The sequence below is a fragment of the Corynebacterium sp. genome (genome assembly GCF_022712195.1).
Taxonomy (GTDB): Bacteria; Actinomycetota; Actinomycetes; order Mycobacteriales; family Mycobacteriaceae; genus Corynebacterium.
This window is the reverse complement of record NZ_JALAGY010000064.1, coordinates 1-54,919: the sequence shown is the minus strand read 5'-3', so window position 1 is coordinate 54,919 and position 54,919 is coordinate 1. Positions and strand designations below refer to the sequence as shown.

Sequence of the window (54,919 nt, the reverse complement as noted above, 5' to 3'; positions counted from 1 at the left end):
CCGGGTTTCGTAGAGACTCCCGTACCTGCCTTCAGGCCGGACGACCGGTTTTCACACCTGGCCGCCTCCACCGCAGACGTGTACCCCTACAAGAAAATCCGCCCCAGGGGTTGGTGACCAGGATGCCACACACCCCGCCGACTGAATCACAATGAGATCAGAGCGACAATCACCACGTTTCATAGACGTCTTCTGACACCCGGAACCCATGCCCGTCCTCGCTGGCGCAGATCATCAGTCTGTTCACGTCGACGCCACAAGTGACTTTCGGCTGTTCCTCCGTGCCATACGTCGTTATCTTCGAGCCGCTGGGCAGCGTTGCGCTTGCCGAAGTATTCGGCCAAGTCCCTTGCTGAACCCACGTTTTTGGAGCCGCACCGTAACCAGCCTCCACACCGTCAGACCACCCAATGACTGTCGGAGTCCCCTGCCCGTTCAATCCGTCATTTGCCCGGTCTTCGGCAGGCCATTCTTCATGCTGGTTCACCTTGCAACCGGCCCCAAGGCCGTTGATATGGCAGTTCACAGATCCGGACTGTGTCTTGAATCTTGCCCCGGCCAGTGACGAGTTCCCGTTGCCGGTGTACATCAACGCGTCAACCTCGTCGAAATCATCGAGCACATGTGCAGCCTCTCCCGGTGTCACCGTTCCCTGCTGCGGTTCGTTCGTCTCTGTCGACTCAGCTGCCTCTGTCGCCTCGTCCTCCCCAGTGGTCGGGGCCGGGGCATCCTCGCTGTTCGTCGTGGAGTCCTCGGTCGCAGACACTGTCGACGTTGCCGTCATTGTGGATTCAGCGGTGTCCTCGTCGTTCGATCCGCACCCGGCAAGCAGACTGCCGAGCAGGGTCACCGCCCCCACAACAGAAAATGTTCGCTTATGAATATTCATGTGCCACACGGTAGATGGCGTCAGCCTTCATTTCCGCTTAACACCACCTAGCCCCCTGTCCAGGGGCACCGACTGTACCCTGACCGTGGAACTTCCCCCTGGCACGGTGCGGGAACATAACACCACACACCAGCCCCGCCCACTGTTGTCCTGGCGTGGGTCGGGGTCACCGTACTCCGCGCTCATGGTGAGCGAAGCATGAGCACCGATACTCTCGACCAGTCCGTATCCGCTGTGCACACACGCGATCGTGCAGACAGGTACCGCACCCGTCGTGTGCAACCCCTGCATGCGCAAGGCCCGGTCGTCTCACGGAGGTCTGGCCGGGGAGGAAACCGGCTGTTCTTCAGGAAGAGGGCCGTCAACGCCGGCACACCGACAATCGCTCCGGCATGAATATCCTCCGCCACAGCAGAACCCCCGGTCCTCGGACCGGGGGTTCTGTCGTTTCCAGTTTCCCCTGCCACGCCCCTCTAGACTGGGACGCCATGCAGACTCTCCGGGACTCCCTGTCCTCAGACCGCGACCGGGCGGTCTTCGACGACCTGGCCGCCGCCCGTCCCACGGTGTGGGTCCCCGACCACTCCACCCACGCCGGCCCACCCGGCACCGGCTCCCCGGACACAGCCACCCTCGACGCCCTCGTCGACGCCGCGGAGGAACGCTTCCGGTGGTTCGCGCCGTTGATCGAGGACATCTTCCCTGAGACGCGTGGTCTCGGTGGCGTCATCGAGTCGCCGTTGACGAAGGTCGGCGCCCTCAGCGAGGCGCTCTCCCGGGAGTTCGGCACCCCTGTCCCCCGGAACCTGTGGGTGAAACGGGACGACGCCCTGGCGGTGAGCGGCTCGGTGAAGTCCCGCGGAGGTATCCACGAGGTCCTCGAGACGGCACTCACCGTCGCCGCCGAACTCGGCGTCGACCTGTCCGCCGGTCCCACGGTGTTCCTCGACCGTTCCGTGCGGGAGCGGATGGCGACGCGACGCATCGTCGTCGGGTCGACCGGCAACCTGGGCATGTCCATCGGTCTGATGGGCGCGGTCCTCGGGTTCTCCGTGACGGTACACATGTCCCACGACGCCAAGCAGTGGAAGAAGGACCGCCTCCGGGACTCCGGGGTGCAGGTCGTCGAGCACGACACGGACTTCACCGCGGCGGTCCACGCCGGACGCCGCGCCGCCGACGCGGACCCGCACGCCCACTTCATCGACGACGAGAACTCCCTGAGCCTCTTCGCCGGCTACGCCGTCGCCGGGCGCAGGCTCGCCGGGCAGCTCGCCGCGGCGTCGGTCCGGGTGGACGCGGACTACCCGCTGACCGTGTACCTGCCCTGCGGGATCGGCGGGGCGCCCGGCGGCGTCACCTACGGGCTGTCCAGGATCTTCGGCGACGACGTCCGGTGCGTCTTCGTTGAACCGGTGGCGATGCCGGCGTTCCTTCTCGGACGGCTCACCGGGCTGGACGACGCGGTCGGGGTGACGGACATCGGCCGTGGGGAGTCCACCGTCGCCGACGGTCTGGCGGTGGGCCGTCCGTCCGGTTTCGTGGGGAAGACGGTCGGCGGCCTCGTCGCCGGCTACGCGACCGTCACCGACGACGACCTCCTGCGGGTCCTCTCCGTGGTGCACGGTGTCTGCGGCATCGCGCTCGAACCGTCCGCCTGCGCGGGACTGCGCGCGGCGGGGTGTCTCGGGGACGCCGACGCCCCGGGGACCCACGTCGCGTGGCTCACCGGGGGCTCGCTCATGCCGGACGAGGAGTTCGCCGCCCTGCTCGGCGGGTGACTCGGCGGGTGACTACGCCAGCTCACCGGCCTTCCAGTCGTCGACGAAGTCCGGGTTGTCGTCGATCCACTCGGCCACGGCCTCGTCCATCTTCTCGCCGCCGTAGTTCTCCTCGGAGAACATCACGTTCTCCAGGGTGAAGAGGTGCTCGTCGTCGAGCACCAGGTTCTTCAGCAGCTGGGCCACATAGGGGTTGTCGTCGGAGAAGCCGGTCCGGGAGAAGTTGAAGATGTTCTCCGTGCCGCCCATCGCACCCTTCGGGTCCTCGAGGTCACGGACGGGGAAGGAGTCGTAGGCCCAGTGCGGGCGCCACAGGCTCACCGCGATGTTGTCTCCGGCGTCGGTGGCCTTCTTCAGCTCGGCCAGCATCGCGGGGGTGGACGAGGTCTGGAAGTTCAGGTCGTTGAGACCGTACTCCGGGATGGCCCGGTCCTGGATCTGCTTGGTCAGGCCGGCGCCGTCCTCGATCCCGACGATCCGGTTGCCGTAGTCGTCGCCCATGCTCGCCAGGTCCTCGATGCTCTGTGCCGGGGAGTCCTCGTTCACGGCGATGGTCAGTTCGGCGTTGTCGTACCAGCAGCCCTGGGTCTCGAGGTCGTCGCCGTACTCCTCGATGTAGGTGTCGTGGGTGACGGGCAGCCAGCTGTCCATGACGATGTCCATGTCACCCTGCGCCACACCGGTGTACCCCGGCGCGGCGTCGTAGCCTTCCACCGTCACCGTGTAGCCGTCCTCCTCCAGGACGTGCTTGAGCAGGTGGGCGGCGGCGAAGGACTCGTCCCAGCCGTTGAAGGCGGCGATGCTGATGTCCTTGTCGTCGTCGACGTCCATGTCGGCGAGGTTCGCCGAGTCCTCCCCCGGGGTGCAGTCGGCGTATTCGGAGTCGGTACCGGATCCGGCGCCTTCACCGCCGTCACCGCCGCCCTCGTTCTCCGCCCCGCAGGCGGAGAGCGCCAGTGCCGAGGTCACCAGCAGTGCGCCGAGCGTGGCCGCCCGGCGTCCCGCTCTGGCGGTGGTCCGTGTCGTGGTGGTCCGTGCTGTGGTGGTCATGGTGTCTCCTGTCGTGAAACGGTGGTGGTGGATGTGGTGCAGGTGGTGCGCGCTGTGGCGCCGGGTGTCACCCGGCGGTTTCTGCCCTGGCCAGCGGGGTCCGGCGTCCCAGGCCGGCTGTGACGCGGTCGAGGAAGATCGCCAGGATCACCACGGCCAGGCCCGCGTTGACGCCCAGCGGGATGTTCAGGGACTGGATGGCGGTCGTCACGTCCTTGCCGAGACCCGCTGCGCCGGCCATGCCCGCCAGCACCACCATGGACAGCGCGAGCATGATGACCTGGTTGATCCCGGCCATGATGGTCGGCAGGGCCAGGGGCATCTCGATGCGGAAGAGGATGTGGCGGGGTGTCGCCCCGAAGGCGTTGCCGGCCTCCACGGTCTCCCGGTCGACCTGGAGGATGCCCAGCCGGGTGAAGCGGACACCGGGTGGCAGGCAGAAGATCAGGGTGGCGATCATGCCGGGGACCTCGCCGATACCGAAGATCACGATGATCGGCACCAGGTAGGCCAACGCCGGCATGGCCTGCATGAAGTCGAGGACGGGCTGGACGACCGCCGAGACGACGCGGGACTTCGCCGCCCAGATCCCGAGTGGCACGGAGACCGCGACGGCGATCACCACGGCGACGATGACCATCGACAGTGTCTGCATGGCCTGGTTCCACTCGTTGACGCCTCTCACCAGGTAGAAGCCCAGCACGGTGAAGACGGCGACCCGCCACCCCGCCGCGAACCAGGCGATCACCGCGAACACCACGATCATCACCAGGTACACCGGTGCGCCGAGTAGGGAGTAGACCCCGGAGTACATGCCGCCGAGGACTGCGCCGACGGCGTCGAGGAAGCCGGACGCCGCGCCGGTGAACCAGTCGATGCCGTCGGCGACCCAGCGGCCGACCGGGATGTCGGGGTTCATGAACGTCGACATGTCAGGCCTCCTTCCCCACCGTGGCGGCCTCGGCCACGGTGTCGACGAGTGTGCGTCGGTCGACGACGCCGATCACCCGGCCGCCACCGTGAGCCCCACCGTCGTCCACGACCGCCACCGCGCCGGTCTCCGAGGCCGCCGAGTGCGCGAAGACCTCCGCCAGCACGGTGTCTGCGCCGACGGTGGGCAGCGGGCCGACGTCGTCGCCGGGCGCGGTCATCACGTTGCGCGCGGTGAGGACGCGGGTCCGGTCGACGTCGGCGATGAACTCGCGGACGTAGTCGTCGGCGGGTTCGGTGAGGATCTCCACCGCGGACCCTGTCTGGGCGATGCGCCCTCCCCGCATGATCGCGATCCTGTCGCCGAGCCGCATCGCCTCGTTGAGGTCGTGGCTGATGAAGATGATGGTCTTCCTCAGGTCGCGCTGAAGGGCGATCAGCTGGTCCTGCATCTCGGTGCGGATCAGCGGGTCCAGGGCGGAGAACGCCTCGTCCATCAGCAGGATGTCGGTCTCCGCGGCGAGGGCGCGGGCGAGTCCGACGCGTTGCTGCATGCCTCCGGAGAGTTCGCCGGGCAGGTGGTCGCCCCAACCGTCGAGCCCGACCTGTCGCAGCCAGTGGTCCGCGCGTTCCCTCCGTTCCGCCTTGTCGACCCCCTGGATCTCCAGCGAGTAGGCGGCGTTGTCGCGGACGCTGCGGTGCGGGAGCAGCGCGAAGTGCTGGAAGACCATGGACACGTGGCTCTTGCGCAGGTCGCGGAGTTCCCTGGTGCCCATGGCGGAGATGTCCCTGCCCGCCACCTCCACTGTCCCGGAGGTGGGGGCCCACAGGCCGTTGAGCATCCGGATCAGCGTCGACTTCCCCGACCCCGACAGGCCCATCACCACGAAGGTCTCCCCGGCCTCCACGGAGAAGGAGGCGTCGATGACGGCGGCGGTCCCCAGGTGGGTGAGGTCGTCGCGGTCCTCCCCCTTTTCCAGACGGGAGACCAGTTCCCTGCTGTCGGCGTCCGGTCCGAAGACCTTGTAGACGTGGGACGCACTGACGACACTCATGTTTTCTTCGCCTCCGCTGTCTACTTCTTTTGTCCCTGAACAAGCTTATGGGCAGGCGGGGGAAACCGCGAGGAGGCGCAACCCACGTCCCCGCGTCACGAGCACCGGAAACGGACCGTCACCAGCGCAGAGTGTGACCGGGGACACACCCGGTGCTCATGCCCCCACATCGGGGTAGTGCCGGTCGAGCTCAGCGAGCCAGGCGCGGGCGTTCCCGTCCGACGGCGCCCGCCAGTCACCGCGCGGCGACAGGGAGCCGGCCGGGGACACCTTCGGACCGTTGGGCACGGCCGTGCGCTTGAACTGGGCGAAGCCGAAGAAGCGTCGCAGGAAGACACGTTCCCACCGCACGACGGTCGTCAGGTCGTAGGCGTAGCGGTCGTCGTCGGGGAACCCCGCCGGCCACTGCCCGGCCTCCGCGTCGTTCCAGGCGTGCCAGGCCAGGAAGGCGACGGTGGCCGGGCGGGTGCCGCGCAGCACGTGCCACAGCGTGAAGTCGTGCAGCGCGTACGGGCCGATGGTGTCCTCGGTGGACTGGACCTGTCCGTCCGCCCCGGCGGGCACCAGCTCGGGGCTGATCTCGGTGTCCAGGACGGACCGCAGCACCGCGGCGGCGTCGTCCCCGACCACGGTGCCGTCGGCGATGACCCACCGGATGAGGTGCTGGATCAGCGTCTTGGGCACCCCGGCGTTCACCGCGTAGTGGCTCATCTGGTCCCCGACCCCGTAGGTGCACCAGCCGAGGGCGAACTCGGAGAGGTCCCCGGTGCCCACCACGATGCCGCCGAGGTGGTTGGCCAGGCGGAAGAGGTAGTCGGTGCGCAGCCCGGCCTGCACGTTCTCGAAGGTCACGTCGTACACCGGCTCACCGTCGCCGGCCGGGTGCCCCACCCGGGAGAGCATCTCGGTGGCCGCGGGCCGGATGTCGAGGGTGCGGATCGTCGCGCCCAGGGCCTCGGCGAGTTTCACGGCGTTCGACTTCGTGTGGTCGGAGGTGGCGAACCCCGGCATCGTGTACGCCAGGATGTCGGAGCGGGGACGACCGGCGCGGTCCATCGCCCGCGCCACCACCAGCAGCGCGTGGGTGGAGTCCAGTCCACCGGAGACCCCGATCACCGGGCGGGGGTCGCCGATGGCCTGCAGCCGCTGGACCAGCCCGGAGACCTGGATGTTGAAGGTCTCGTAGCAGTCCTGCGCCAGGCGGGCGGGGTCGCCGGGCACGAAGGGGAACCGCGCGACCTCCCGCCGCAGGCCCACGTCGCCCTGCGGCGGGTTCAGCGTGAACCCGATGCGCCGGAACCGCACGTCCGAACGGTGCTCCACCGCCCGGCGGTTGTCGTCGAAGGTGCCCTGGCGCAGGCGTGCGGCCTGCAGTCCGCGGACGTCCACGTCTGCGACGCTGACGCGCGGGCCGTCCGGGAAACGCTCACTCTCCTGCAGCAGCTCACCGCGTTCGTACACCATGGTCTGCCCGTCCCAGGAGACGTCGTTGGTCGACTCCCCCTGGCCGGCGGCGGCGTACACGTAGGCCGCCAGGTTCCGGTGGGACGCCGACTTCGCCAGCAGGTGACGGTCGTCGGCCCGCTGCACCGTGACGGGGCTCCCCGACAGGTTCAGCAGGACGGTGGCGCCCTGCAGCGCCGCCACGGAGGACGGGGGCACCGGGACCCACATGTCCTCGCAGACCTCGGCGTGGACGGTCAGACCGTCCACGTCCTGCGCCTCGAAGAGCAGGTCGGTGCCGAAGGGGGCCTCGACCCCGTCCGCCCCGCGTCCGACGCGGATCGTCTCGCCGCGGACCCCGTCGCCCGGCGCGTACCAGCGCCGCTCGTGGAACTCGCGGTAGTTCGGCAGGTGGGCCTTCGGGATGACGCCCAGGATCCGCCCGCGGTGGATGACCACCGCACAGTTGTACAGGCGGTTGCCGTGCGCCAACGGGGCGCCGACGACGAGCACGGGGAAGAGTGTCCCCGACTCTGCGACGAGGGTGGCCAGGGCGTCGGTGACGGCGTCGAGCAGGGCGTCCTGCATCACCAGGTCGTCGATGGCGTAGCCGGTGAGGCAGAGCTCGGGGAAGACGGCGACGGCGACGTGGTCGTCGTGGAGGCCGCGGGCGGTGTCGAGGACCGTGCGGGCGTTCGTCGCCGGGTCGGCGACGGCGACCGGGACGGTGGCCGCCGCGACGCGGGCGAATCCGTGCGTGTACGCGCCGCCGGGTGGTGTGTGCAGCTGTTCTGGCATGCCCCCAGTCTGCCAGCCCCGTGTCCGTCCCTCGCGTTCACCCGCGGCCACCCCGCACCGTCCTCTAGCGTTGTCGGCATGACTGGTCTTCCCTCACTCACCGTCACCGACGGCCCCACACGGATCGCCCACGTCCGGCTCAACCGTCCGGACAAGCTGAACTCCCTCACCCTGGAGATCCTCGACGAACTGGTGTCGATCACCCGGCGCATCCGGGACGACCGGACGATCCGCGCCGTGGTCGTCTCCGGGGAGGGCCGTTCCTTCAGCGCCGGCCTGGACTTCGCCTCGGCGATGAAGCGGCCCTCGTCGATGGTGGCGTCCTTCCTCCCCCGGCCGTGGCGCGGGACGAACCAGTTCCAGGAGGCGTGCTGGGGTTTCCGGCGCCTGCCGGTGCCGGTGGTCGCGGCGGTGCACGGGCACTGTTTCGGCGGCGGTCTCCAGCTGGCCATGGCCGCGGACTGGCGGATCACCACCGCCGACGCGCAGTGGAGCATCCTCGAGTCGAAGTGGGGGCTGGTCCCCGACATGTCCGGCATGCGGACCCTGCCCCAGCAGGTGCGGGCGGACGTGCTGAAGAAGCTCACCATGACCGGCGAGGTCTTCGACGGCCGCGCCGCGGTGGGGTACGGGCTGGCCAGCGAGGTCTCCGACACGCCGGTGGAGGACGCCGAGGCGCTCGCCACGGTGATCGCCACCCGCTCCCCCGATGCGGTGGCCTACGCGAAGAAGCTGGTGGACGAGACGTGGACGACCGGCCCGTGGACCACGTTCCGCAGGGAGCGGATGCGCCAGCTGCGGCTGCTCGCCGGGAAGAACACGGCGGTGGCCCGGAAGGCCGCCGCGAAGAAGGTGGCCCCGGTGTTCGGACGTCGCTCGGTGGGCTGACCCCGCCAGCCGGGGCTCACCCCTGCCAGGTGACCGGCTCGTGGCTCAGCAGTGCCGGGTCCTCCAGCGCCGCCGGCCCGATCGAGCGGTCGATCCACTCCCGGGCGGCACGTCCCTTCTCCTCCAGGGTGTCGCCGGGCATCTCACGCAGGGTGATAGCACCGTCCCGCTTCGCCAGCCGTGCGCCGGTGGGCCCCAGCACCAGGGGGACGTGCACGTACTCCACCTCCGGCAGCTCCAGCAGGTGCGCCAGGTACGCCTGGCGTGGCGCGGAGCTGAGCAGGTCGTCGCCGCGGACGACCTGGTCGACCCCGGCGAGCGTGTCGTCGACGACGACGGCGAGGTTGTAGGCCACCCCCACGTCGGCCCCGCCCTGCCCGCCACGGCGCAGGACCATGTCGTCCACCTCCCCGGTGTGGCTGCCGCCGGGGACGGCGAAGGTCTCACGCACCGTCCACTCGCTGACCTGCGCTCGCAGCCGCAGCGAGGGGACGCGCCCCTCGGCGGCGAGGGCGTCGCGCCGCTGTGCCCGCTCGGCGTCATCCAGGTCGCGGCAGGTGCCGGGGTAGTGTCCCGGCACGGCGTGCGGGGCGCGGGCCGCCTCCCGGATGTCCCTGCGGGAGCAGTAGCACTCGTAGACCAGGCCGTCCTCCCGGAGCCGGTCGAGGGCGACCTCGTAGCGGTCGAGGGTCCCGGACTGGCGGGCGACCGCCCCGTCCCAGGTGACCCCGACGGCCTCGAGGTCCTCCAGCTGCCGGTCGGCGGAGATCTCCGAGGACCGGGCGGCGTCGATGTCGTCGACACGCAGGACGAACCCGCGTCCGGTGGTCCGCGCCCACGCCTCGGCGAGCACGGCGGTACGCAGGTTGCCCAGGTGCAGGTCACCGCTGGGGCTCGGGGCGTAGCGGCCGTTGGGGCGGGGGCCGGACGAGTCAGTCATGGCGTTCAGGATAACGGTGCCTCACGGCACCGGCGTGCCTCAGGGGCGCGACCGGGCACGATGTGCCACGATGTGGCGCCACGGGTCCCCGGGCACCGGACTCCGCCTTCCCGGCCTCTGCTCCCAGGTGCCGTCCAGGGTTCGCGGGTAGCGTTGGTGCCGTCCACCTATCCGTCACCAGGCGCATGGAGGCGCTGACATGGGATACCCTCACCAGAACCGATACGACGGCGCCCCGGATCCGGCGGCGCTGTGGAACCTGCTCGAGAACGTGCGCGACTACCTGCCCTTCCAGGTTCCCGCCCCGGACCAGGCGGGACGCATGCCCCGACCACCCCGGCCCCAGCGACCCCAGCGGCCGACGCGCAGTGTGCACGCCGCGGTCCTCGACGTCCTCTCCCACGGTCCGCGGCACGGCGGCCAGGTCGTCCGGGAGATCGCCGGGCAGGACGGTGACGACGCGCCCGGCGCCGCGGAGGTCTACCCGGAGCTTCAGCTCCTCGTCGACGAGGGGCTAGCCACCGTGGAGGAGTCCGACGGCAGGCGGACGTACACCCTGACCGCGGAGGGGCGTGCCGAAGCGTCCGACACCGCCGGTCAGGACGCCGCCCCTGCCCCGTGGGACACCGTCGCCCGGCTGTTCGACGGCCGCGGGGAGCTGCCGAAGGCCGGTGTGAAGCTGGGGCAGGCGGTGCACCAGGTCGGTGTGAGCGGCACCGAGGACCAGCGCCGACGGGCCACCGAACTGCTCGACGAGACCCGCCGGCGGATCTACGGCATCCTCGCCGAGGACAGCACGACCGACAGGGCCGACAGTGCCGACAGTGCCGACAGTGCCGACAACGGTGCCCCGGAGGTCTGACCGGACCGGTCCCCGGGCACTGCGCCGCCGTTACCGTCGCATCACCGCCTTCGGGCTGCTGCTGATGGTGCAGATGTGGTGGTTCGAGCTGGTGCTGCCGCGCCTCGGTCTGCGCAGGTTCAGCCAACGGGGCCAGGAGCGCCGGTTCGTCCGTGCCGCGGCGCGGTTCCGGGTGCTGGCGACGGATCTCGGCGGGCTGATGATCAAGGTCGGACAGTTCATGTCGACCCGCATCGACATCCTGCCGACGTCGGTCACCGGGGAACTCGCCGAGCTGCAGGACAAGGTGCCGGCCGAGGACGTCGGGGCGATGGTCGCACTCGCGGAGGCCGAGCTGGGCATGCCGTTGTCGCGGGCCTTCGACGCATTCTCCCCGGAGCCGCTGGCGGCCGCGTCCCTGGGTCAGGCGTACCAGGCTCGGCTCACGGCGCGGGACGCCGCGGACGTCGGGTTCACGGACGTGGTGGTGAAGATCCAGCGCCCCGGCATCGCCGGGATCGTGGAGGTGGACCTGGCCGCCCTGCGCCGCATCGCCGGCTGGCTGTCCCGGATCAGGTTCATCGCCGCCCGCGCGGACATGCCCGCGTTGGTCGAGGAGTTCGCCCGCACCAGCCACGAGGAGATCGACTACCTGCATGAGGCGGCGGAGGCCGACGCCTTCCTCACCGGTTTCCGTTCCGGCCCGCAGGCGGACCCGGGAGTGGACGCGCCCACGGTCGTCTGGGAGCGCAGCACACGGCGCGTCCTGACGCTGCAGGACGTCACGGCGGTCAAGATCAGTGACGTCGACGCCCTGCGTGCGGCCGGCATCGACCCGTCGCAGGTGGCCGACGCGCTCGCCGAGGCGATGTTCACGCAGCTGTTCGAGACCGGCCATTTCCACGCGGACCCGCACCCCGGGAACATCTTCGTCACCCCGGACGCCTCCCGTGGGGCAGGCGGGTTCCGCCTGACCTTCATCGACTTCGGGATGACCGGCACCGTGGACGAGGAGCTCAAGTCACGGCTGCAGGAACTGGTGGTGGCGGTGGGCATGCAGGACGGCCCGGGCATGGTCGCCGCGATGCAGCGACTGGGCGTGCTGCTGCCCACCGCGGACACCGCGGAACTGCAGGTGGCGGTCACCGAGCTCTTCGCCCGCTTCGGCGGGATGGGGGTGATGGACCTGCAGCGTGTGGACCCGCGTGAGTTCGAGGACTTCGCCCGCCGGTTCCGTGAGGTGATCCGGTCCATGCCGTTCCAGCTGCCGGAGAACTTCCTGCTGATCATGCGGGCGGTGTCGATGCTGTCGGGGCTGTGTTCCACACTGGACCCCGGGTTCAACATCTGGGACTCGGTGGAGCCGTTCGCCGCCCGCCTGATCCGGGAGCGTGCCGGGTCGTCCGCCAGGGACCTGGCGCACCGGGCGGTCGGCACCACCCTGACCACGGCCCGGGTGCTGGGCCGGCTGCCGCGCCGCCTGGACGACGCGATCACCATGGTGGAGAGCGGCGACCTGTCGGTGAACACGCCCCAGGTCGAGCGCCAGCTCAAGCGTCTGGAGCGGGCGGCGGTGCGGGTCGTCGCCGCGATAGTCTTCGTCGGGCTGGTCGTCGGCGGCGCGGTGCTGCGCGGCGGGGCCGACGGCGGGGCCGACGGCGGGGCCGCCCAGGCGGTGGGCACCACCATGATGGTGGTGTCGGCGTTGCCGTTCCTCTACGCGCTGCTCGGCGGGCGCGGAGCCGGCCGGCCCTGACGGCGCCAAGACGCCCAGGCGCCGCCCGTAGTCTCAGTCGACCTTGACCACGAGTTTCCCGAAGTTCTTCCCCTCGAGCATGCCGATGAAGGCATCGGGCGCCTTGTCGAACCCTTCGACGACGTCCTCGCGGTAGGTGACGGTGCCGTCGGCGACCTTCGGGCCGATCTCGGCGAGGAACTCCGGGTAGTACTCCTCGGCGAACTCGGTCTGGATGAACCCGCGGATCAGCAGGCTCTGGGCCAGGACGGTGCCCATGGCCGCCGGAAGCCGGTCGTGCCCGTCGGAGCCGGTGGAGTTGTACTGGGCGACGAGGCCGCACACGGGCACGCGGGCGAACTTGTTCAGCAGCGGCAGGACGGCGTCCCACACCGCACCGCCGACGTTCTCGTAGTAGACGTCCACGCCGTCGGGGCAGGCCTCGGCGAGTTTCGCGGCGAAGTCGGGGTCGCGGTGGTCCACCACCGCGTCGAACCCGAGCTCGTCGCGCACGTGGGCGCACTTCTCCGGGCCTCCGGCGACGCCGACGGCGCGTGCCCCGGCGAGCTGGGCGAGCTGTCCGACCATCGAGCCGACGGGGCCGGAGGCGGCGGCGACCGCGACGGTCTCCCCCTTCTTCGGTTGCCCGATGACCTTCATCCCGGCGTAGGCGGTGAACCCGGGCATGCCGAGCACACCGAGTGCCGTGGTCGCCGGGGCCCCGTGGGTCTGCAGGGTGCGGACGTGGTCGGCGGGGACGACGGCGTGGGTGCACCACCCGGTGTGGGCCCGGACGAGGTCGCCGACCTCGAAGTCGGGGTGGCGTGAGACGGTCACCTCGGCGACGGTCTCGCCGGTCATGACCCCGTCGACAGGCACGGGGGCGGCGTAGGACTTCGCGGCGCTCATCCGTCCGCGCATGTACGGGTCGAGGGAGAGGTACTGCACCTTCAGTTCAAGCTCTCCGTCACCGACCTGCGGCAACGTGACCTCCTCGGTGCGGAAGTTCTCCGCGGTGGGCGCGCCCTCCGGGCGGCTGGCGAGGACGATCTGGCGTGCGGTGGTCATCAGGTTTGCTCCTTGGGTGGTCTGCTTCTGTCCGCCCGCCGAGGGTAGACACCGAAGCTGTCAGCGGCACACAGGTTGCCGGGGAGGTCGGATAGAATGACCCACCATGACTGAGCCCGCCACCGCCCCGGCCCCTGCCGCACAGGACACGACCTTCGACCTGGGCACCAGGTTGGGTTCGGTGGACGGTGCCCCGGCCCACGGCCGCACGGGTGTGATCCACACCCCGCACGGCGACATCCACACGCCCGCGTTCATCCCGGTGGCGACGAAGGCGACGGTGAAGACCCTCACCCCGGAGCAGGTCCGGTCGACCGGCGCCGAGGCGGTGCTGTCCAACGCCTACCACCTGTACCTGCAGCCGGGTGAGGACATCGTGGACACCGCCGGCGGGGTCGCGGCGTTCGAGAACTGGCACGGACCGACCTACACCGACTCCGGCGGGTTCCAGGTGATGAGCCTGGGTGTGGGGTTCAAGAAGGTGCTGGCGATGGACGTCGCGAACCTCACCGAGGGGGACATCCGGGCGGCGAAGAAGGAACGCATGGCCCTGGTGGACGAGGACGGGGTGGACTTCCGCAGTGTGATCGACGGGTCGAAGCACCGGTTCACCCCGGAGAAGTCGATGCAGATCCAGCACCGGCTCGGCGCGGACATCATGTTCGCCTTCGACGAGCTGACCACGCTGGTGGACAGCCGCCGCTACCAGGAGGAGTCGGTGCAGCGAACACACCGGTGGGCACGCCGCTGCCTGGTGGAGCATGACCGGTTGACCGCCGAGCGCAGCCACCGTCCCCTGCAGTCCCTGTGGGGTGTGGTTCAGGGGGCGCAGTACGAGGACCTGCGCCGACAGGCGGCGCGGGGCCTGGTGGAGTTGTCCGCAGAGGCGGAGGCGGAGGGCCGCCGCGGGTTCGGCGGTTTCGGCATCGGCGGGGCGCTGGAGAAGGAGAACCTCGGGACGATCACCGGCTGGGTCTGCGACGAGCTGCCGGAGGACAGGCCCCGCCACATGCTCGGGATCTCTGAGCCGGACGACCTGTTCACCGCCGTCGCCGCTGGCGCGGACACCTTCGACTGCGTGGCGCCGACGCGCCTTGCCCGGCGTGGCGGGGTGTACACGCTGGACGGCCGACTGAACCTGATGGCCGGCCGTCACCGCCACGACTTCATCCCCGTGGACGCCGAGCTCGGCGGCTACGTGTGCGAGAACTACACGCGGGCCTACATCCACCATCTCCTGCGCGCCAAGGAGTTCCTGGCGGGCACCCTGTGCACGCTGCACAACATCCACTTCATGGCGACGTTGACCCGCAACATCCGCACCTCCGTCGAGGAGGGCCGGTTCGAGGAGTACCGCGACGAGTTCCTCGGCCGCTACTACGCCGACACTCCCCCGGAGCTGCGCGGCCGGTAGCCACCCTCGTGCTCGGTGACGGGCGGATCAGGGGAAGATTCACCTCTCCGGTGCGTCCTCCATGCGCTCAACCTTCCCGGAGGCGTAGGCGTCCTCCAGTTTCGCGCCCTCGACGTCCACCGAGGGCAGCACCCGGTCCAGCCAGCGCGGCATGTACCAGGTGCCGCGCCCGCACAGGAACATCAGTGCGGGGATCAGGGTCATGCGGATGAAGAAGGCGTCGAAGAGCACGCCGACGCCCAGGGCGAAGCCGAAGATCTGGATGAACGGCAGCGGCTGGGCGATGAAGGAGGCGAAGACGCAGATCATGATCAGCGCGGCTGCGGTGACCACCTTGGCCCCCAGTCCGAATCCGCCGATCACGGAGTCCTCGACGGCGTTGTACCTGCTGGTCTTCGCCGCCTCGTGACTGTGCAGCGTGAACCGTTCCCTCATCCGGGAGACGATGAACACCTGGTAGTCCATCGCCAGGCCGAAGGTCACGCCGATGAGGAAGATCGGCATGAAGCTGATCAGCGGGCCGGGCGAGTTGATCAGGCCCCACAGCCCCTCCTGCCAGAACAGGACGGTCACGCCGAAGGCCGCGCCGACGGAGAGCAGGAACCCTGCGGCGGCCATCACCGGCACCATCAGCGAACGGAAGACCATGAGCAGCAGCACCAGGGCCAGGCCGACGACCAGCGCCAGGTAGACGGGCATGGCGTCGGACAGGCGGTCGGTGACGTCCTGCTGGATCGGGACCAGCCCGGTGATGCCCATGTCCACACCGGTCTCGTTCTCGAGGACCTCCTGCTGGGAACGCAGCTGCTGGATCAGCTGGGCGGTGCGCCCGTCGGTGGGCCCCGTCTCCGGGGTGACGAGGATCTGCGCGGTCGAACCGTCCTCGGACGCGCCGATCAGCTGGGAGTGCTTCACACCGACGTTGTTTCCCAGCCTGTCCTTGACCGTGACGAAGGCGGCCTGCGCGGGCTCGACCCCCGTGGCGACGAGCGGTGCCAGGGCCGCGGAGTCCGGGTTGACTTCGTCGGTGTTGACGATGACGAGGAACGGCGAGTTCCGTCCGGGCCCGAAGCCGTCCTCCAGCATCTCCGCGGACTTGCGCTGGGTGCTGTCCACCGGGGAGGTCATGTCCGAGGGCAGGGAGAGCTGCAGGTTCATCGCCGGCAGGGTGAGCAGGACCAGCGAGGCGATGACGACGAGCAGGAATCCCCCGGGCGCGCGGTGGACCAGCTTCACCCACCGGGTGCCGAGAGACTCCTGAGACTTCCCCGCCTTCCGGGACCTCTTCTCATGCTGCCCCCGCGCCCGCCGGGACCCCCGGCTCCCGGACGCCAGGGAGGACGCCACGGCGGCGTCCGCCTCCTCGACGGTCAGCCCCTCGCGGACCTTCGCACCGGTCGCGGCGTCCCGACGGAACACCCGGTCACCGAAGGCGCCGAACAGGGCGGGCACCAGGGTGAGCGCCACGAAGACCGAGAGGAGCACGGTGGCCGCCGCGGCGTAACCCATGTAGGTGAGGAACTCGATGTCCGCCACCCGCAGGCCCACCAGGGCGATGATCACGGTCAGTCCGGCGAAGACCACCGCCGAGCCGGCGGTGCCGACCGCCAGGCCGGTGGCGTCGGGTCTGGACCGTCCGTGACGGAGTTCGTCGCGGTAGCGGCTCATGATGAACAGGGCGTAGTCGATGGCCACGGCGAGGCCCAGCATGATGCCCAGCACCGGGGTGATGTTGTTCAGCGGGACGAAGGCGGTGGCGCCGGTGATGCCCAGCGCGCCGATGCCCACACCCACCACGGCGCTGATCAGCGGCATGCCGGCGGCGATGAGGGAGCCGAAGGTGATGAACAGGATGATGAACGCGGCCAGCAGGCCGATCGCCTCACTGATCGGTTCGATGACGATGGGGTCGCCGAATCCGGCACCGCCGGCCTCCGCCTTCAGCCCGGCGTCGCGGGCGATGTCGAGGGCGTCGTCGACCGCCTCCTTGTCGGCGGTGCTGACGTCTGCGGGCAGGTCGACGTCGAAGGAGAAGGAGGTGGTGCCGGTCCGCCCGTCGGGGCTGAGGGTGGCGACGTTGGCGGCGTCGGCCTCCGCGACGGCACGTGGCAGCCCCATCTCGGTGGAGGTGTCGATGACCGTCTTCGACTGCTCGTCGTTGTAGACCACCGGGTTGCCGAAGGAGGAGTCGTCCCCGAAGTCCTCAACGTTGGTGCGCACGGCCTCGACGACCTCGTCGAGCACGCCCATGTACTTCTCGTCGCTGAGCTTCTCACCCTCCGGCGCCTGGAACACCAGGTTCACGTCGGACGCCTCGGCGGGGTTGTCGGTGCCGGGAAACTCGTCCATGAGCATCCGGGTGGCGTGCTGGGACGGCACCCCGTCGATGCTGAAGATGTCGTTGTAGCCCTTCTGGATCACCAGCGACCCACCGCCGACCGCGGCCAGCAGCACCACCCAGATCCCGATGACGAGCCACCGTCTCAGGTACGACCACCGGCCGAGTCGGAACAGGAGTAGAGCCACAGAGAGGCCAGCCTTCCACGTAGGAGCACAGTGCGAGAGACAATCCTAGTCATTCCCCGGCCCGTCCTCCCCCGGCTGCGCCCCGTTCGCAGCGGATCCACAGCTACGACAAGAAGAACCCTCCCGTTCCCGGGAGGGTTCTCGTGGCGGTGGCGGAGGGATTTGAACCCCCGGTCGCTGTTACACGACGCTCGCTTTCGAGGCGAGTACCTTCGGCCGCTCGGTCACGCCACCGCCGACAAAGGTACATCACCTGCACCCCGTCGGGCAAAACGGTCGGCTGAACGCGCCGACGCTACTTCCCGGAGAGCTTGTCCAGCCCGTCCTTCAGGGTGCTCTTCGCCTTGTCGGCCTTGTCGCCGTCGGTCACCTTGTCGATGGCCTCGCCGGCCTTCTCCTCGACCTGGTCACGGTTGTCGTTGACGGCCTTCTTGGCCTTGTCTGCCATTCCACCGAAATCCATGGTGCTCATCCTCCGTTGGGGACCTTCAGTCAGGTCGTGCGATCGGGGTCGTGCTCTGACGCGCCCCAGGATAGACGCTCAGCGCCGTTCGCGGAAGAACCCGCGGAGCAGTTCCTCGCACTCCGGGGACAGGACCCCGCCGCGCACGGCGACGGTGTGCAGCGGAGACTCCCGTGCCACGTCGACCACGGACCCGCACGCCCCGGTGCGTGGCTCGTGGGCGCCGAAGAGGATCCGGCCGACCCGTGCACCGACGGCCGCGCCGGCGCACATGGCGCAGGGTTCCAGGGTGACGACGAGGGTGCAGTCCTCCAGGCGCCACGCGTCACCGAGCGCCGCGGCCGCGGCGCGCAGGGCCAGGACCTCGGCGTGTGCGGTGGGGTCGGCGTCGGTCTCCCGACGGTTCGTGGCGGCGGCGAGTTCCCGGCCGTCGGGCCCCCGGACGACGGCACCGACGGGGACGTCGTCCCGCGGCGTGGACGCCGCGACGGCGAGCGCGCGTCGCATCAGCGCCTCGTCGCGGGCGTCACGGGCGGGGCGGGGAAGGCCGGAGCCGGTCACACCCACCCGGGGTACCCGAGACCGTCGAGGACGTCCGCCAGCTCGTCGTCGAAACCCAGTTCCCCGGCGACGCGCATCAGCTGTTCGGTGGCGAGCATGTCCCCGTCGTCGAGGATCACCGAGAGGACCTGCTCGCTGACGCCGAGGTCGGCGAGGATGTCGAAGTCGCCCTCGGGCCAGGGGGCGTCGGGGTCGTCGGCGTCGTCGATGTCCTCGTCGGTGGGGCCGTCGACGTCGAGGTCGGCGAGGATGTCGCGGGCCAGGTCGATACCGGGCTCATCGTCGTCCTCGACAACCACCGAGGCGTCGCTGAGCAGCAGCTGGGCGCCGCGCGGGCCGGGGCGCACCAGGGCGCACCAGTCATCCTCGACACAGACCAGGCCGAGCAGCACACCGGCGGCGCGGAGCCGGCCGAGCTCGGCCAGCAGGGGGTTCAGACCGGCGGGGACCTTCCTGTCCAGGACGCGCAGGCGCCACGACGCGCCGCCGGTGTCACCCTCGGCGAGATCGGCTGCGACGACGAATCCACTCATGGTCGCTAACCGTAGTCGCCCTGTGCCACACTTGAAAGGTGAACTCCACCGTCCCGTCCCCCGCCCCCCGGCCCGTCTGTGTCCTCGGCCTCGGCCTGATCGGCGGCAGCCTGGTACGGGACCTCCGCGCGGCGGGCCGCCCGGTGTTCGGGTGGAACAGGTCACCGGCCACGGTGGACGCCGCCAGAGCCGACGGGGTCGACGCCTCCACCGACCTGGTGGCGACGGTGCGCCGCGCCGCGTCGCAGGACGCCCTGATCGTCCTGGGCGTCCCGGTGCCCGCCCTGCCGTCGCTGCTCGAGGTGGTGGCCGTGCACGCACCGGACTGCGGGCTGACCGACGTGGTGAGCGTGAAGGGCGACGTGCTGGACCTGGTCACCGGCCACGGGCTGGCGGCACGCTACGTCGGCGGCCACCCGATGGCCGGTACGGCGGACTCCGGGTGGGACGCGACCACCGTGGGCCTCTTCCGCGACGCGGTGTGGGTGGTCACCCACGACAATGCGCGCGACGACCCGGAGTGGGTGGACGTCTGGCGCCGGGTGGTGGAGATGGCGGAGGCGACCGGCGCGGTCGTCGTGCCCGCCCGCACCGCCGCGCACGACAGTGCGGTGGCCCGCATCTCCCACCTGCCGCATGTCGTGGCCGAGGCGTTGTCGATCACCGCGGACCAGGGAGGGGCGCTGGCGTTGTCGCTGGCGGCGACGAGTTTCCGCGACGGCACCCGGGTGGCGGGCACCGCACCGCACCTGGTGCAGGCCATGTGCGAGAACAACCGGGACGCCCTGGTCACCGCCCTGGACGAGACCCTCGACCTGCTGGCCTCCGCACGCGACGCCCTGGCAGACCCCGACGGGGACATGGGGCAGATGACCCGCGACGGGCACGACGCCCGCCTGCGTTACGAGGCCCTCGCCGGCCGCACCCGGGAGGACCCGTCCAACCGGCCGTTCATCCGGGTGCGGCCCGGCACGCCGGGGTGGCTGGACCAGCTGCACTACGCCGAGACTCTCGGCGCCCGGATCGACGTGTTCTAGTGTTCTAGCCCGCCTGGCACTCGGCGGCGCCACCGTTGGCGGACGCCTCGTCGACCAGCGGGGCGATCCGCCGGGCCATCTCGCTGACGGCGGCACGGGCGGTCTCCTCGCTGCCGTCCTCGGGGATCACGGCGACAGCGACGGGCACCTGCGCGCCGACGGGGCCGACGAGCCCGAACTCGCGAAGGATGAAGCTGTCGTCGGCGGTGTCGCCCCAGCCGCCCTTCACCCGGGCGCCCTCGAGTTGGGCGAGGCCGGTGCTGTGCTCCTCGGTGAGGCGCCCCATCGCGTCGAGCGCCTGCTCGGAGCCGAGCACGCAGGCCATCCGGTTGGCGAAGATGGTCTGGTGGTCGAGGGTCCAGGCGATGTCCCCGAAACCCTCGTAGTCGTCTCGGCTCCAGTCCACGGTGGTGTCCGTCGGGTCGCCGCCCTGGCCCAGGACGGCGCCGAGTTCGCCGGCGGCCTCGTCGTCGTTGCCGAGGGTCTGCCAGAGCCGCAGGGCGGCGTCGTTGTCGGAGACGGTGATAGCCTGGTCGATGTCCGGGACCAGGTCCTCCACCGGCTGGCCGTCCCGCAGGCTCTTCTGCACCGCGGCGACGGACACCGGCACCTTGATCGACGACAGTGCCGGGGCGTCCTGCAGCTCACCGACGTGGACGATCCCGCCGCCGGCGCGCATCGTCGCCCCGGCGGTGACCCCGAACTCCCCGGAGACCTCCTCGACGACTCCGGCGAGCGCGACGCGGATGTTCTCCGCCTCCTCCTCGGAGGTCGGCACCGACGAGGCGGCGACGTCCTGTTCGAGGGCACGTCGGTTACGTTCCGCCTCGTCACCGTCGTCGGCGGAGAGTCCGTTGAGGAACACCGCCACGCTGAGGATGGCGAGCAGCAGTGCACCGACGACCCACAGATTGCGCTGGTTCGTCTGCACCTCCGCCGCCCGGTGATGCGTTCCCGTTGTTCTCCTGCGTACCACGACCACCGACACTAGCCCACGGCGCGGCGAAGTCAGCAGTCGCCGTCCGCCGCCCCGCCGTGAGCACCGGTGACGGTGTCGCGCACCGACGCGACGGCCTCGTCGAGCACCTGCTGCGCCGACTCGTAGGTGCCGTCGGTGGCGGTGGCGGCGACGGCGACGGGCACCGTCGTGCCGTCCTGCGCGGTGACCAGACCGAACTGACGGAGCAGGTAGGTGCCGTCCTCACCGGGACCCCACCCGCCCTTGAAGCGGGCCCCGTCGAACTGTCCGAGCCCGGACGACTGGTCGGGACTGACCTGCCCCATCGCGTCGAGCACGGGGGCCGCACCGGGGATGCAGCGCAGGCCGGCGGCGAAGGTGACCTGGTCGTCGAGGGCCCAGGTGGTCTGCCCGTAGGCGCTGAACTCCGCGCGCCTCTTCTCGGCGGGCACGGTGGTGGTCGTGTCTCCCCCGGCGCGCAGGACGTCCTGTACGGCGGCCGCGGCCTGTCCCGGGTCCCCGAGCGAGGCCCAGAGTGCGTCGGCGGCGGCGTTGTCGGACACGGTGATCGCCTGACGGACCTGCCCGGCGATCTGCTCGTCGCCGGGCGATGCCGTCAGCGCGGCGACGGACAGCGGCACCTTGCTGGTGGACCAGGCGGCGTCGGTGAGGTTCGACAGTGAGCCGCCGGTGCGCAGTTCCCCGTCGTCGAGCAGTGCGACTCCGGCGCTGCCGCCGCTCTCGGCGACGTCGATGCCGGGGCCGTGTGCGGCGTCTGTGGCCGGAGTGGCCGCGGTGGTCGGGGCCGCAGTGGTCGGGGCCGGTGCGGTGCCGTCTGCCACCGGGGTGCCGGACGGGGTGTCGGCCGCGGATTCGGCGGACCGGTCGACGTCGCCGATGACGCACCCGGTGAGCAGCATCACGGCTGCAGCCAGGGAAGTCAGGGATGTCAGGGTCGCTGCGCGCCCGGTCCGGTCAGGCAATGTAGACATTCGCGTTGTTTCCTCCTGTGCAGTGGACGTAGCTTCCCTCGTCGGTGCAGGTCATCCGGTAGCTGTCGCCGGTGACGGGGCTGCGCACGTCGAGGGTCTGGTCGGTCTCCCGGTTGTCGAGGTAGGCCTCGACGAAGGCGTCGCGGACGGCCTCAGCGAACTCGTCACTGGTGTAGTTGTCGCCGGCGGGCGGGGACTTGTAGACCGAGTTGAAGTCGCCGGTGGGTTCGTTGGCGCGGGCGGCGGCGTTCACCGGTTCGGCGCCGGCGGGCAGGTCCGGACGGTCGGGACGTGCCGCCCCCGTCTCCGGGGGCGCCTCCGTGGTGGACGGGCCGTCGCTCGGCTCCCCGGTGGGCGGCGGTGCCTGGCTGGTGATCGTCGGACCGGCGGCGCCGCTGTCACCGTCGGAGCCGAAGAGGTCGTCCCACTTCCAGATGAGCAGGGCGGCGACGAAGACGATGATCAGCACCGGGACCAGGACCAGCAGAACCGGGCCGGCACCGCGCCCACGGCGCTGGCCGGTCTGGTCAGGCTGGGCGGGTGGCGTCCCCCAGTCCGGTTGTCCGCCGGCGGCCTGGCCCCACTGCGGGTAGGGGTTCCCGGGGCCGGGGGCGGGACGGAACTCCCGGGTGGAGTCGTCGTCACCCGTGGTGCCCGGGCGTCCCCATCCGTCGTTCTCAGCCATCGTCAGCCCCTTACTGTCCGTACTGTCCGAACTTTCCGTACTTTCCGTGAACTTCTCGGTTGCCGTTCAGTGTAAGGCACTCCGCCGGCGGGAGGACGGGCCGGTAGCTGTGCCGGGTCCCCGGGGTGGAGGACGCCGAGCCCGGCAGGTCCGCCAGCACCCCGACGGCCGCCAGCGGGTCGACGGCGAGACGCGGGTGCAGTTTCGCCACCGGGTCGTCGTCGTTGACCATGTCGACGGTGCACCGGTCGGCGGCCGGGGCGTCCACCGTCCCGGGACGTCCCTGCCACAGCTGCGCGGCCACCGGCGCCCCGCCACCGGACTCCCCGACCCTGCCCACCGCGGCGACACCGGCCGCCACCCCGAGACTCTGCCCCTGCACCACCACGTCAGGGCGGCGGTCCTCCGGCAGCCCGGCGACCCGGTCGACGACCTCCTGCAGCAGCGCGGCCGCCGAGTCCTCCGCCAGTTCCGGGCGCATCAGGTACGCCACGGCCGAGGGGGTGTGCGCGTAGCGGACGGACACGGTGGCCACGTCGCCGCCGGCCCAGTCCTCCACCGCCTCGACCTGCCCGGGGTCGACCCACCCGGAGCCGGTCGGCAGGGCGACCACCACCACGTCCCGGGCCAGACCGCCCGCGGCGACGAGGTCGTCGACGGTCTCCCGCGCGGCGCGGCCGGCGTCCTGCCCGGCATGGTCGCCGTAGACGCGTACCGCGCCGACCGGCGAGGGTTCGGTGAGCACGTCGCGGGGGTGCTGCATCAGCGGCCCCTCGTCGAAGACCCACCACACCGCACCGGCCGCCGGCCCGGCCACCTGCCACAGGATGAGCGCGAGGAGGACCACCACCCACCGTCGGGACGCACGGGGCGTGGGCGGCGGCGTGCGCACCCGGTGCGGGATCTGCGGCGCGTCCTGCTGCATCACCACGGGAACCACTCCTCCACCGGGGCGCCGTCGTGCTGGCGCAGGGTGTTCACCGCGACGGCGGCGTGGGCGGCCCGGGCCATCACCCGGCAGGCGTCGTCGCTGCAGGACTCCCGCATCCGCTCCGCCATCCGCCGGTCCAGTCCACGCCGCAGCCTCGGCGGGATCGTCTCCCCGGTGCGGTCGGCGACCCGCAGCAGGTCGTAGCCCAGGTCGTGGGTCATGCACGCCGGCTCGAAGGACGCCGGCAGGGGCACCGGGGACGAGCAGTCCCCGTCCGGGTTCACGGGGTGCCCGTCCCGCGTGCCCGGCCGGTAGCCCAGCTCGGCGACGAGTTCGGCGGGGAGTTCGGCGGGGAAGGTGACCGTGCCGGACGATCCGCCGGCCGGGTCGGCCGCGAGTGCCTCCGCCGCCGCCACCGCCCCGACGGGGTGCGGGACACGGGCCGGCTCGGCCGCCGACCCGACGGGCGGGACGGTCAGCGCGGCCGCGGCGACGGACACGAGGAGGGCGGGGAGGAGGATTCGGCGTCTCATGGTCCGGAACGCTAGGAACCGGCGGCCACCGCCGGGATCCCCCTGCCGGGTGAATGCCGATCTCACTCTCCAGGGGGATCCGGGTCACCTGCGGGCCGACTAGCGTCACACCCATGAGACGCACACCACCCCTGCCCGCCCCGATCCGCGGCGCCCTGGACCGCACCGCGGCACAGGCCGGCGTGCCACCGTTCCTGCTGGCCCTGGTGCTGGTGTTCACCACGGTCCTGTTCGCCACCGCGTGGCCGACCTACTTCGTGACCCACGCACTGCACCCCGCGATCGTGCCGCTGCTGGCGGTGGTCGGCACGTGGCCGGTCCTGGCGTCGCTGTGGCGCCCCTGGCCGTCGTGGCTGATGGTGGCGCTGGCGTGCCTGGTGAGTGTGCCGCTGCGCCACGAGACACAGTTCATGCTCGGCTGGCCGGTGCCCTTCCACCTGGCCCTGGCGTTCACCCTGGCGGCGGTGGTGCTGCGCGGCTCCCGCGACGCCGTGGTCACCGCCGTCGCCGGCACCCTGCTGCTGATGCTCACCAACCCCGGCGAGGTCGTCGTCGGGTGGATCGTGGGCACCCTGGTGTGGACCCTGGTGTTCCTGCTGCTGCGCTGGCTGCTGGCGTCACAGCGGGACCTGCGCCGCGAGGAGCACCGCACCAGCGAACAGTCCGAGCTGCGGGTGATGGCGGAGGAACGCAACCGGCTGGCCCGCGACCTGCACGACGTGGTCGCCCACCAGATGTCGATGATCGTGGTGCAGGCCCAGTCCGCCCCCTACCGGCTGCAGGGGGTGACCCCGGCGATCCACGCGGAGTTCGACTCCCTGTCCGACACCGCCCGCGAGGCACTCAACCAGGTGCGCGAACTGCTCGGCGTCCTGCGCAGCGACGCCGAGTCCGGCGCCACCACCCCGGTCGGCACCGGCCAGATCGGCCCGACACTGCAGGCCGCACGACGGGCCGGGGTGGACGTGAGCTGGTCGCCGCAGACCCTCGAACTCGCACAGTCCACCCTCGACGACACCACCGGGGTGGTCCTGCACCGGGTGCTCCAGGAGTCCCTGTCCAACGCCTCACGCCACGCCCCCGGCGGCGCAGTGCTCGTCGACCTCACGGTCGAGGACGGCTGGGTCACGCTCACCGTCGACAACGGCCCGGCCGCCGACGGCGCCATCGTCCCCCCGGAACACAGCGGCGGGGCGGGCATCCAGGGCATGTCCGCCCGGGTACGCGCCGTCGGCGGCACCTTCACCGCCCTGCCCGCCGCGGACGGCGGGTTCACCGTCACCGCGGGGGTCCCGGTGCCCACCCGGTAACGTGACCGTCATGACCGACCACCCGGAAGGCCCCGACACCACGGTGTTCATCGTCGACGACCAGGCGATGGTGCGCCAGGGATTCGCCGCCCTGCTCAACGCCCGCGAGGGCATCACCGTCGTCGGTGACGCCGCCGACGGCGCCCTGGCCGTGGAACAGGTCCCCCGACTGCGCCCCGACGTGGTGTTCATGGACGTCCGCATGCCGGTGATGGACGGACTCGAGGCCGCCCGACGCATCCTGTCACTCGGGCTGGACCCCGCCCCGCGCATCATCATGCTCACCACCTTCGACCTCGACGACTACGTCTACGAGGCCCTGCGCATCGGCTGCTCCGGGTTCCTGCTCAAGGACGCCCCCGCCGACGAACTGGCCCGCGCCGTCCGGCTGTCCGTCACCGGCGAGGCCCTGCTCGCACCGACGGTGACCCGCCGGCTCATCGCCGACGCCGTCGCCCGCTCCCCACGCACCCCGCCGCGCCGGGCGTCCCCCGCACTGGCGTCACTGACACCGCGGGAACGCGAGACCGTCGAACAGATCGCCACGGGACGCTCCAACGCCGAGATCGCCGGGGCACTGTTCATCTCCGAGGAGACCGTGAAGACCCACGTGCGCAACGTCCTGCAGAAACTGCAGCTACGCGACCGTGCCCAGGTGGTGGTCTTCGCCTACGAGAACGGGGTGGTGTGATCCGAGCTCCCGCAGCCCCTCCGCCACCCGGCGGGCCCACCCGCCGACGTTCGCCACCGCCGACGGGGTGTCCGGGTAACGCACCCGCAGGTGCATCCCGTCGTCGTTGAGCACGAACCACGCCATCACACCGTCCGTCCGGATCCACGCCGACACATGCTGCGGCCGGGCCGCGGCCGGCACCCGCACCGGCAGCCGCCGGTTGTCCAGCCACGACAGGGCGAACATGCCCGGGGTGGCCGGCATCCCGCCCCACGGCCGCAGCAGCGGCTCCAGCGGGTACGCCCCCAGGGCGACGGCGTCCCGCACCGCCGCGGCACAGTCCTGTGGGTCGGTGGAGTCGCACTCCAGCACCGAGTTGGTGATGAACCACCCGACGGACCCCGCCCACCGGTCCGGGTCGTCCGCCGGGCCCCGGCGGGAGTGCACCGGGAACACCGCCCGCAGGGCACCGGCGTGCATCTGCCGGTTCACCCCGGTCAGCACGCTGACGGCCAGAGGCAGCAGCCGGACGCCCCGGCGCGCGGCGGTGTCCTCCAGGCGGGACAGGCCGTCGGCGTCGAGGACGTCGATGACCTCGACGACCTCGTCCCGCGGCTCGGAGATGTCGCCGAGGCCCAGCGGGAAGACGGGCATCCCGCCGTTGCCGCGGTCCATGATCCCCCTCCACCGGGCCCGGACCTCCGCGGGGGCCGGCGGGAGTGCCTCGAGGGCGCGGGTGTGGTCGGCGAAGGACGGCACCGGGGGCAGACCCCCGGGGTCCCCTGCCCCGTCGAGTGCGGTGAGCATGTCGCGCACCAGGACCAGCAGGGACCAGGCGTCGGTGTGGCTGTGGTCCAGGCCGATCACCGCCGTGCAGGAGCCGTCGTCGTGGACGACGGCGGCCAACCGGTGCGAGGGCGACCCGAAGGGCCCGCAGGCGGAGTCGAAGACCCGGCGCAGGACGACGCGGGGATCCTCCGCTGCCTCACCGGCACGCTCCCAGCGGCCCCCGCTGATCTCCACGGGGTGGACCCTCACCTGCGGAGCTGTGTGGGAGGCGGCGGGCGCACCGTCCCTGCGCAGAACCGTGCGCAGCGTCCCGTGGCGCCGCACCACCTCACGCCACGCCGCGGCGAGGCGTGCTCGGCCCACCGGCGGAACGACGAAGGCGACGGCCATCCAGCTGCCCGGCCGGGAACCGGCGGCGGCGTGCCTGGCCTGGTCGAAGGAGGGCGCCGTCCCCCGACCGCACGGGGCAGGCCAGGGGTCGGGGCACGCGGTGACGGTCGGTTCGTACACGTGGACCTGCCCGGCGCGGAGCTCCATACGGGCTACAGTTGTCAGTCGCATACCCACGGACGATAGGGCCGTGGGATTACGTACGGATTTCCACCATGAGTCGCACAACCGACACCACCGCCACATCCGCCGGTCTCGCCGGTCTCGCCGGTGACGTCCGGGGCCCCGTCGACGGCGCCCCTGTCGTCCAGCTCCACGGGCTGACGTCCAGCCGGGCCCGCGACGTCACCCTCGGACTGGACCTCACCGCCGGTCAGGACGGTCTGCGCGTGCTGCGCTACGACGCCCGCGGTCACGGCCGGTCGCCGGGCCCCGCCCACCCCGAGGCGTACCGGTGGCCGGCCCTGGCCAGGGACCTGGAGCAGGTCGCCGACGACTTCTCGCCCGGGGTCCCCGTCCACGCCGTGGGCCAGTCCATGGGGGCGGCGACGATCCTGACCTCGGCGGCGGGGCACGGGTGCACCTACGCCTCCATGACACTGTGCATCCCGCCGACCGCCTGGGAGCTGCGGGGCGACCGGGCGGGGGTCTACGAACGTTCGGCGCAGTTCGTCGAAGAGCACGGGCTCGCCGCCTACGCGGAGTCCACCCGGGCCGAACCCGCTCCCCCGGCGCGTGGCACGGAGGTGCCGTTCACCCTCCCGGACGTCCCGGAGTCACTGCTGCCGACGGTGTTCCGTGGTGCGGCGGGCAACGACCTGCCGTCCCGGGCGCGTGTCGCCGTCCTCGGCGAGCGGCGCATACCGACACTCATCCTGGCGTGGGCCGGTGACGCCGCTCACCCGGTGGCCGTCGCAGGGGAACTGCATGCGCTGCTGCCCGGCTCACGGCTGGTGACCGCCCGGACCCCGGAGGACGTGGCCCGGTGGCCGGAGGTCATCGGCGATTTCATCCGCGGCCGGGAACGGTGAAACCCCCAGGCCACACCGTGTGTGTCCTGGGGGTCTCACCCTGAGAAAAGCGTGCGCCCGGAGGGATTCGAACCCCCAACCTTCTGATCCGTAGTCAGATGCTCTATCCGTTGAGCTACGGGCGCGCCGTCGCATCTCTGCAACGAGACTACAGCGTACACGCCCACCCGGAAAGCGCCAAAGCAGCAGGTGGAGGGCGGTTTACCCCGGAGGTCTACACCAGCTTCGACACCACCTTCAGCGGCAGGACCTTCAGCACCGGGCCGATGAGCCGCCACGGCCAGCCGGGGACAAGCGCGCGGCGCCTGCGCGCCTCGACCGCCGCCATCATCGACCGCACCCCGGTCTCCGTGTCCACCATGAAACGGGTCTTCTGCTCGACCTTCTCGTTCATCTCCGAGCGGATGTAGCCGGGCAGCAGCACGGTCACGTCGACCGGGATCCCGGCGGCCAGCAGCTCCGACTGCAGCCCCTCCCCCATGTTCGCCACGAACGCCTTGGTGGCGCCGTAGGTGGTCATCGCCTTGCGGTTGCCGCGCAGGGCGGTCACCGACGAGACGAGGACGAGGTGCCCGGAGTTCCTCGCCCGGAAGATCTCCATCGCGGCCTCCGCCTGGGCCAGTGCTCCCAGCGCATTCGTCGTGGCGGTCTCCCGGTTCGCCTCCGGGTGCCCGGACCCGATCTTGCGCCCCTTGCCCAGGCCCGCGTTGACGACGATGCGGTCGAGCCCGCCGTCGGCGTCGTCCTCGGCCTGCCGGAAGACCCTGTGCACCGCGTCCGGGTCGGTGACGTCCAGGGCGTAGGTGCGTACCGTGACGCCGGGGCAGGACGCGGCGATCTCGGCGGACAGCTCGTCGAGCCGTCCGGTACGGCGGGCGCAGAGCGCGAGGTCGTGGCCGAGGGCGGCGGACTGGCGGGCGAGCTCGGCGCCGAGCCCGGAGCTCGCGCCGGTGATCAGGGTGGTGAATGCGGTCATGTGACGACGGTAACAGCCCAGGCGGGTGCCGGTACGCGGAAACCGCCCCCGACAGTCGTCGGGGGCGGTTCAAGAAAAGCGTGCGCCCGGAGGGATTCGAACCCCCAACCTTCTGATCCGTAGTCAGATGCTCTATCCGTTGAGCTACGGGCGCGACGCTGTTTCCAGCGACTCCAGCTTCCCCGGCACACCACCAGACGGGACGTGTCACGCGGTCCCGGGGTACACCACACACCCCATAGGGCGGGACCGCGTCCTGAATGCCCGGTAACTCACCACAAGAACCGGACGGCTGACGACACGTCCTCACGAAAAGCCTGAGGAAACTGAAGTGGCGGAGGCGAGAGGATTTGAACCTCCGGTCCGCTGTTAGGCAGACAACTCATTAGCAGTGAGTCCCATTCGGCCGCTCTGGCACGCCTCCATGCCGTCACGGGTGACGACGCAACGAACGATACATCAGCCCCCCGCATCATTTCAAAACCACCCGGGGACTAGGCTGAAACCCATGATCCGCGCCGACCTTTCCTCCCTGCCCCCGTATGTCCCCGGCAGCCTGAACGGACTTCCGCTGAAGCTGTCGAGCAACGAGTCCTCCCTCGGCCCGTTGCCGGGCGTCACCCGCGCGGCGGCCGGGGCCCTGGCGGCGGCGAACCGGTACCCGGACATGGTGGCCCTCGAACTGCGCGAGGCTATCGCGGACTGGCTGGGTGGTCCGTCCTCCCTGCTGCTCGACGCCGGGAACATCGCGGTGGGCGCCGGGTCCTCCGCGCTGATCCAGCAGGCCATCCAGGCGACCTGCCGCGGCGGCGACGCCGGCGACCAGGTGGTCTACCCGTGGCGCAGCTTCGAGGCCTACCCCATCCTGGCCCGCGTCGCCGGGGCGGAGGCCGTGGAGGTCCCGCTCACCCCGGACCACCGAAACGACCTCCCCGCCCTCGCCGCGGCGGTCACGGAGAAGACCCGCCTGGTGATCGTCTGCAACCCGAACAACCCGTCCGGCACGACGGTGACCCGCGGGGAACTCGTCAGCTTCCTCGACGCCGTACCGTCGGACGTGCAGGTGCTGCTGGACGAGGCATACGTGGAGTACGTCCGCCAGGACGGCTTCCCCGACGGCCTGGGACTGCTGGCCGACTACCCGAACCTGGCCGTGGCCCGCACCTTCTCGAAGGCCTACGGCCTGGCCGGCCTGCGCGTGGGCTACCTGGTCGGACGCGCAGACTTCATCGAGGCGGTGAACAAGGTCTGCATCCCGTTCAGCGTGAACGCCGTCGCGCAGGCCGCCGCCGTGGCGAGCATCGGCGCGAAGGACGAACTGGAGAAGCGCACGGACGAGACCGCCGCCCAGCGGACCCGGGTGCTGGAGCACCTCCCGGAGGAGTGGCGGATCGACTCCCAGGCCAACTTCGTGTGGCTCGACCTGGGCGAACGCGCCCGCGCCTTCGAGGAGGCCATCGCCGGTTACGGCATCGCCGTGCGCTGCTTCGACGGCGAGGGGGTACGCGTCACCGTCACCGACACCGCCGAGACCGACGTGGTGGTGGAGGCTCTCGACGCCCTGGCGCCGGAGTTCTTCCCACGACGGTAACCGACCGGAAATACCCGGGCGCGACGATGGCACCATGTACACGCCACCGTTCTCCCCGTTGTTCGCCACCCGCCCGGCGGCGTCGCCCGCGGTCCGCGACGTCCGGAGCTTCAACTCCGCCCCGGCGGAGCAGCTGACCACCCTGCTGTCGTTCATGACCGCCAGCCGCGAACTGGCCCGCACCATCGTCGTGGGCCGGCCCTACCTCGACGCCGCAGACGTCTACACCGCGGCGTCACGCGCACTGCTGACCCTGCCCACCCCGCTGGTGGAGGGCATCGTCGGCTCCCACCGTCCCGTCGACCGAGTCCCCCTGGTGGAGGACGCCTGGACCGCCGGGGAGATCACCGACGACCAGCTCTCCGACCTGCGGGAGGCGGCACTGGGCTACGCCGCGGCGCAGGGCCACCTCTTCATCGCCGACCCGGCTGTGTGGGGGTCGCCCGAGGCGGTGACGATGATCCCTCCCCGCACCGGCGCGGACGCCGGTTCCGTGGTGGACGCCCTCGTCGCGGACGTCGACCGACGCCTGCGACTGCCCGCCGCCGAGGCCTGGGCGCTCACCGTGGCGCACCTGGAGGAGTCCAACCGGCAGAAGCTGGTGACCCTGCTGGAGCGTTAACGCCAGCTCTGCCCGAGGGTGCCGTCGACCTGCTCCAGGTTCGGGTCGGTGACCACACAGGTCACCGTCCTGTCCTCCTGCAGCCAGCTCTCCTTGGACGGCATCATGGTGATCACGTCCAGCGACGACTGGGCGTAGGGGACACCGACGTACGTGGTGAAGGCGTCTCCGCCGCAGATCTCCCCGGCCTCCCGGCCCAGGTCCTCGTTGCCCGGGAAGAGGGTCTTGCCGGCGATGTCCGCCTGCGCGTAGACCTCACCGGCGTGGGGTTCGGCGCAGTCGACGACGTCCACCGGCCCGGTCCCCTCGAGCTGCCCCATGTCGGCCACGCAGTCGCCGATGGCCAGGCCGCGGGCACCCGGGGCGTCCGGGTCGGTCTCCACGGGCTCGGAGTCCGGCTGGTCGGGGTCCTCCGGCGCCTCAGGGGCCCCCGTGTCACCTGGGTCTTCGGTGTCCTCGGTGTCCTCCGGTACCGGCTTGTCCGGCGGCGGCTCGGTGTTCACCGCCTCATCCGTCGGCCCGTCCTGCTGAGCCGGGTCGCCGATGGTGCAGGCGCCGAGGAGCAGGGGTGTGCACAGCACCGCCGCCGCAGCGCCTCTGGTGATCGTTCTCATTCCCCCGACGTTACCGTCAGGGCCTCCACCACTGACGGACCGGCACCCCGGAACGTCCCGCCTCGTCCGGTTTCACGCCGAGGACCTGGTGGAGCTGGATCACGTTGTGCTCGAAGCCCCACTCCGAGCCCGCCATGTAGAGCCCGAAGAGACGCGCGGTCTCCTCGCCCACCAGGTGGACGGCCCGGTCCCAGTTGGAGGCCAGCAGCTCACACCAGTCGTGCAGGGTGCGCTGGTAGTGCGGCCGCAGGTTCTCCTCGTGCACCACGTCGAACCCGGTGTCCTGCATGATCGTGATGATCCGGCCGGAACCGGTGAGTTCGCCGTCGGGGAAGATGTAGCGGTCGATGAACTGGCCGGTCTTCGTCCTGCGGTTGTGCGGGCGGGTGATGCAGTGGTTGAGCATCCGGCCGCCCGGGCGCAGCTTGTCGAACAGGCGCGAGAAGTAGTCCTCGTAGTTGGGTACGCCGATGTGCTCGAGAATGCCGATGGCGCTGACCGCGTCGAACCCGGTCTCGGGCACCTCCCGGTAGTCCATGCACCGGATCTCGGCGAGGTCCTGCAGGCCTTCCTCCTCGATCCTGGCCCTGCCCCACTCGTACTGTTCCCGGGACAGGGTGACCCCGACGGCCTTCACGCCGTGGCGGGCGGCGTAGCGCACCATGCCGCCCCAGCCGCAGCCGACGTCCAGCAGCCGGTCGCCCGGGGAGAGCCGCAGCTTGTCGAAGACGAGGCGGTGCTTGTTGTCCTGCGCCTGCGTGAGCGGCCCGTTCGCCGCCGTCCCCTTCTCCCAGTGCCCGTACCCCCAGGTGCCCTCGGGGCCGGTGACCTGGGTCTCGCCGTCGATGTCGGGGTAGTAGGCGCAGGTGTAGGCCATCGAGTCGCCGAGGAAGAGCTCGTAGAAGTCGTTGCCCACGTCGTAGTGGCGGCTCACGACCTCCTTGTCCCGTTCCGGGGAGTGCCGGGAGAGACCCTCGAGCAGCGCCCGCTTCCAGCCGGGCAGCGTCTCCTGCTCGGGGGCGGGCTGCAGCCTGACCGCCCCCATGGCCTTCAGCGACCGCGCGATGTGCAGCAGGTCCTTCGCCGACGGCCGCCGGACCCGGTCGTAGAGGTGCTGGAGGTGGTCGAAGACGAGGTACGGGTGGCCGGGGTCGTCCCCGGTGATCCGCAGGCTGCCGGTGATGTAGGCGCGTGCCAGTCCGAGGTCACCGGGTGCGGTGACGATGTAGGCCAGTGCGTCCGGCGAGGTGATCTCCAGTGCCACGGCGGCGTCGGCGGGGCCCGCGGTGGAGCCGTCGAACGCGGTCACCCGGAACGGTGACGGCGGTGTGATGACCTTGTCCACGATCTGTCCCACTGTCAGCGGCGTGAATCCCCTGCTCATCTCTCTCCTCTTGGTCATCATGTGGTTGTCGTGTGCGGCGGGCCGGTGTCAGACGCCGCGCACGGTCTTCTCGTACAGTCCGGGGAACCGCCCGTCCGGGTCGAAGACCTCCTTGAGCCGGGCGGGACGGTCGCCGCCGTAGAGGGCCGCGAACTGCTCCTCGGTGTAGAAGGCCTCCGAGTACAGCGACTTGTGGCCGCCGAGGTCGGAGACGACCCGTTCGATCTCCCGGTTGAAGGCCCCGGGTGGGGCGTCCTCCCCCATGAGGTCGACGGGCACCGAACTCCAGAAGCCCACGTTCACCCAGGTGTCGCCCGGCGACAGCGGGTACAGCGGCCAGGGTGTGTCTCCGCCGGAGCCGTCGTCGGCCAGGCGGATGGGGCACAGCCACACCGGCTCGATCTCGCAGTGGGTGAAGAACCAGGTGAGGAACTCGGGCAGGTTGTCCGGCGTGACCTCGATGTCCTGGACGACGCGCTCACGGGCCGGGCGGCCGTTGTACGCCTCGATGCGGTCGGCGATGTCGAAGCGCCGGTCCCAGCCGATGATCTTCCAGTAGAAACTCGACCGCAGCAGGTCACGGGGCCACAGGGTCCGGATGGTGGGGTCCTGGGTGCCGAAGGCCCGGTTGCACCAGAACCAGTCGACGTCCCAACGCCAGAGGTAGTCGCGGACCGTCAGTTTGTCCCGCAGGACACCCGAGGGGTGCTGCAGGGACCGGTAGTAGCTGCGTTCCCGGGTGTAGTCACCGGTGGGGCCGGGTTCGTCGGTGGCGCGGCCCAGCACCAGGTAACTCTCACCGAGGCTGAACACGACCCCGTCGAGGTAGTCGACGCGTTCCCCGTCGTACTCCCGGTCGACCGCGATGCGGTCGAGCGCGTCGGTGAGCGAACCCACGTCGTCGAACCGCACGTGGCGCAGGTCCACGTAGGGTTTGACCCGCTCACATCGGATCCTCAACCGCACTGTGTAGCCCAGGGACCCGTAGGAGTTGGGGAAGCCGCGGTAGAGGTCCGTGTTCTGCGTGGGCGAGCAGGTCAGGATGTCGCCGGTGCCGGTGAGGACGTCCATCTCCAGGACCGCCTCGTGCGGAAGCCCGTTGCGGAAGGAGGTGGACTCCACCCCCATGCCGGTGACCGCCCCGCCGAGCGTGATCGTCTTCAGCTGCGGGACGACGGTGGGCGCCAGCCCGTAGGGCAGCAGGACGTCCACCAGGTCCTCGTAGGTGCACATGCCCTGGACATCCGCGGTCCCCTCGACGGGGTCGACGGCGATGACGCCGTGCAGTCCCGAGACGTCCAGCCCGACGGAGTCGCCGGAGCGACCACGGAAGAGGTTGGACGTCTTCTTCGCCAACCGGACGCGCCGCCCCGGGGGGACGGCGTGGAAGCTCTCCCGGAGACGCTGCACGGCCTGCTGGTGGGCGTACCACCCGACCGGCGCCAGATCCCGCTGGTCAAGTCCATTTCCGATTCGTACCGCGTCGGTGATCCTGCCGGCGACGGTGACCGCTTTATCCTTCAGGCTCATATGCAGCCACTGTAGACCTCTTATCAGAACCATGCCGGGGTGGTTACCCTGAACGGCATGACCGACCTCCCCTTCGCCGCCGGACGGACCGCCCTGCTGGACGCACTGCGCACCCGGGGCACCGCCGTGGTGCAGGCACCGCCCGGCACCGGGAAGACGACCCTGGCCCCGCAGTACGTCCTCGAGCACGTGGCGGCGACGTCGGGCGGCCGGGTCGTCGTCACCCAGCCGCGGCGCGTCGCCGCCCGGGGGTCCGCGGCACGTGTCGCCGCACTCCGGGGGTCCGCGCTCGGTGACGAGGTGGGCTACACCGTCCGCGGCGACCGGAAGGCGGGGCCCGGCATCCTGATCGAGATGGTGACCCCGGGTGTGCTGCTCCGGAGGCTGCTCGCAGACCCGGACCTCGACGGTGTGGCGGCGGTGGTCATCGACGAGATCCACGAGCGCCACCTGGAGTCCGACCTGGTCTTCGCGATGCTGGCGCAGGTGCGTGAGCTGCGTGAGGACCTCGTCGTGGTCGCCATGTCGGCGACGGTGGAGGCGTCGAGGTTCGCCGCGCTGCTGGGTGGTGCCGCGGGCCCCGCCCCGGTGGTGGACGTCCCCTCCCCCGTCCACCCGTTGGAGATCCGGTACGCCGACTCCGCCTCGTCCATGGCCAACCGGGACCGCCGGTCGCGCCGTGCCGTGGCTGACCTGGTGGAGGCCACGGTGGTCCGCGCGCTCGACGCGACGGCGTCGAGCGGGGGTGACGTGCTGGCGTTCGTCCCGACGATCCGGGACACGGAGACGGTGGCCGCGGCGTTGTCGGCCCGGGGGATCCTCGCTTCGGCGCTGCACGGTCGGCTGTCGACGGCGGAGCAGTCGCGGATCGTGGCGGGCCGTGATGACCGTGACGGCCGTGACGGCCGGGTGCGCCGGGTGGTCGTCGCCACCGACGTCGCGGAGTCCTCGCTGACGGTGCCTGGGGTGCGGGTGGTCGTGGACTCCTGCCTGTCCCGGGTGTCGCGCCGTGACACGACGCGGGACATGTCTGTCCTGGTCACCGAGACCGCGAGCCAGGCGTCGTGCACCCAGCGCGCGGGCCGGGCGGGCCGTGAGGGGCCCGGGACGGTCTACCGGTGTGTGACCGCCGAGCAGTTCGTCAAGGCACCGGCCCATTCGCCACCGGCGGTGGCGACCAGCGACCTGACCGCCGCCCTGCTGGACGTCGCCTGCTGGGGTTCACCTCGGGGCGCCGACCTGCCACTGCCGGACCTGTTCCCGGCTGCGGCGGCGCAGGCCGCGGAACGGACCCTGCGGGCGATCGGCGCCGTGGACGACGGTGGTCGGGCGACGGAGACCGGTCGGCGGCTCGCGGCGATCCCCACCGACCCGCGGCTGGCGCGCGGAGGGCTCGAAGCGTGCCGCCGGGTGGACGTGGCGACCGTCGCCGCCGTCCTCAGTGTGGTGGACGACGGTTCACGCGTGCCGGACCTGGCTGCGGCGGTGCGTGCCGTACGGCCTCAGGACCCGGTGGCGCGTCGGTTCCGGCGACTGCTGTCACCCGCCGCCGCAGGCTCCCCCGACCTGTCCGGTGAGGACGCGGTGGCGTACACCTTGGCCTGCGCGTTCCCCGGGATGGTCGCCCGGCGGGTGGGTGATTCGTCCCGGTACCTGACGACGTCCGGCACCGGGGTGACGTGGCGGGACGCACGGGCGGCGTCCACCGAGTGGATCGCCGTGGCCGACCTGGGCAGGTTGCCCGGGGACGCCACCGGGGCGGTGGCCCACACCGCGGTCCCGCTGACCCGTGATCTGGCGTTCGCCGCGGCGTCTCCCCTGTTCAGCGACACGGTGACGTGCACGTGGACTCCCGGGGGCACGGTGGGGAGGCTGCAGGCCCGCCGGGAACGCCGACTCGGTGCCGTCGAGGTGTCGTCCACCCCGGTGGCGTTGCACGGAGTGGACGCGGAGACCCGGGCCGCGGCGGTCAGGTCCGGCCTGGAGGCCCACGGGCTGGACTCACTGGAGTGGTCACCGAACGCCCGTGCGCTGCGACGACGCATCCAGTACCTGCACAACCACGGGGTCCCGGGGTACCCGGACGTGCGTCACGGGGGTGCCTTCGTCGATTTCGTCGTCCCGGATCTTGCCGCAGGCCGGCGGCCCGACCTGGCCGGGCTGCTCCGTGGCCTGGTTCCCTGGGACCGCCCGGTCGACGAGCTCGCCCCTGAGTCCCTGACCCTGCCGGGCGGGCGCACCGTGCGGATCACCTACCCGGAGTGCAGTGCCGCGCCCGACAGCCCCGCCGTGGTCGCGACGAAGCTCCAGGACTGCTTCGAGCTGCACCGCTCACCGGAGGTCGCCGGACGGCGGATCCAGTTCCAGCTGCTGTCACCGGCCCAGCGCCCGGTGGCGATCACCGACGACCTCGGTGGCTTCTGGGAGGGCGCCTACCAGGACGTGCGGCGTGACCTGCGGGGCCGGTACCCGAAGCACCCCTGGCCGGAGAATCCGTGAATCTCACCCCTCCCCCAGGACGCCGGCGAGCCAGTCCCGCAGCACCAGTGCGTGCGTGTGTTCGGTGTCTTTCCCCGCGAAGAGGAGCTTGACGTCACGGCGCCCGAGCTCCCCGGCGAGTGCGGTGAGCACTCCGTCCAGCTCACCGTCGGCGTGCCGCCGGTCGAGTTCCGACCGGTAGGCGTCGCCGAACTGCCGCCAGGTCAGCGAACCGCCGTGGAAGTCCTTTCTGAGCTGGTCAGACGGCGTGAGCTCTCGGGGCCACCCGGTCAGCGGGAGACTGTCCTTCGAGACCCCGCGGGGCCACAGCCTGTCGACGAGGAAGGTGGCGGCACCGCCCTCTCCCCCGCCCCTCACGTCGTACACTCGGGCGACCTCCAGCTTCCCCATGACCCTCGCCTTCCATTCGAACATACTGTTGACTGTGTCCGCTGCCCAGTATACACTTCAGACTGCAAACGAAAAGGGGGATTTCAGTGACGACGACAGCGACAGCGCCCACGTCGGCGCCGAACGTCGACGCGATCCAGCTCCACCTGAACATGGGCGAGATGGTGCTCGTGGCCCATCTGATGACCACCCCCCGGGACGCACGCCTGGCCGCGGCGACGGCCCTGCGGGGACGTTCCCGTGCCGACGCCCTCCGTTTCGCGCACTCCGGCGAACTCGCCGCCCGGAACCTCGAGCTCTTCGCCGCGGTCGTCGGCAGTGGTGTGGTCACCGCCGAGCACCTCGACCTGGTGTGGGGCCGGCTCAACCGTCAGATGGTCACCGTCCCGGCCTCCCGGCAGGACGAGATACTCGGCCACCTGGACTCCGCGGTGAACACCCACGTCACCCCGTGGTTGCGGGACGCGACGGCCCCGGTGTCGCTGACTGAGCTGCGCGACCGGGTGGACGAGGCGATCCTCGACATCGCCCCCGGTCTGGCCGCGGAGACCGCCGTCGCCGAGGAAGACTCCGCGACGCTGCGCCGCCGCGGGAACACCTTCATCCTCACCGCGGGCTGCGAGACCACCAGCGCCGCGATCGACGCGGGCCTGGAGAAGCGGATGCGTGAGATGCTCGCCGGCCTGCGCCGCCAGCAGCAACTCTCCTCCGAGGACGAGCGCACCTCCCTGCCCACCCCGTCGCAGTTGAAGGCGCAGATCCTGATGGAGCTGCTCGGCAACACCCCGGAGACCATGAGGATCCGGGTGAACCTCTACCGCGCCACGCTGGACGGTGTCCGCGGCGCCGGCGCCGGCTACGTCGCCGGGGTCGGCTGGATCGACGCCCGCACGGCGGACCGGTTCGAGGATGCGGCGGACACGGTCAAGGAGATCCCCGTCAGCCCCGCCGGTTACCCGGAGTCCGACGGATACCCGTTCCTGCTGCAGCACCGGAACTACCTGGAGGGCCGGGACGCGACCTGCCGGTTCCCGCAGTGCACGGTGCCGGCGGACCTCTGCGAGAACGACCACATCGTCAACTCCCCCTTCACCGACCCCACCAGCGACGGCGTGACCGGGGTACGCAACGGCCAGAAGCTCTGCCGTCCCCACCACCGTCTGAAGACGGCGGGCACGTGGACCTGCTCCACCCCGGACGGCGGCTTCACCGTCGACTGGGTCGGCCCCGACGGACGGAGCCACACCACCCACGCGGCCGGCCCCCTGGCCCGGGCATGGCGGGAGCGCACCGGGGACGGGGCAGCCCCCGCAGACCCGCACCCCGACTGAGTCCACCTGCTGAGCCACAGTTAGCCGAGGACCCCCGCACCACCCTCAGGTGCAGGGGTCACAGGTGCGGGCCGGGGCGATCAGTACCCGTCGTCCATGGCGACGTCGTGGAGTTGCTCCGAGACCTTCCCCGCCAGCGCCCGGTCCTCCCACAGGGTCTTCACCACCGTCTCGCTGCAGCCGTCCGGCAAGGACGGGACCGCACCGACCAGGCTTTCCCGTACATGCCGGAAGACCCTGCTCTGTGCCTGCCGTCGGGCGAACGGCACGGGCGCGATGTCGCGTCCGGTGTGGTGCGGGACATCAGGGATCAGCCCCCAGCTGCTCCGGTAGATGTCGTATCCGTGGAGTTCGTCACTGTTGTCCAGCATCAGCGTGTCGTCGACGTGTATCCGGTCGTAGTTCGGGGACTCGGTCTCGTCCACGCACTCCAGCTGTTCCCTGTCGAGGAAGCTGACCCACATCGTGGTCTGCGCCCCCGGCTGCCGGTACGGCGCGGCGGCGATGTAGCCGCGCGGGCTGACGTGGGCAGTGAAGGCCGTCGTCGTGTCCGGGACACAGGCTCGGATGAACGGGACCACCGGGGAGACCCCGTGGTTCCGCAGTTTGGTGCGCATCACCCCCGGTGACGCATTGGAACCGACGGCGACGACGGCGGTGCGGTCGAGGTCGTCGGCGATGCCCACCAGTCCGACCTCGCCGGGGAAGTACCCTTCCGCGGTCAGTGTCCCTGAGGAGGTGGGCCAGGGGCCGGGGTACAGCCAGGGTGTGGCCGTGAGATCGACGTCGAGACAGGGCGCGTGCTCCGGTACAGCATTCATGGCACTGCCCACCCTACGCGACCCTGCCCGTGAGTCACACCAGTCACAGGTTACGATCTGGTACATGCGTACAACCACCCGCCGGGACGAGATCTTCGACGCCGTGGACCGGCTCATCGGCAGAGAGGGCATCCCGGCGGTCAGCATGCGCGCCGTCGCCGCGGAAGCCGGCGTCTCCCTCCGCCTCGTCCAGTACTACGGGACGGACAAGAACACCCTGCTCGCCGCGTCCCTGCGACGGCTCTCGGACCGGAGCATCCGCCGGTGGCGCGAACGGCGTGCCCCCGGCGCCTCCCTGCGCGCCGTCATCGAGGGCTACTTCGCCGCCACCCTCCCCGTCGACGAGGAGACCTGCGCCTTCCACCGCATCAGCGTGTCCATGGAACTGATGGCGGTCACCGGCACCGAACCCGCGGCCTCCGCCTACCGCGCCCACCTCGCGGCGACGGGCGCCGAGTTCACGGCCGCCTGCCTGGAGGCCGTCCCAGAACTCGGGGAGGAGACCGCGGACAGCATCGTCAACACCGCGATGGCGCTGGGCCACGGACTGGGGTCACTTCTCATGGCCGGGCGCGTCAGTGAGGCGTCCGCCCGCGCGACCGTCGCGGCGATGGTCGGCGACCTGCCGGACTGACCCCGCCCCACGGACGCCGGTCAGAACCGTTTCAGCAGGTCGTGGGCTTCCTGAGCCATGCGCGCGATGGTCTCCCCCGCCGGTTCGCGCTGCCGCACCAGCCCGACGCCCTGTCCGGCGTGCAGTTTGAGGTCCCCGGCGTACGCCCCTCCCGGGGCCCGGGCGGCGACGAGTTCCTCGTCGGTCACCGAATCATCGTCGGCGTACCGGTCGACGAAGTCGTTGCGCACCGTCCTCGTCGGCCAGGTCCCGATGTCCCAGCCGACCTGCTCCGCCCGGTCGTAGACCCCGGTCAGCACGGTGTTGCGGGACGACGCCGTCACCGCGGCGGACTTGAGCTCCTCGCTGCCCGCCGACTCCGGCGACGCCAGCAGCGCCGTCCCGATCCAGGCCGCGTCCGCCCCCGCGGCGAGGACGGCGGCGAGGCCACGTCCGGTCCCCACCCCGCCGGCCACCGCCACCGGGACCCCGGGCGCGTGGGCCGCGGTGTAGTTGAGGACCTGCTGCATCAGCGGCATCGTCCCGATCCGTCCGGTGTGGCCGCCGGCGTCGGTGCCCTGGACGCACAGCACGTCCACCTCCGCCTCGAGCGCCTGCCGGACCTGGAGCATGTCGTTGACCGGGGCCACCACGCTGATCCCTGCGGCGTGCGCCCGCGCCACCCACGGCGCCGGGTCGCCGAAGGCCAGCGACAGCACCGTGGGGTTGGCCTCCACCGCCGCGGTGAACACCTCCTCGGTGAGCGCCCAGACCATCAGCCCGATGCCGAAGTTCCCACCCTCACCGGCGATCTCCGCCTGTTCGCGGATCCATTCCGGGGACGTCGACGCCCCCACCCCGATCATCCCGAGCCCCCCGGCGCGGCTCACCGCGGCAGCGAGCTCACCACCCGCGCGTCCGGCCATCGGGGCCCCGATGATCGGCAGGTCGACGCCCCACAGTCTCGTCAGCAACGTGTCCGGCAGCTGTGTCACGGTCATCCTCCTCGCTCCTTCGTGTTCGTGTCCCCGTCCGGCTTCGCGGCGTACCCCTCAAGGGTAGCCTGGCGGGCATGGACATGACACTGAAGAAAGCCACGGACGTCAACACCGCAGCAGTCACCACCCTCGGCCTCATCGGCGGCTGGGTCAGCGCCCGGGAGACCGGCGTCCGCCCCCTCGGCGGTGTCCTGCTCGCCGCCGCCGGCGTGTACGCGGGACGCACCTGGCTCGCCAAGGGAGGCCCCGCCCTCACCGCCGGCCTGACCACCGCCTACGTCGCCGGCTTCGGTCTCTCCCACCCGTTGGCGAAGAAGATGGGGTCCTGGCCCGCGGTGCTCACCGTCACCGCCGGCGTCGCCGGGGCGTCCTACGCGCTGGCCGACAGGAAGTAGGCGCCCACGGTGTTCTCCGCCAGGGCACGCAGCTCGTCCAGGTGGGGTTCCACGTCGCCGGTGAAGGCCACCGGTTCGGCGGCCGTGGTCCAGCCGAAGCCGGTGGCGATCTTCTCCAGGGCGTTCTCGGCACCGGTGGTGTCGTAGCCGCCGCGGATCCAGTAGGAGTAGAGCTTCTCCCGGTCCTGGTTCTGCAGGTACGTCGAGTCCAGGTAGTGCTTCAGGGCCCCGGAGATGTACCCGAAGTTCGCGGTGGTGCCCAGGATCACCGCCACGGCGTCGTGGAGTTCGTCGCCGTCGGGGTCCAGGGCGTCGCGTTCGACGACCTCGAGCGGTTCGTCGAGCTGTCCGCTGACCTCCGCCGCGGCCCCGCGGGCGGCGTCGATGACGGTCGTGGCGATCCTGCGCAGCTTCTCGGTCGGACTGTGGTGGACGATCAGCACGTGAGCCATGCCGTCCATGATGCACGTATCCTGGACGGTATGTCAGACAACGACCTCAGCACCACCGTCCTGCGGCACGTCTCCTTCGAGGACGCCGGCTCGTGGGACGAACTCCTGCGGCCGAGCTACGTCGACGCCGGTGTCGACTTCCCGCCCGGTCCCCTGGACGCCGACCTGCTGGTCGTGATGGGTGGGCCGGTGAGTGCCGAGGACGGCGACTACCCGTACCTCGCCGACGAGATCGAGCTCATCCGGTCCCGCCACGCCGCAGGACGGCCCGTGCTGGGCGTGTGCCTCGGCGCGCAGCTCCTGGCCCTCGCGCTGGGCGGCCGGGTCGTCCCGTCCGCGGGTCCGATGCAGATCGGCTGGTCGCCGGTGACGCTCACCGACGCCGGGGCGTCCGGCCCCCTGCGCGCCCTGGAGGGCCACCCGGTACTGCACTGGCACGGTGACCGTATCGAACTGCCCGACGGGACGGCGGCCGCCGCGGCCGGCGTGCAGCGCCTCGCCTACGACGACGACACTCCGGTCCAGGCGTTCCGGACGAACCACGCCCTGGGCCTGCAGTTCCACCCGGAGATCGTCCCGGAGTCCTTCGAGCGGTGGCTGCTGGGGCACCACACCGACCTGGAGCACCACGAGGTCGACGTCGACGGACTGCGCACCCAGACCGCGGAACTGGCCCCGCGGCTCATCGAGCCGTCACGGCGGATGCTGGTGGAGTGGATCCGCAGCGTGGGCCTCATCGACTGACAGGTCGTTAGAGTGGGGAACATGGACAACTACCAGAACCCCCGCACCAGCGGCCCCCTGATCCTCCCCTACGACGGGCGGGTGCCGCGGATCCACTCGTCCGCCTATGTCGCGCCGACGGCCGTGATCATCGGTGACGTCGAGATCGGCCCGGACTCCTCGGTGTTCTACGGTGTCGTGATCCGTGCCGACGTCGGGGCGATCCGGATCGGTGCCCGCACCAACATCCAGGACAACAGTGTGCTCCACGTCGACTCCGGGGTCGCCAACGTCCTCGGCGACGACGTCACCGTGGGGCACCAGGCGCTCGTCCACGGCAGCAGCGTCGGCGACGGCACCCTCATCGGCATGTCGTCCTCCCTGCTCAGCGGTTCGACGGTGGGCTGCGGGACGCTCGTCGGCGCAGGCGCCACCGTCCTGGAGGGGCAGGACGTCCCCGACGGCGTACTCGCCGCGGGTCTTCCGGCGAAGGTGCGCCGCGAGCTGACACAGGAGGAACGCGCCGGACTGGTCACCCACGCCGGGCACTACGTGGACATCGCGAAGGGGCAGATGCCCCCGGGCGACGCCCTGAGCATCGACGAGGTGCGCTTCAGCTGAGCAGCTGCGGCAGCCCCACCGCCGCGGTGGTGCGCAGCGACCAGGTCGCCAGGGGTGTCAGGTCGGTGTCGTCGGGGCTGACCTCCACCACGGGAACACCCCGGGAGGCGGCGATCCGCGGCAACCCGGCCGCCGGGTACACCACACCGCTCGTCCCGACGACCACCACCAGGTCGCAGGACCCCATGGACTCCTCCGCCGCGGCGAACTCCGCCTGCGGCAGCATCTCACCGAACCAGACCACCCCCGGCCGCACCGGACCGCCGCACGTGCGGCACCCCGGGGGTGTGAGCCGGTCGACGGGAGCGTCGTCGAGGGAGGGCAGCTCCGGTTCGGCGGCGGGGGCGTCGCAGACCGAGCACCGGAAGTCGAAGAGGCTGCCGTGGAGGTGCGAGACGTCCCGGCTCCCGGCCCGCTCATGCAGGTCGTCGATGTTCTGGGTGGTCACGTGCACGCTCGTGCCCGGTTCCTCCTGCCAGGCGGCCACCGCGCGGTGGCCGTCGTGGGGGACGGCGGCGCGTGCCTTCGCGGCGCGCCACAGGTACCAGGCCCACATCGGCGCGGGGTCCCGGGACCAGGCGTCGACGCTCGCCATCGCCTGCGGGTCCACTCTGCTCCACAGGCCGGTGGTGGCGTCGCGGAAGGTGTCCAGGCCGGAGTCCGCGCTCATCCCCGCCCCGGTGAAGACCTCGACGCGTCGGGCGTCGCGGACGGCGGCCTGCAGGTCAGCGGGGAGTGTCATGCTCCAAGGGTAGGACGTGCTCACCCGTGGCGTCCAGGGTCAGCGCCAGTGACGAGATGTACACGGTCTTGCCGTCCGGCCCCGGGACCGCGGAGGCGAGCATGTCGGGACGCTCGCAGGACTCGCCGGTGACCGCGCAGGTCAGGCGCACGTCCGAGGGGTTGCCGTCGGCGTCGTCCATGGGCAGGTCGATGCCGTCGGACGTCCGGCGCAGGTACCAGCGCCCCTTCGTCAGCACCGCGGCCAGCGGGGTGACGGCCACCGCGATCCCGGCGGCGAACAGCGGGGAGAACGGGGCCACGGCGTCGCCGAACGCGCCGAAGAACATGGCCACGGACACCCCGCCGGACAACAGGACCGACACGATCCCGACCGGGTTGTAGTCGAAGAGCATGCCCCGGCGGAACTCCGGACGCTTCGGCGAGATCCCCAGGAGGTACTTGTTCACCACGATGTCCGCGGCGACGGTGAAGATCCAGGCGATCGCCAGGTTCGAGTAGAAGCTCAGCACGAAACTGAGCACGCTGAACATGTCGAACTCCATCAGCGCCAGGGAGATCGACACGTTGAGCACCACGAACCACACGCGTCCCGGGTAGCGGTTGGTGGTGCGCGAGTAGATGTTCGTCCAGGCCAGGGAACCGCAGTAGGCGTTGGTGGTGTTGATCTTGATCTGGGAGACCACCACAAGCACCACAGCCAGGGTCACCGCCAGCCAGCCCGGCATCATCTGCCGGTACTCGGTCATGAACTGGTTCACCGGCTCCACGGCGATGTCCGCGCTCTGCCCCACCACCGAGATCATGTACACCGCGAGGAACACACCGAGGATCTGCTTGACCGCCCCGAGCACCACCCAGCCCGGCCCGCCGCAGACCACCGCGGCCCACCACGACCGACGGTTCGCGTCCGTCTTCGGCGGCATGAACCGCAGGTAGTCGATGTTCTCGGCGATCTGGGCGGTCAGCGACAGGCAGACTGCCGCGGCGAGCATCATCGCGGCGAAGGACACGGGGGCGTCGTTCTCACCGGTGTACTCCAGGAACGTGCCCACCGACGACGGCTCCTGCACCACCAGCACGGCCAACGGCACGAACATCAGCACCAGCCACAGCGGGTTGGTCCAGGAGTGCAGCCGGGACAGCAGCTTCATCCCGAAGATGACCAGCGGGATGATCGTCAACGAACTGACCGCGTACCCGGCCCACAGCGGGATCCCGAGCCCGACCTTGAGCCCCTGCGCCATGATCGCGCCCTCCGTGGCGAAGAGGATGAAGGTGAAGGAGACGAAGATCAGGTTGGTGATCACCGACCCCTTGTACCCGAACCCGGATCCCCGGGTGATCAGGTCCAGGTCCACGTTGTACCGCGCGGCGTAGTAGGCCAGGGGGAAGCTCGAGACGAAGATGAGCACCGCGGCGATGAGGATACCGCCGACGGCGTTGGCGGTGCCGTGCTCCACGCCGATCGCCGCGCCGATGGAGAAGTCCGCCAGGTAGGCGATGCCGCCCAGGGCGCTGGCGGCGACCGCGGCGGGCGTCCACCTCCGGTAGTGGCGCGGGGCGAAACGCAGCGAGAAGTCCTCGGTCCCCACCGGGCTCGACGGCGGTGCCGGACGGGGAGCTGACTGGGATGCTGACTGAAGTTCTGTCTGGGTGGCTGTCTGGGTCATGCCACAGGACGCTACGGCCGCCGTTTTTCCGGGAGACTCCCGTAGGCGTTTCCCGGAGGTTACGGTTCCGGCAGATCCAGCCACCGGACGGCACCCGCGCGGAAGGTCTCCGTGTCGAGCTGCCCCGCACCTGCCGGGATGCCGCCGAGCCACGGACCGGCCCGCAGCTCCTCCAGTGTGGTGGCGGTCGGGACGTCCGGCTCGTCCGGGACGGAGCCGCCGATGACCCCGAGGCAGCGGATCCCCCGGTTCTCCAGTGCCTCGAGGGTGAGCGCGCAGTGGTTGAGGCTGCCCAGGACGGTGGTGGTCACCACGACAACCGGCGCGCCGAGCCGGACGGCGAGGTCGGCGAGGGTGTAGCCGCCGAGACTGACCAGCAGTCCCCCGGCACCTTCGACGAGGACGACCCGCCCCGGCCCGTCGAGGGCCCGGAGGGTGCGGGCGGTCCCGTCCAGACCTGGCAGGACCACGCCGGCCCGTCGCGCGGCGGCGACCGGTGCCAGCGGCTCCGGGCAGGTGGCGAGGCAGTGTGTGTCGGTGACCCCGGTCAGGCCGGTGACGGTGCGCAGGTCCCCGTGTCCGGGAGGCTCGCCGGTCTGCACGGGTTTGACCACGGTGACGTGGTGCCCCGCCTCCTCCGCGCAGACCGCCAGGGCCGCGGTGGCGACCGTCTTCCCCACGTCGGTGCCGGTTCCGGTGACCAGGAGGATCACTGTGCCGTCACCGCCTCGCACATGGCGGAGGTGATGCGCCGGATCTCGTCGTCGGTGCAGGTGAACGGGGGCATGGTGTAGAGCAGCCGTCCGAAGGGCCGCAGCCACACGCCACGCGCCACCAGGTCGGCGGTGACCCGGGTGGTGTCCACCGGGTCGGCGGTCTCCACCACGCCGATCGCCCCCAGCACCCGGACGTCCACGACCCCCGGGGCGTCCTGCAGCGGCGCCAGCCCCGCACGCAGCAGTGCGGCGATGCGCGGCACCGACTCGCGCCAGTAGCCGGACTCCACCAGGTCCAGCGCCGCGAGTGAGACAGCGCACGCCAGGGGGTTGCCCATGAACGTCGGACCGTGCATCAGCGCCCCGCCGGGCCCGGAGTCCACGGCGGCGGCCACCCGGTCGGTGGACAGCGTGGCGGCGAAGCTCATGAAACCGCCGGTCAATGCCTTTCCCAGGCACAGTATGTCGGGGACCACGCCGGCGGCGGTGCCGACGAACGTGTCGCCGGTGCGTCCGAACCCGGTGGCGATCTCGTCGAGGACGAGCAGTGCACCGGTGTCGTCACAGACCCGGCGCAGGCCCGCCACCAGCGCGTGGTCGTGGAAGCGCATGCCGCCGGCCCCCTGCACCACCGGTTCGACGATGACGGCGGCGACGTGGTTCTCCTCGACAGCGGTGCGTAACCGGCACAGATAGGCGTCGATCACCTCCGGGGTGCTGCCGCGGGGTGGCGGCGCCGGCACGAAGACCTGTGGAGTGAGCACACCGGCCCACAGGGCGTGCATGCCGCCGTCGGGGTCGCATACGCCCATCGGCCCCTGGGTGTCCCCGTGGTACCCGCCGCGCCAGGTCAGGAAGCGGTTCCGCTCGGGCCGTCCGACGCCCCGCTGGTACTGCAACGCCGTCTTCAATGCGACCTCGACGGCCACCGACCCGGAGTCGGAGTAGAACACCGACGTCAACGGGTCACCGGCACGGCCCGGTCCGCCGGCGACGCTGACGACGCCGGCGAGGTCGATGAGTCGTTCGGCAAGTTCCGCGGCGGGACGGTGGGTGAGCCCACCGAACATCACGTGGCTCATCCGGTCGACCTGGCGGTGTGCGGCCTCCCGGAGCGCCGGGTGCCCGTGGCCGTGGCACGCCGCCCACCAGGAGCTCATGCCGTCGATGACCTCGCGTCCGTCCGCCAGGTGCAGGCGGGTGCCGGACGTGGCGGCGACGGGCAGGTTCTCCGTCGCCGCGTGCCGCGGGGCGTAGGGGTGCCAGACGTGGCGCCGGTCGGCGTCGATGACGCGTGCTGCGTCCCAGTGGTCGGTGCTGTGGTCTACACTGTTCACACGACCAGGCTATACACTGTTCAATAAAGGAGCCACCGTGACCTCCCCCACCGGCCTGCGGCCCCACCTCACCGAACGCCTGCGCACCTGGCGCGCCGCCGGGCTCGGGCGCTCCACCGTCGACCTCGACAGCGGCCAACACCCCGTCGTCGACGTCGACGGCGACCGCCGGCTGCTGTTCTCCTCCAGCAACTACCTGGGGCTCTCCCACCACCCCGACGTCGTCGACGCCGCCGTGGCCGCCACCCGCACCTTCGGCACCGGCGCCGGCGGCTCACGGCTCACCACCGGCTCCACCACCCTGCACCGGCGGCTCGAGGAGGAGCTCGCCGACTGGCTCGGCTACCCGGACTGCGTCCTGTTCCCCACCGGCTACGCCGCGAACCTCTCGGCCCTGACCGTCCTGGCGGACGACACGGTCACCGTCTACTCCGACGAACGCAACCACGCCAGCATCATCGACGGATGCCGGACGGCGAAGAGCAACGGCGCCGAGGTGCGCGTCTACCCGCACCGGGACATGCACGCGCTGCGTCGGCTCCTCCGGGACCGGACCACCCCGCACGGCCTCGTCGTCACCGACGGGGTATTCTCCATGGACGGTACCGTCGCCCCGGTGGACACCCTCGTCCCGCTGGCCCGGCAACACGACTGCCACGTCCTCGTCGACGACGCCCACGGCATCGGCACCCTCGGCGACGGGCGCGGCAGCGCGGCGCCCCGCTCCCCTGCGCCGGACGTCCTCGTCGGCACACTGAGCAAGGCCCTGGGGTCGGAGGGAGGGTTCCTCTGCGCCGACACAACCACCTGCGACCTGCTGCGGAACCAGGCACGGCCGTTCATCTACTCCACCGCGTCGCCCGCGCCGACCGTCGCCGCCGCACTGGCCGCCGTGCGACTGGTGCGTTCCGACCCCGGCCATGTCCGGGGACTGCAGGACAATGTCCGGCGCCTCACCGACGGGCTGGGCCTGGCAGACACACCAGGGACATCAGGGACACCGATCATCCCGGTACCTGTCGGCGACGAAGCGGAGGCCGTGGCCGTGGCGGATGCACTGCGGCAGGAAGGGTTCCACATCCCGGCGATCCGCTACCCCACCGTCCCCCGCGGCCGGGCGATCCTGCGGGTGACGGTGATGGCGACGCACACCGACGCGCAGGTCGACGCACTCACATCCGCCGCAGGTCGACTGCTCCCCGCCCCAGCAGGTGCTCCCGCGCCAGACCGTGCACCGCACCGACGAGCGCCCGCACACTGACCGGGTCGTCGCCGGCCACACGCACGGTGATTCCTTCGTCCGCGACCATCGTCGACGCCGCGGCCGTGAGCCCGTCGGACACCGCGGGCAGGACGGCACGCACCTCGTCGAGCAGCGCCGGGACGGCGGACGGGACAGGTGGCACGACGAGGACAGTGGCCCACACCGGCCACCGGGCCAGGAGCATCTCCGACCGCGCCGTGGCGCCGGTGACGTACAGCGTGTCCGACAGCAGAGGACGGCCGGCGCGTGTCACGCGGAGACGCTGCGCGAGCGCGTCGAAGACGTCGCGTTCCCCACGGGCGAGCCGCCCGGAGAGCGTCACCTCCGCGGCGAGCAGCGTGCCCCCGGGCGCGACGTCGACGTCGGTGGTCTGCAGCAGCCGTGAACCGCCGAAGAGGATCGTCTGACCGGGCAGGTACTCGCACACCGCACCGTCGGCGACGTGCAGGCTCACCCACTGCGACGCCATCCCGGCGTCCATCCGGTGCACCGGCGTGCCGGCCTGGGTGGTCACCGTCACACGGGCGCCCGGGGCGAGCGCCACCCGCTGGCGGACGCGGTCGTTCTGGGCCAGCCCACCCCCGGTGGTACGGACGTAGAGGAACGCCTCGCCCGGGTCGGACGGGTCGATGTACAGCGGGCGGGTCAGCTGCATCGGCGCCTTGACGAACCGAGACACCACCCCGGTCCGTCCGTCCTCCGCTCCCAGCGTGACATCGAGGACACCGACCTTGCCGGGACGCCCCACCGCCATCACCCCGCCGACGGAACGCTCCCCCGCGAACCCCGCCATCTCGTGCGGGATCGGCGGGGTCAGCGCGGACGGGTCGAGGGAGGTCACTCCCGGAAGCCCTCCAGTCTCTGCTGCAGTTCGGCGATGCCCTGCCCGGAGAAGCAGTCGGTGAGGACCACGGGGTCGCCGTCGCGCACGTCCACGGCGTCGGCGTTCATCACCGTCAGGTCGCAGCGGACGTACTGCGCGATGTCGGTCTTGTTGATCACCAGGATGTCCGACTCGGTGATGCCGGGCCCCCGCTTCCTCGGCATCTTCTGCCCCTCGGCCGTGTCCAGGACGAAGACGAACACGTCCACCAGCGCCGGGGAGAAGGTGAGCGTGAGGTTGTCCCCGCCGGACTCGAAGAACAGGGTGTCGATCTCCGGGTGCTCGTCGAGCAGGTCCGCGGCGGTCATGAGGTTCATCGTCGGGTCGTCGCGCACCGCGGTGTGCGGGCAGGAGCCGGTCTCCACGCCGATGACCACGTCGGGACTGATCACGCCGTCGAGTTCCCGGCGGACGTGCATGGCATCCTCCTGGGTGTAGATGTCGTTGGTGATCACCCCGACCCGGCGTCCGGCCCCGACGAAGCGGGGGACGAGGGCCTCGATCAGGGCGGTCTTGCCGGAGCCGACGGGGCCGCCGACGCCGATGCGCAGCGGTGACCCGGTGCCGGTGACGGGGTCGGGGGTACTCGGTGTGGTCATGGTGTGTCCTCTCTAGCTCATGAACAGTCGGGCGGGGGCGGTCTCGTGCGCGGCGGAGGCGAGGTCGCTGCCGGGGCTGGCACGGCCCAGCAGGCTCCAGTCCCCGTCGGCCAGCAGCGCGTGGGCGGACCGGACGGAACGGCCGGCGACCTCGACGATCACCGGATGTGCGGCGGCGACGGCGACCTGCGCCCCGATGTGGTCGCACTGGCGCAGGCGCAGCGCCGCACCCGCCCACCCCACGGCGAGTCCGGTGAGTTCGGTGGCGACCGCCGTCGCCGCGTCCAGGCCGTGGGACGCATGTATCACCCCGGCGGCGACGGCCTGGTTCCCGGGAGTCTCCTTGGCGGCGACGGCGGCGGCGTAGGTGCGCAGGGTGTCCGGCTGCTCCTCGCCGAGCTGTTCCTCGACCTGTGCGGTGACCTGCAGCAGTTGACGTCCGACGCGGGTGGACGCCCGGCGGAGCTCACCGGTGACCTTCGTCGCAGAGAGCTCGTGGTCCAGGGCGGCCAGGGTGGTGAGGTCGTCCGTCATCACGGCGACGGCGGTGGCGACCCCGTCGCCGGGGCCTGCGGTGTGGCGCAGGTGGTCGAGCAACACCTCGGTGACCTGCCGCGTTCCGCGGACCCGACCGGCCTGCACCAGCCCCTCCAGCCCGTGGGACAGCGTGTAGCGTCCCGACGGGTAGGCGGAGTCGGCGTAGGTCAGCGCCTGCAGGAACGGGAGCATCAGAACAGGAAGAACTTCTGTGCCAGCGGCAGCGTGGTCGCGGGGGCGATCGTCGCGGCCTCACCGTCGACGGTGACCTCGTAGGTGTCCGGGTCCACGGCGATGTCGGCGAGACGGTCGTTGCGCACCATGTCCCTCTTGCCGATGTCGCGGGTACCCGCCACCGGCAGGACGGTGGAGGTCAGGCCGAGCTGGTCGGGTACACCCGCCTCGATCGCCGCGGCGGACATGAACGTCACCCGGGTGCTCTGCAGGGCAGTGCCGTAACCGGCGAACTGGTCGCGGTAGAGCACTGGCTGCGGCGTGGCCAACGACGCGTTCGGATCACCCATCTGCGCGTACGCGATCCTGCCCTGACGCAGCACCAGGCGTGGTTTCGCGGCGAAGGAGTCCACCGGCCACAGCACCAGGTCCGCCAGCTTCCCCGGCTCGATACTGCCGACATACTTCCCGATCCCCTGGGCGATTGCCGGGTTGACCGTCATCTTCGCCACGTACCGCAGCACCCGGTTGTTGTCTGCACCGGTGCCGGCGTCCTCCTCCGACTCGCCGAGCTGCTCCCGGCAGTGGTGGGCGGTCTGGAACGCGCGGATCCAGGACTCACCGACCCGGCCCATCGCCTGCGAGTCCGAACTGAAGATGCTGATGACACCGAGGTCGTGCAGCACCGTCTCCGCGGCGATGGTCTCGGCACGCACCCGGGAGTCGGCGAAGGCCACGTCCTCCGGGATGTCGTGGGACAGGTGGTGGCAGACCATCACCATGTCCAGCAGCTCCTCCACCGAGTTCACCGTGTACGGCAGCGTGGGGTTCGTGGACGCCGGCAGCACGTTCGGCATGCCGGTGACACGCAGGATGTCCGGGGCATGCCCACCTCCGGCCCCCTCCGAGTGGAAGGTGTGCACGGGGCGGCCCTTGAAGGCACGGGCGGTGGACTCGAAGAAACCGCCCTCGTTGAGGGTGTCGGTGTGGATGGCGAGCTGCACGTCGAACTCGTCGCAGACGTCCATGGCGGTGCGGATCGTCGCCGGGGTGGCGCCCCAGTCCTCGTGGATCTTCAGTCCCGCAGCGCCGCCGCGGACCTGCTCGGCCAGCGCCTCCGGCAGAGACCCGGACCCCTTGCCCAGGAAACCGGTGTTGACCGGCATGCCCTCGGCCGCCCGAAGCATGAACTGCACGCCGGACGCCCCGGGCGTGCAGGTGGTACCGAGGGTGCCCTCGGCCGGGCCGGTACCGCCGCCGAAGAACGTGGTGACGCCGTTGGCCAGGCCGTGCTGGGCCTGCTGCGGAGTGATGTAGTGGATGTGGGTGTCCACTCCCCCGGCGGTGAGGATGCGGTGCTCCCCGGCAATGACCTCGGTGCCGGGGCCGATGACCAGCTCCGGATCCACCCCGTCCTGCGTGTTCGGGTTACCGGCCTTGCCGATCTTCACGATACGGCCGTCCCGGATACCGACGTCGCCTTTGACGACGCCGGCAACCGCGTCGAGGACGATGACACCGGTGATGACGGTGTCCAGTGCCCCGGACGCGGCGGTGGCGGTCGGGTCCTGTGCCATGCCGTCGCGCACCGCCTTGCCGCCGCCGTACACGGACTCGTCACCGTAGGACCCGGCGAGATGGTCGTGCTCGATACGGACGGTGAGGCAGGTGTCCGCCAGGGTGACGGTGTCGCCGGTCGTGGGACCGTAGATCTCGGCGTAGCGGGACCGGTCGACAGAACTCATGGGCGTGTCTCCAGCTCATCGTTGGTGGCGAGGAAGTCCGGCAGGTTCTCCAGGGCGCGGGCCTTCACCGCCGGATCGTCGAGACGTCCCTCGACCAGCCCCGCGAACCCGTGCAGGACCCGCCGACCACCGAAGTCCACCAACTCCACCTCGCGGGTGTCACCGGGTTCGAAACGCACCGCCAGCCCGGAGGGAATCGCCAGGCGGGTCCCCCAGGACGCCTCGCGATCGAAACTGAGCGCCGGATTGACCTCGAAGAAGTGGTAGTGGGAGCCGACCTGGACCGCCCGGTCCCCGGTGTTCGACACCCGCAGGGCAACCGTGGCACGCCCCCGGTTCAGCTCGATCATCGTCGGTTGGTCGGGGGCCGGGCCGTAGCTGGCGGATCCGGACATGGAACTCTCCTAGTGGTGGTGGCTGTGGCCGTTGCTGGGGCCGTGCGAGTGGGCGAAGCCGGTGGCATGGTCGGCGAGCAGGCCGTCGGCGATGCCGTCGTCGTGGTGGTCACGAAGCAGGTGAAGGGCCGTGTGCGACGCGCGCCGCGCTGCCGTGGCCAGGGACGACCGGCGGAACAACGGGATCCCGCCGTCCGCGCCCAGGTCCGCACGGATCTCGGCGACGCCCGTCCCACCGAGAAGACGGAGGCGTTCCCTCGCAGTGCCCGGTGACGGCCACGACCCGTCGAAGGCAACCTCCACCAGGAGGTCCTCGGAGTACTGCTGGGCGAGGCGTACCCGGCGCAGCAGTTCGGCGTCGGCGAACGGGTCGACGGTGTCGGCCCGGAACAGGACACCGTCATGTGACGTCGCCGCGGCACGCAGATGGCGCCGCATCTCGGCGATCGCGCGGGTGGCGTCGATCAACGACGGTCCGAGCACCACCTGTGTCCCGGAACGCCGCTCCCACTGCAACGCCTGGGCCGCCTGGGTGACTGACGTCAGGGCACGCCCCGTGCCGGCGGGGACGACCACCAACGGCACGTCCTGCGTCCGTGCCTGTTCAGCGTGGTGGGAGAGGGCGCGGGGGCCGGTGACCACCGGCACACCGGTGGCGTCCTGCAGTGCTGCCGGGGTCGGCACCTCGGCTCCGGCGTAGAGGACGGTGAGGGATTCCACGGGTACCGGTCACATCCCGATCGGGTCATGGACGCTGACGAGCTTCGTGCCGTCCGGGAACGTGGCCTCGACCTGGATCAGGGCCAGTCGTTCACGGACGCCGTCCTGCACGTCGTCGCGCCCGAGGACCTGCGTGCCGATCTCCATCGCCTCGGCGACGGTGCGCCCGTCCCGGGCGGCCTCGATGACGGCCTCGCTGATCAGCGCCGTGGCCTCGGGCACGTTGAGGGCGAGCCCCCGGGCCCGTCGCCGGCGGCTGACCTCCGCGGCGGTGAAGATGAGGAGCTTCTCCTGCTCCCTGGGGGTGAGTTCCACGGTGCGTCCTTCCCGG

Annotated in this window: 54 protein-coding genes, 4 tRNA genes and 1 pseudogene (1 of these 59 cut by a window edge); 19 read left to right on the top strand and 40 right to left on the bottom strand. The window is 71.0% G+C overall.

All coding sequences use genetic code 11. The features are described from left to right. Positions 1–13 carry the end of a type IV toxin-antitoxin system AbiEi family antitoxin domain-containing protein gene (locus Q0A34_RS08475; RefSeq protein WP_291479558.1) on the top strand. The gene continues 821 nt to the left of window position 1, outside the view, so the window shows 13 of its 834 coding nt (coding positions 822–834); its start codon lies beyond the left edge, outside the window; it ends in the stop codon at positions 11–13. A 156-nt stretch (positions 14–169) separates the two neighbouring features. Here Q0A34_RS08475 and Q0A34_RS08470 read toward each other — a convergent pair whose 3' ends face one another. Beyond that, a complete protein-coding gene (locus tag Q0A34_RS08470; RefSeq protein WP_291479557.1) occupies positions 170–889 on the bottom strand; it encodes a hypothetical protein in 720 nt (239 codons plus the stop codon). A 488-nt stretch (positions 890–1,377) separates the two neighbouring features. Here Q0A34_RS08470 and Q0A34_RS08465 point away from each other — a divergent pair, with 488 nt between their 5' ends. Further along, complete coding sequence (locus Q0A34_RS08465; RefSeq protein WP_291479556.1) at positions 1,378–2,670, top strand: D-serine ammonia-lyase; 1,293 nt, start codon at positions 1,378–1,380, stop codon at positions 2,668–2,670. Between the two features lie 12 nt (positions 2,671–2,682). Here Q0A34_RS08465 and Q0A34_RS08460 read toward each other — a convergent pair whose 3' ends face one another. The 4 genes from Q0A34_RS08460 to Q0A34_RS08445 all read right to left on the bottom strand — a co-directional run bounded on the left by Q0A34_RS08460 (position 2,683) and on the right by Q0A34_RS08445 (position 7,946). Further along, complete coding sequence (locus Q0A34_RS08460; protein ID WP_291479555.1) at positions 2,683–3,720, bottom strand: glycine betaine ABC transporter substrate-binding protein; 1,038 nt, start codon at positions 3,718–3,720, stop codon at positions 2,683–2,685. 67 nt (positions 3,721–3,787) lie between these two features. Further along, on the bottom strand, positions 3,788–4,651 hold the full coding sequence (locus Q0A34_RS08455) for an ABC transporter permease subunit (RefSeq protein ID WP_291479554.1): 864 nt from the start codon (positions 4,649–4,651) through the stop codon (positions 3,788–3,790). Between the two features lies 1 nt (position 4,652). Next, a complete protein-coding gene (locus Q0A34_RS08450) occupies positions 4,653–5,705 on the bottom strand; it encodes a betaine/proline/choline family ABC transporter ATP-binding protein (protein ID WP_291479553.1) in 1,053 nt (350 codons plus the stop codon). A 156-nt stretch (positions 5,706–5,861) separates the two neighbouring features. Then, on the bottom strand, positions 5,862–7,946 hold the full coding sequence (locus Q0A34_RS08445; protein WP_291479552.1) for an NAD(+) synthase: 2,085 nt from the start codon (positions 7,944–7,946) through the stop codon (positions 5,862–5,864). Between the two features lie 78 nt (positions 7,947–8,024). On the opposite strand from Q0A34_RS08445, the gene Q0A34_RS08440 reads away from it, so the two are divergent. Then, on the top strand, positions 8,025–8,834 hold the full coding sequence (locus Q0A34_RS08440; protein ID WP_291479551.1) for a crotonase/enoyl-CoA hydratase family protein: 810 nt from the start codon (positions 8,025–8,027) through the stop codon (positions 8,832–8,834). A 16-nt stretch (positions 8,835–8,850) separates the two neighbouring features. On the opposite strand, the gene gluQRS is transcribed toward Q0A34_RS08440, so the two are convergent. Further along, a complete protein-coding gene (gluQRS, locus tag Q0A34_RS08435; RefSeq protein WP_291479550.1) occupies positions 8,851–9,774 on the bottom strand; it encodes a tRNA glutamyl-Q(34) synthetase GluQRS in 924 nt (307 codons plus the stop codon). A 199-nt stretch (positions 9,775–9,973) separates the two neighbouring features. Here gluQRS and Q0A34_RS08430 point away from each other — a divergent pair, with 199 nt between their 5' ends. Continuing rightward, complete coding sequence (locus tag Q0A34_RS08430; protein WP_291479549.1) at positions 9,974–10,636, top strand: PadR family transcriptional regulator; 663 nt, start codon at positions 9,974–9,976, stop codon at positions 10,634–10,636. Next, a complete protein-coding gene (locus Q0A34_RS08425) occupies positions 10,620–12,371 on the top strand; it encodes an AarF/UbiB family protein (protein ID WP_291479548.1) in 1,752 nt (583 codons plus the stop codon). Before Q0A34_RS08430 ends, Q0A34_RS08425 begins: the two co-directional genes overlap by 17 nt. 33 nt (positions 12,372–12,404) lie before the next feature. Here Q0A34_RS08425 and Q0A34_RS08420 read toward each other — a convergent pair whose 3' ends face one another. Next, the gene (locus tag Q0A34_RS08420) at positions 12,405–13,418 is read right to left on the bottom strand and encodes an NADP-dependent oxidoreductase (protein WP_291479547.1); all 1,014 of its coding nucleotides are present in this window, start codon (positions 13,416–13,418) and stop codon (positions 12,405–12,407) included. Between the two features lie 106 nt (positions 13,419–13,524). On the opposite strand from Q0A34_RS08420, the gene tgt reads away from it, so the two are divergent. After that, a complete protein-coding gene (gene tgt / locus Q0A34_RS08415) occupies positions 13,525–14,832 on the top strand; it encodes a tRNA guanosine(34) transglycosylase Tgt (protein ID WP_291479546.1) in 1,308 nt (435 codons plus the stop codon). 39 nt (positions 14,833–14,871) lie between these two features. Here the strand turns inward: tgt and Q0A34_RS08410 are convergent, their stop codons facing one another. The 5 genes from Q0A34_RS08410 to Q0A34_RS08390 form a co-directional block, all read right to left on the bottom strand. After that, positions 14,872–17,358 (bottom strand): MMPL family transporter, encoded by a 2,487-nt coding sequence (locus tag Q0A34_RS08410; protein ID WP_291479545.1) that lies wholly within the window; start codon positions 17,356–17,358, stop codon positions 14,872–14,874. A 144-nt stretch (positions 17,359–17,502) separates the two neighbouring features. After that, positions 17,503–17,592 (bottom strand) — tRNA-Ser (locus tag Q0A34_RS08405). 61 nt (positions 17,593–17,653) lie between these two features. Further along, a complete protein-coding gene (locus Q0A34_RS08400; RefSeq protein WP_291479544.1) occupies positions 17,654–17,830 on the bottom strand; it encodes a hypothetical protein in 177 nt (58 codons plus the stop codon). Between the two features lie 69 nt (positions 17,831–17,899). Next, a complete protein-coding gene (locus Q0A34_RS08395) occupies positions 17,900–18,328 on the bottom strand; it encodes a nucleoside deaminase (protein ID WP_291479563.1) in 429 nt (142 codons plus the stop codon). 50 nt (positions 18,329–18,378) lie between these two features. Further along, positions 18,379–18,915, bottom strand: a complete 537-nt coding sequence (locus tag Q0A34_RS08390; protein ID WP_291479543.1) for a tRNA adenosine deaminase-associated protein — start codon at positions 18,913–18,915, stop codon at positions 18,379–18,381. Positions 18,916–18,953: 38 nt separating this feature from the next. Between Q0A34_RS08390 and Q0A34_RS08385 the strand changes: the two genes are divergently transcribed. Next, positions 18,954–19,952, top strand: a complete 999-nt coding sequence (locus Q0A34_RS08385; protein ID WP_291479542.1) for a prephenate dehydrogenase — start codon at positions 18,954–18,956, stop codon at positions 19,950–19,952. 4 nt (positions 19,953–19,956) lie between these two features. On the opposite strand, the gene Q0A34_RS08380 is transcribed toward Q0A34_RS08385, so the two are convergent. The 5 genes from Q0A34_RS08380 to Q0A34_RS08360 all read right to left on the bottom strand — a co-directional run bounded on the left by Q0A34_RS08380 (position 19,957) and on the right by Q0A34_RS08360 (position 24,051). Then, positions 19,957–20,883, bottom strand: a complete 927-nt coding sequence (locus tag Q0A34_RS08380) for a hypothetical protein (RefSeq protein WP_291479541.1) — start codon at positions 20,881–20,883, stop codon at positions 19,957–19,959. A 77-nt stretch (positions 20,884–20,960) separates the two neighbouring features. Next, positions 20,961–21,902, bottom strand: coding sequence for a hypothetical protein (locus Q0A34_RS08375; protein WP_291479540.1), 942 nt, complete (start codon positions 21,900–21,902; stop codon positions 20,961–20,963). Next, positions 21,886–22,587: a hypothetical protein gene (locus Q0A34_RS08370; protein ID WP_291479539.1), complete on the bottom strand. Its 702-nt coding sequence runs from the start codon at positions 22,585–22,587 to the stop codon at positions 21,886–21,888. Before Q0A34_RS08370 ends, Q0A34_RS08375 begins: the two co-directional genes overlap by 17 nt. 10 nt (positions 22,588–22,597) lie before the next feature. Then, entirely contained in the window at positions 22,598–23,512 is a 915-nt protein-coding gene (locus Q0A34_RS08365; RefSeq protein WP_291479562.1) for an alpha/beta-hydrolase family protein, read from the bottom strand. Beyond that, a complete protein-coding gene (locus Q0A34_RS08360) occupies positions 23,512–24,051 on the bottom strand; it encodes a hypothetical protein (protein ID WP_291479538.1) in 540 nt (179 codons plus the stop codon). The genes Q0A34_RS08365 and Q0A34_RS08360 overlap by 1 nt, the downstream gene beginning before the upstream one ends. Positions 24,052–24,164: 113 nt before the next feature. Between Q0A34_RS08360 and Q0A34_RS08355 the strand changes: the two genes are divergently transcribed. Together Q0A34_RS08355 and Q0A34_RS08350 are read left to right on the top strand one after the other, a co-directional pair. Next, complete coding sequence (locus tag Q0A34_RS08355) at positions 24,165–25,361, top strand: histidine kinase (RefSeq protein WP_291479537.1); 1,197 nt, start codon at positions 24,165–24,167, stop codon at positions 25,359–25,361. A gap of 10 nt (positions 25,362–25,371) precedes the next feature. Beyond that, entirely contained in the window at positions 25,372–26,052 is a 681-nt protein-coding gene (locus tag Q0A34_RS08350) for a response regulator transcription factor (RefSeq protein WP_291479536.1), read from the top strand. On the opposite strand, the gene Q0A34_RS08345 is transcribed toward Q0A34_RS08350, so the two are convergent. After that, positions 25,999–27,384 (bottom strand): hypothetical protein, encoded by a 1,386-nt coding sequence (locus Q0A34_RS08345; RefSeq protein ID WP_291479535.1) that lies wholly within the window; start codon positions 27,382–27,384, stop codon positions 25,999–26,001. The genes Q0A34_RS08350 and Q0A34_RS08345 overlap by 54 nt on opposite strands. Positions 27,385–27,428: 44 nt before the next feature. Between Q0A34_RS08345 and Q0A34_RS08340 the strand changes: the two genes are divergently transcribed. Further along, positions 27,429–28,244, top strand: coding sequence for an alpha/beta fold hydrolase (locus Q0A34_RS08340; RefSeq protein ID WP_291479534.1), 816 nt, complete (start codon positions 27,429–27,431; stop codon positions 28,242–28,244). A 52-nt stretch (positions 28,245–28,296) separates the two neighbouring features. On the opposite strand, the gene Q0A34_RS08335 is transcribed toward Q0A34_RS08340, so the two are convergent. From Q0A34_RS08335 to Q0A34_RS08320, 4 genes are all read right to left on the bottom strand, one after another. Beyond that, positions 28,297–28,369, bottom strand: a tRNA-Arg gene (locus Q0A34_RS08335). A gap of 89 nt (positions 28,370–28,458) precedes the next feature. After that, complete coding sequence (locus Q0A34_RS08330) at positions 28,459–29,220, bottom strand: SDR family oxidoreductase (RefSeq protein ID WP_291479533.1); 762 nt, start codon at positions 29,218–29,220, stop codon at positions 28,459–28,461. 81 nt (positions 29,221–29,301) lie between these two features. Next, positions 29,302–29,374, bottom strand: a tRNA-Arg gene (locus tag Q0A34_RS08325). Positions 29,375–29,552: 178 nt separating this feature from the next. Next, a tRNA-Ser gene (locus tag Q0A34_RS08320) sits at positions 29,553–29,644 on the bottom strand. 84 nt (positions 29,645–29,728) lie between these two features. Between Q0A34_RS08320 and Q0A34_RS08315 the strand changes: the two genes are divergently transcribed. Then, a complete protein-coding gene (locus Q0A34_RS08315; RefSeq protein WP_291479532.1) occupies positions 29,729–30,811 on the top strand; it encodes a histidinol-phosphate transaminase in 1,083 nt (360 codons plus the stop codon). Positions 30,812–30,845: 34 nt separating this feature from the next. Continuing rightward, the gene (locus tag Q0A34_RS08310; protein WP_291479531.1) at positions 30,846–31,433 is read left to right on the top strand and encodes a hypothetical protein; all 588 of its coding nucleotides are present in this window, start codon (positions 30,846–30,848) and stop codon (positions 31,431–31,433) included. Here the strand turns inward: Q0A34_RS08310 and Q0A34_RS08305 are convergent. From Q0A34_RS08305 to Q0A34_RS08295, 3 genes are read right to left on the bottom strand one after another with little or no spacing between them, the layout of a single operon-like run. Then, positions 31,430–32,047: a septum formation family protein gene (locus tag Q0A34_RS08305; RefSeq protein WP_291479530.1), complete on the bottom strand. Its 618-nt coding sequence runs from the start codon at positions 32,045–32,047 to the stop codon at positions 31,430–31,432. The two genes, Q0A34_RS08310 and Q0A34_RS08305, sit on opposite strands and share 4 nt — an antisense overlap. Positions 32,048–32,063: 16 nt before the next feature. Continuing rightward, positions 32,064–33,431 carry a class I SAM-dependent methyltransferase gene (locus Q0A34_RS08300; RefSeq protein ID WP_291479529.1) on the bottom strand — a complete coding sequence of 456 codons (1,368 nt, stop codon included), beginning with the start codon at positions 33,429–33,431 and terminating at the stop codon, positions 32,064–32,066. Positions 33,432–33,479: 48 nt separating this feature from the next. After that, positions 33,480–34,961 (bottom strand): FAD-binding oxidoreductase, encoded by a 1,482-nt coding sequence (locus Q0A34_RS08295; RefSeq protein ID WP_291479528.1) that lies wholly within the window; start codon positions 34,959–34,961, stop codon positions 33,480–33,482. A gap of 57 nt (positions 34,962–35,018) precedes the next feature. Here Q0A34_RS08295 and Q0A34_RS08290 point away from each other — a divergent pair, with 57 nt between their 5' ends. Continuing rightward, entirely contained in the window at positions 35,019–37,460 is a 2,442-nt protein-coding gene (locus tag Q0A34_RS08290) for an ATP-dependent helicase C-terminal domain-containing protein (RefSeq protein ID WP_291479527.1), read from the top strand. A gap of 3 nt (positions 37,461–37,463) precedes the next feature. Here the strand turns inward: Q0A34_RS08290 and Q0A34_RS08285 are convergent, their stop codons facing one another. Continuing rightward, the gene (locus Q0A34_RS08285) at positions 37,464–37,874 is read right to left on the bottom strand and encodes a DUF488 family protein (RefSeq protein WP_291479526.1); all 411 of its coding nucleotides are present in this window, start codon (positions 37,872–37,874) and stop codon (positions 37,464–37,466) included. 62 nt (positions 37,875–37,936) lie between these two features. On the opposite strand from Q0A34_RS08285, the gene Q0A34_RS08280 reads away from it, so the two are divergent. After that, positions 37,937–39,181 (top strand): HNH endonuclease signature motif containing protein, encoded by a 1,245-nt coding sequence (locus Q0A34_RS08280; RefSeq protein WP_291479525.1) that lies wholly within the window; start codon positions 37,937–37,939, stop codon positions 39,179–39,181. An 80-nt stretch (positions 39,182–39,261) separates the two neighbouring features. On the opposite strand, the gene Q0A34_RS08275 is transcribed toward Q0A34_RS08280, so the two are convergent. Next, on the bottom strand, positions 39,262–40,002 hold the full coding sequence (locus tag Q0A34_RS08275; RefSeq protein WP_291479524.1) for a hypothetical protein: 741 nt from the start codon (positions 40,000–40,002) through the stop codon (positions 39,262–39,264). 64 nt (positions 40,003–40,066) lie between these two features. On the opposite strand from Q0A34_RS08275, the gene Q0A34_RS08270 reads away from it, so the two are divergent. Then, a complete protein-coding gene (locus Q0A34_RS08270; RefSeq protein WP_291479523.1) occupies positions 40,067–40,636 on the top strand; it encodes a TetR family transcriptional regulator in 570 nt (189 codons plus the stop codon). A 20-nt stretch (positions 40,637–40,656) separates the two neighbouring features. Here Q0A34_RS08270 and Q0A34_RS08265 read toward each other — a convergent pair whose 3' ends face one another. After that, complete coding sequence (locus Q0A34_RS08265; protein WP_291479522.1) at positions 40,657–41,616, bottom strand: nitronate monooxygenase; 960 nt, start codon at positions 41,614–41,616, stop codon at positions 40,657–40,659. Positions 41,617–41,687: 71 nt separating this feature from the next. On the opposite strand from Q0A34_RS08265, the gene Q0A34_RS08260 reads away from it, so the two are divergent. Next, positions 41,688–42,008, top strand: coding sequence for a hypothetical protein (locus Q0A34_RS08260; RefSeq protein WP_291479521.1), 321 nt, complete (start codon positions 41,688–41,690; stop codon positions 42,006–42,008). Here Q0A34_RS08260 and Q0A34_RS08255 read toward each other — a convergent pair. Continuing rightward, a complete protein-coding gene (locus Q0A34_RS08255; protein ID WP_363316439.1) occupies positions 41,984–42,469 on the bottom strand; it encodes a flavodoxin family protein in 486 nt (161 codons plus the stop codon). The genes Q0A34_RS08260 and Q0A34_RS08255 overlap by 25 nt on opposite strands. Positions 42,470–42,490: 21 nt before the next feature. Here Q0A34_RS08255 and Q0A34_RS08250 point away from each other — a divergent pair, with 21 nt between their 5' ends. Both Q0A34_RS08250 and Q0A34_RS08245 read left to right on the top strand, forming a co-directional pair. Next, on the top strand, positions 42,491–43,204 hold the full coding sequence (locus Q0A34_RS08250; RefSeq protein WP_291479520.1) for a gamma-glutamyl-gamma-aminobutyrate hydrolase family protein: 714 nt from the start codon (positions 42,491–42,493) through the stop codon (positions 43,202–43,204). Between the two features lie 21 nt (positions 43,205–43,225). Then, positions 43,226–43,804 carry a gamma carbonic anhydrase family protein gene (locus tag Q0A34_RS08245; protein ID WP_291479519.1) on the top strand — a complete coding sequence of 193 codons (579 nt, stop codon included), beginning with the start codon at positions 43,226–43,228 and terminating at the stop codon, positions 43,802–43,804. Here the strand turns inward: Q0A34_RS08245 and Q0A34_RS08240 are convergent. From Q0A34_RS08240 to Q0A34_RS08225, 4 genes are read right to left on the bottom strand one after another with little or no spacing between them, the layout of a single operon-like run. Next, positions 43,797–44,546, bottom strand: coding sequence for an NAD-dependent deacylase (locus Q0A34_RS08240; protein WP_291479518.1), 750 nt, complete (start codon positions 44,544–44,546; stop codon positions 43,797–43,799). The genes Q0A34_RS08245 and Q0A34_RS08240 overlap by 8 nt on opposite strands. Beyond that, complete coding sequence (locus Q0A34_RS08235; RefSeq protein WP_291479517.1) at positions 44,530–46,218, bottom strand: hypothetical protein; 1,689 nt, start codon at positions 46,216–46,218, stop codon at positions 44,530–44,532. Before Q0A34_RS08235 ends, Q0A34_RS08240 begins: the two co-directional genes overlap by 17 nt. 59 nt (positions 46,219–46,277) lie before the next feature. Next, positions 46,278–46,952 (bottom strand): dethiobiotin synthase, encoded by a 675-nt coding sequence (gene bioD / locus Q0A34_RS08230; protein ID WP_291479516.1) that lies wholly within the window; start codon positions 46,950–46,952, stop codon positions 46,278–46,280. Continuing rightward, on the bottom strand, positions 46,928–48,271 hold the full coding sequence (locus Q0A34_RS08225; protein WP_291479515.1) for an adenosylmethionine--8-amino-7-oxononanoate transaminase: 1,344 nt from the start codon (positions 48,269–48,271) through the stop codon (positions 46,928–46,930). Before Q0A34_RS08225 ends, bioD begins: the two co-directional genes overlap by 25 nt. A 37-nt stretch (positions 48,272–48,308) precedes the next feature. Between Q0A34_RS08225 and Q0A34_RS08220 the strand changes: the two genes are divergently transcribed. After that, positions 48,309–49,532 (top strand): 8-amino-7-oxononanoate synthase, encoded by a 1,224-nt coding sequence (locus Q0A34_RS08220; RefSeq protein WP_291479514.1) that lies wholly within the window; start codon positions 48,309–48,311, stop codon positions 49,530–49,532. Here the strand turns inward: Q0A34_RS08220 and Q0A34_RS08215 are convergent. The 7 genes and pseudogenes from Q0A34_RS08215 to Q0A34_RS08185 all read right to left on the bottom strand — a co-directional run bounded on the left by Q0A34_RS08215 (position 49,444) and on the right by Q0A34_RS08185 (position 54,903). After that, positions 49,444–50,376, bottom strand: coding sequence for an urease accessory protein UreD (locus tag Q0A34_RS08215; RefSeq protein ID WP_291479513.1), 933 nt, complete (start codon positions 50,374–50,376; stop codon positions 49,444–49,446). The two genes, Q0A34_RS08220 and Q0A34_RS08215, sit on opposite strands and share 89 nt — an antisense overlap. Next, positions 50,373–51,017, bottom strand: coding sequence for an urease accessory protein UreG (ureG, locus tag Q0A34_RS08210; RefSeq protein ID WP_291479512.1), 645 nt, complete (start codon positions 51,015–51,017; stop codon positions 50,373–50,375). Before ureG ends, Q0A34_RS08215 begins: the two co-directional genes overlap by 4 nt. A 12-nt stretch (positions 51,018–51,029) precedes the next feature. Further along, positions 51,030–51,746 carry an urease accessory UreF family protein gene (locus Q0A34_RS08205; RefSeq protein WP_291479511.1) on the bottom strand — a complete coding sequence of 239 codons (717 nt, stop codon included), beginning with the start codon at positions 51,744–51,746 and terminating at the stop codon, positions 51,030–51,032. Further along, the gene (gene ureC / locus Q0A34_RS08200; protein WP_291479510.1) at positions 51,746–53,473 is read right to left on the bottom strand and encodes an urease subunit alpha; all 1,728 of its coding nucleotides are present in this window, start codon (positions 53,471–53,473) and stop codon (positions 51,746–51,748) included. Before ureC ends, Q0A34_RS08205 begins: the two co-directional genes overlap by 1 nt. Before the next feature lie 77 nt (positions 53,474–53,550). Continuing rightward, positions 53,551–53,868 (bottom strand): annotated as a pseudogene (locus Q0A34_RS08195) (urease subunit beta); the annotation flags it as partial. Between the two features lie 9 nt (positions 53,869–53,877). Beyond that, a complete protein-coding gene (locus tag Q0A34_RS08190) occupies positions 53,878–54,588 on the bottom strand; it encodes a hypothetical protein (protein ID WP_291479508.1) in 711 nt (236 codons plus the stop codon). A gap of 9 nt (positions 54,589–54,597) precedes the next feature. Further along, positions 54,598–54,903 (bottom strand): urease subunit gamma, encoded by a 306-nt coding sequence (locus Q0A34_RS08185; RefSeq protein ID WP_291479560.1) that lies wholly within the window; start codon positions 54,901–54,903, stop codon positions 54,598–54,600. Positions 54,904–54,919: the final 16 nt, after the last annotated feature.

What these genes read in the sequence shown, in the direction of transcription:
- Q0A34_RS08470 (WP_291479557.1), bottom strand. Translation starts at nt 889, where the DNA reads ATGAATATTCATAAGCGAACATTTTCTGTTGTGGGGGCGGTGACCCTG.
- Q0A34_RS08465 (WP_291479556.1), top strand. Translation starts at nt 1,378, where the DNA reads ATGCAGACTCTCCGGGACTCCCTGTCCTCAGACCGCGACCGGGCGGTC.
- Q0A34_RS08460 (WP_291479555.1), bottom strand. Translation starts at nt 3,720, where the DNA reads ATGACCACCACAGCACGGACCACCACGACACGGACCACCGCCAGAGCG.
- Q0A34_RS08455 (WP_291479554.1), bottom strand. Translation starts at nt 4,651, where the DNA reads ATGTCGACGTTCATGAACCCCGACATCCCGGTCGGCCGCTGGGTCGCC.
- Q0A34_RS08450 (WP_291479553.1), bottom strand. Translation starts at nt 5,705, where the DNA reads ATGAGTGTCGTCAGTGCGTCCCACGTCTACAAGGTCTTCGGACCGGAC.
- Q0A34_RS08445 (WP_291479552.1), bottom strand. Translation starts at nt 7,946, where the DNA reads ATGCCAGAACAGCTGCACACACCACCCGGCGGCGCGTACACGCACGGA.
- Q0A34_RS08440 (WP_291479551.1), top strand. Translation starts at nt 8,025, where the DNA reads ATGACTGGTCTTCCCTCACTCACCGTCACCGACGGCCCCACACGGATC.
- gluQRS (WP_291479550.1), bottom strand. Translation starts at nt 9,774, where the DNA reads ATGACTGACTCGTCCGGCCCCCGCCCCAACGGCCGCTACGCCCCGAGC.
- Q0A34_RS08430 (WP_291479549.1), top strand. Translation starts at nt 9,974, where the DNA reads ATGGGATACCCTCACCAGAACCGATACGACGGCGCCCCGGATCCGGCG.
- Q0A34_RS08420 (WP_291479547.1), bottom strand. Translation starts at nt 13,418, where the DNA reads ATGACCACCGCACGCCAGATCGTCCTCGCCAGCCGCCCGGAGGGCGCG.
- tgt (WP_291479546.1), top strand. Translation starts at nt 13,525, where the DNA reads ATGACTGAGCCCGCCACCGCCCCGGCCCCTGCCGCACAGGACACGACC.
- Q0A34_RS08400 (WP_291479544.1), bottom strand. Translation starts at nt 17,830, where the DNA reads ATGAGCACCATGGATTTCGGTGGAATGGCAGACAAGGCCAAGAAGGCC.
- Q0A34_RS08395 (WP_291479563.1), bottom strand. Translation starts at nt 18,328, where the DNA reads ATGCGACGCGCGCTCGCCGTCGCGGCGTCCACGCCGCGGGACGACGTC.
- Q0A34_RS08390 (WP_291479543.1), bottom strand. Translation starts at nt 18,915, where the DNA reads ATGAGTGGATTCGTCGTCGCAGCCGATCTCGCCGAGGGTGACACCGGC.
- Q0A34_RS08375 (WP_291479540.1), bottom strand. Translation starts at nt 21,902, where the DNA reads ATGTCTACATTGCCTGACCGGACCGGGCGCGCAGCGACCCTGACATCC.
- Q0A34_RS08370 (WP_291479539.1), bottom strand. Translation starts at nt 22,587, where the DNA reads ATGGCTGAGAACGACGGATGGGGACGCCCGGGCACCACGGGTGACGAC.
- Q0A34_RS08365 (WP_291479562.1), bottom strand. Translation starts at nt 23,512, where the DNA reads ATGCAGCAGGACGCGCCGCAGATCCCGCACCGGGTGCGCACGCCGCCG.
- Q0A34_RS08360 (WP_291479538.1), bottom strand. Translation starts at nt 24,051, where the DNA reads ATGAGACGCCGAATCCTCCTCCCCGCCCTCCTCGTGTCCGTCGCCGCG.
- Q0A34_RS08355 (WP_291479537.1), top strand. Translation starts at nt 24,165, where the DNA reads ATGAGACGCACACCACCCCTGCCCGCCCCGATCCGCGGCGCCCTGGAC.
- Q0A34_RS08350 (WP_291479536.1), top strand. Translation starts at nt 25,372, where the DNA reads ATGACCGACCACCCGGAAGGCCCCGACACCACGGTGTTCATCGTCGAC.
- Q0A34_RS08345 (WP_291479535.1), bottom strand. Translation starts at nt 27,384, where the DNA reads ATGCGACTGACAACTGTAGCCCGTATGGAGCTCCGCGCCGGGCAGGTC.
- Q0A34_RS08340 (WP_291479534.1), top strand. Translation starts at nt 27,429, where the DNA reads ATGAGTCGCACAACCGACACCACCGCCACATCCGCCGGTCTCGCCGGT.
- Q0A34_RS08330 (WP_291479533.1), bottom strand. Translation starts at nt 29,220, where the DNA reads ATGACCGCATTCACCACCCTGATCACCGGCGCGAGCTCCGGGCTCGGC.
- Q0A34_RS08315 (WP_291479532.1), top strand. Translation starts at nt 29,729, where the DNA reads ATGATCCGCGCCGACCTTTCCTCCCTGCCCCCGTATGTCCCCGGCAGC.
- Q0A34_RS08310 (WP_291479531.1), top strand. Translation starts at nt 30,846, where the DNA reads ATGTACACGCCACCGTTCTCCCCGTTGTTCGCCACCCGCCCGGCGGCG.
- Q0A34_RS08305 (WP_291479530.1), bottom strand. Translation starts at nt 32,047, where the DNA reads ATGAGAACGATCACCAGAGGCGCTGCGGCGGCGGTGCTGTGCACACCC.
- Q0A34_RS08300 (WP_291479529.1), bottom strand. Translation starts at nt 33,431, where the DNA reads ATGAGCAGGGGATTCACGCCGCTGACAGTGGGACAGATCGTGGACAAG.
- Q0A34_RS08295 (WP_291479528.1), bottom strand. Translation starts at nt 34,961, where the DNA reads ATGAGCCTGAAGGATAAAGCGGTCACCGTCGCCGGCAGGATCACCGAC.
- Q0A34_RS08290 (WP_291479527.1), top strand. Translation starts at nt 35,019, where the DNA reads ATGACCGACCTCCCCTTCGCCGCCGGACGGACCGCCCTGCTGGACGCA.
- Q0A34_RS08285 (WP_291479526.1), bottom strand. Translation starts at nt 37,874, where the DNA reads ATGTTCGAATGGAAGGCGAGGGTCATGGGGAAGCTGGAGGTCGCCCGA.
- Q0A34_RS08275 (WP_291479524.1), bottom strand. Translation starts at nt 40,002, where the DNA reads ATGAATGCTGTACCGGAGCACGCGCCCTGTCTCGACGTCGATCTCACG.
- Q0A34_RS08270 (WP_291479523.1), top strand. Translation starts at nt 40,067, where the DNA reads ATGCGTACAACCACCCGCCGGGACGAGATCTTCGACGCCGTGGACCGG.
- Q0A34_RS08265 (WP_291479522.1), bottom strand. Translation starts at nt 41,616, where the DNA reads ATGACCGTGACACAGCTGCCGGACACGTTGCTGACGAGACTGTGGGGC.
- Q0A34_RS08260 (WP_291479521.1), top strand. Translation starts at nt 41,688, where the DNA reads ATGGACATGACACTGAAGAAAGCCACGGACGTCAACACCGCAGCAGTC.
- Q0A34_RS08255 (WP_363316439.1), bottom strand. Translation starts at nt 42,469, where the DNA reads ATGGACGGCATGGCTCACGTGCTGATCGTCCACCACAGTCCGACCGAG.
- Q0A34_RS08250 (WP_291479520.1), top strand. Translation starts at nt 42,491, where the DNA reads ATGTCAGACAACGACCTCAGCACCACCGTCCTGCGGCACGTCTCCTTC.
- Q0A34_RS08245 (WP_291479519.1), top strand. Translation starts at nt 43,226, where the DNA reads ATGGACAACTACCAGAACCCCCGCACCAGCGGCCCCCTGATCCTCCCC.
- Q0A34_RS08240 (WP_291479518.1), bottom strand. Translation starts at nt 44,546, where the DNA reads ATGACACTCCCCGCTGACCTGCAGGCCGCCGTCCGCGACGCCCGACGC.
- Q0A34_RS08235 (WP_291479517.1), bottom strand. Translation starts at nt 46,218, where the DNA reads ATGACCCAGACAGCCACCCAGACAGAACTTCAGTCAGCATCCCAGTCA.
- ureG (WP_291479512.1), bottom strand. Translation starts at nt 51,017, where the DNA reads ATGACCACACCGAGTACCCCCGACCCCGTCACCGGCACCGGGTCACCG.
- Q0A34_RS08205 (WP_291479511.1), bottom strand. Translation starts at nt 51,746, where the DNA reads ATGCTCCCGTTCCTGCAGGCGCTGACCTACGCCGACTCCGCCTACCCG.
- ureC (WP_291479510.1), bottom strand. Translation starts at nt 53,473, where the DNA reads ATGAGTTCTGTCGACCGGTCCCGCTACGCCGAGATCTACGGTCCCACG.